Consider the following 56,556-nt stretch of genomic DNA (forward strand, 5'->3'; position numbering starts at 1 on the left):
CCTTCCCCGCCGCGCTCTTCGTCGACCCGCTGACCGGGCCGATCACGCGCACCGCGCTTCAGTCGCTGCGCCAGGCGGCGGTCGCGGCCGAGGTACCGGTGCTGGTCACGGCCGGGCTCGGGCAGGCGACGCGCGAGGCGGCCTACGGCGCCGACCCCGCCGTACTGCTGAAGGCGCTCGCGCCGCGTGACAGCGAGCAGCACCCGCCGCGCGTCCTGCTGATCGAGGAGCACGCGGAGATCGCGCTGGCGCTGACGGCGACGCTGGAGCGGCGCGGGATGCAGGTGGCGCGGGCCGCGAACGACAACGACGCGGTGGCGCTGGCCGGGCAGTTCCGGCCGAACCTGGTCGTGATGGACCTGATGCAGGTGCACCGGCGCCGGGCCGGGATCCTGGACTGGCTGCGTGCCAACGGGCAGCTCAACCGCACCCCGCTGGTCGTCTACACGGCCGCCGTCGACCAGGCCGACCTGCCGCGGCTGGCGTCCGGGGAGACGGTGCTGTTCCTCGCCGAGCGCTCGACCAGCCCCGAGGTGCAGGCCCGGATCGTCGACCTGCTCTCCCGCATCGGCACCAACTGACCACCGGCCGACCGGCCGGCCGGGGCGACGAGCGGGAGAGCAGTCGAGGCGTTCCTGCGGCGGTGAGGCCGCCGGGGCCGGTGGTGCCCTGGGCTCCCTCAGAGCCGGGTGACGTCCAGCTCACCCTCGGCGTACTGCCTGCGCAGCACCTTCTTGTCGAACTTGCCCACGCTCGTCTTCGGGACCGCCTCGATGATCGTCCAGCGCTCCGGGAGCTGCCACTTGGCGATCTTCCCCTCCTCCAGCAGGAAGGTCCGCAGGGACGCGAAGTCGGCGGTGGCGCCCTCCTTCAGGACGACCGTGGCCAGCGGGCGCTCGCCCCACTTGTCGTCGGGTACGGCGACGACGGCGGCCTCGGCGACGTCCGGGTGGGACATCAGCGCGTTCTCCAGGTCGACCGAGGAGATCCACTCGCCGCCCGACTTGATGACGTCCTTGGCCCGGTCGGTCAGGGTGAGGAAGCCGTCCGGGCTGATGGTGCCCACGTCACCGGTCTTCAGCCAGCCGTCCTCGCTGAACTTGTCGGCGGGGCGCAGCGGTTCGGCGTCGGGACCATTGTAGTAGGCGCCGGCGATCCACGGGCCGCGGACCTCCAGCTCGCCCGCCGACTCGCCGTCCCAGGGCAGGTGTTCGCCGCCGGGTCCGGTGAGGCGGGCCTCGACGCCGGCCGGGAAGCGGCCCTGGGTGAGCCGGTAGGCGAACTCCTCGTCGGTGCCGATCGCGGCGGCCGGCGGGCGGGCCACCGTGCCGAGCGGGGAGGTCTCCGTCATGCCCCAGGCGTGGCAGACCCGCATGCCGAGCTCGTCGAAGGCCCGCATGAGCGAGGGCGGGCAGGCCGAGCCGCCGATGGTCACCTGGGTGAGGGTGGAGACGTCACGCGGGCGGGCGGTCAGCTCGGTGAGCAGGCCCTGCCAGATGGTGGGGACGGCGGCGGCGTGGGTGGGCCTGATGCCCTCGATCATCTCGGCGAGCGGGGCGGGCTGCAGGAACCGGTCCGGCATCAGCATGTTGACGCCGGTCATGAAGGTGGCGTGCGGCAGGCCCCAGGCGTTGACGTGGAACTGGGGCACCACGATCAGCGAGGTGTCCTGGTCGGTGAGGCCCATGGACTGGGTCATGTTGACCTGCATGGAGTGCAGGTAGATCGAACGGTGGCTGTAGACCACGCCCTTGGGGTCGCCGGTGGTGCCGGAGGTGTAGCACATGGCGGCGGCCCGGCGCTCGTCCAGCTCGGGCCAGTCGTACGCGGTCGGCTTGCCGGCGATCAGTTCCTCGTACTCGTGCACCCGCACGATGCCCGTGTCGGCGAGCAGCGAGCGGTCGCCGGGGCCGGTGACGACGATGTGCTCGACCGTCTTGAGGTGGGGCAGCAGCGGGGCGAGCAGGGGCAGCAGCGAGCCGTTGGCGATGATCACGCGGTCGGCGGCGTGGTTGACGATCCAGACCAGCTGCTCGGCGGGGAGGCGGAGGTTCAGGGTGTGCAGGACCGCGCCCATGGAGGGGATCGCGAAGTACGCCTCGACGTGCTCGGCGTTGTTCCAGGCGAGGGTCGCCACGCGGTCGTCGTCGCGGATCCCCAGGTCCTCGCGCAGGGCGTGCGCCAGCTGGGCCGCGCGCTCGCCGACCTCGGCGAAGGAGCGGCGGTGCGGCTCGCCGTCCCCCGTCCAGGTGATCACCTGCGAGGACCCGTGGATCGTCGACCCGTGGGTCAGGATCCTCGAGATCAGCAGCGGTACGTCCTGCATGGTGCTCAGCACGGCGTCCTCCCGGGGCGGCATTGCCTACGCGGTAGTAAAGGTTGCGCTGATTCTGCGCACATACCGCGCGGTATGTCACTAGGGACGGCCGATCGATCACGTGACCTTCTGCACGGAGGGACCGGACGGACTGGAGGGGGCGTGCCTCACGCGGCTGCAGGCTCGGGGTTCAGCTCGGGGTTCAGCTCGGGGTCCTCGCGCAGCTTGCCGAGCGCGCGGGAGACCGCCGACTTCACCGTGCCCACCGAAACGCCGAGCACCTCGGCCGTCTGCGCCTCGGAGAGGTCCTCGTAATACCTGAGGACGACCATGGCCCGCTGCCGCGCCGGCAGCTTCATGATCGCCCGCCACATGGCGTCGCGCAGGGCCTGCCGCTCCGCCGGGTCGGCCGCGTCCGGAACGGGCTCCGGCTCGGGCAGTTCCTCGCAGGTGAACTCGTCGACCTTGCGCTTGCGCCACTGCGACGTTCGGGTGTTGAGCAGCGCGCGGCGGACGTAGCCGTCGAGCGCCCGGTGGTCCTCGATCCGCTCCCACGCGACGTACGTCTTGGTGAGCGCGGTCTGCAGCAGGTCCTCCGCGTCGCTCGGGTTCGCGGTGAGCGACCGGGCGGTGCGCAGCAGCACCGGCCGGCGGGCCCGTACGTACGAGGCGAACGACGGATACGCCAGGGTCTGCGCCGCCCCCGGTACGGCGGCGGTCGACGCGCTGGTGCAGACGGGTGTGGTCATGGCTCCACGCTAGGAGCGGTGCCCGCCCGGCGGATCGGCCGCAGGTCCCGAAGCGGAGTCCGCCTCAGGTTGTAGGGGTGGGGCCTGCCGCACCTCCTGAAGGTGGACGGACGAGGAGTACGGCCTGCGGGTTATCCCTGGGGTGGTGCGGGAGGGGCGCCCCTGGTGGTCCGAAAGGGACACCCCCGGGTGGCCCGCCTGGGTGGTGCGGGGCGGGGGCCTGCGGCTCAGGCGCCGGTCGTGAGGATCAGGCCGGAGGTGGGCACGCCGGTCCCCGCCGTCACCAGGGTCCGGGCCGCCCCCGGCACCTGGTTGACGGCGGTGCCGCGCAGTTGCCGTACGGCCTCCGCGATGCCGTTCATGCCGTGCAGGTACGCCTCTCCCAGCTGCCCTCCGTGCGTGTTCAGCGGCAGCCGTCCCGCCGCCACGAAGTCCGCCGCCTCGCCCCTGCCGCAGAACCCGAACTCCTCCAGCTGGGTCAGCACGAACGGCGTGAAGTGGTCGTAGAGGATCGCGACGTCCACGTCGGCCGGCCCGAGCCCGGACGTGCGCCACAGCCGGCGCGCGACGACGGCGGACTCGGGCAGTCCGGTCAGGTCGTCGCGGTAGAAGCTGGTCATCTGCTCCTGCGCGCGCCCCGCGCCCTGCGCCGCGGCGGTCACGACGGCGGGCGGGTGCCGCAGGTCGCGGGCCCGCTCGACGGAGGTCACGACGAGCGCCTGGCCGCCGTCCGTCTCCTGGCAGCAGTCCAGCAGCCGCAGCGGCTCGACGATGGGCCGCGAGGCCGCGTGGTCGGCGAGCGTGATGGGACGGCCGTGGAAGTACGCCGCCGGGTTGGCCGCCGCGTACCGCCGCCCGGCCACCGCCACCTGCCCGAACGCCTCGGGCGTGAGCCCGTACGCGTGCAGGTAGCGCTGCGCGGCCATGGCCACCCAGGACGCGGGCGTGAGCAGCCCGAACGGCAGCACCCAGCCGAGCGCGGCGCCCTCCGCCGAGGGCTCCCGGCGCTGCACCCCGGAGCCGAAGCGGCGGCCCGAGCGCTCGTTGAACGCGCGGTAGCAGACCACGACCTCGGCCACGCCCGCCGCGACGGCGAGCGCCGCCTGCTGCACGGTCGCGCAGGCCGCGCCGCCGCCGTAGTGGATCCGCGAGAAGAAGGACAGCTCCCCCGTCCCGCACGCCTGGGCGACGGTGATCTCCGGGCTGGTGTCCATGGTGAACGTGACCATCCCGTCCACGTCACCGGGCGCGAGACCGGCGTCGTCGAGCGCCGCCCGCACCGCCTCGACCGCCAGCCGCAGCTCGCTGCGGCCGGAGTCCTTGGAGAACTCGGTCGCCCCGATGCCCACGATCGCGGCCCGGCCTCCGAGGCCGTCCCCGGCGCTCATGAACCTGAGCCCGAGGGGGGAGCCGGGGTGGCCGGGGGAACCGGGGCGCCGGCCGGGGGAGCCGGGGCGACGGTGAGGGTGACCGTGCCGGTCACGTGCGTGCCGAGGCGGTTCTCGCCGCGCACGCCGATCCGTACGGTGTCGCCGTCCACCTCCGTCACCGTCCCGGAGAGGACCATCGTGTCGCCCGGGTAGTTGGGCACCCCCAGCCGTATCGCCACCCGGCGGAGCACGGCGGCCGGGCCGAAGTGGTCGGTGATGTAGCGGCCGACCAGGCCGTTGGTGGTGAGGATGTTCATGAACACGTCCGGAGAGCCCTTGGCGCGCGCCAGCTCCGGATCGTGGTGCACGTCCTGGTAGTCCCGCGAGGCGATGGCGCCGGCCACGATCAGCGTGCGGGTGACGGGGACGGTGAGAGGCGGCAGCTCGGCCCCCACCTCAAGGACCGGGTCCTGCGACGCGCCGGTCATGATCCCTCCCGGGCTCGGAAGACGGGCAGTACGAAGGGACCGTCACCGTCACCCTCGTCACCGGCGTCCGTCCCGTACCGCCGGAACTCGGCCTCGACCGGCATGCCGATCCGGACCTTGTCGTACGGCACTCCGACCACGTTGCCCACCATCCGCACCCCTTCCGCGAGTTCGACGAGGGCGACCGCGTAGGGAGGGTCGAAGGCCGGGAAGGGCGGGTGGTGCATGACGACGTACGAGAAGACCGTGCCCCCGCCGCCCGCCTCGACGGTGTCCCACTCCAGGCAGCCGCAGGCGTTGCAGCCGGGCAGCCAGGGGTGGCGCAGGGTGCCGCAGCCGGTGCAGCGCTGGATCAGCAGGCGGCCCCGCGCGACGCCCTCCCAGAAACCGGCGTTGTCCCGGTTGACGACGGGACGCGGGCGGCGGTGTTTCGGGGTGTTCTCCCGGCTTTTCCCGGCGGTGGGCGCGTACTTGAGGATGCGGAAGCGGTGGGTCCCGGCGAGTTCCGTGCCGACGCGGACGTCGGTGCGGGTGGTGACGAAGTAGCCGGTGCCGAGCCTGGTGGTCTTGCGGTCCGAGACCGACTCGATCACCGTGTCGAAGGTCACGACGTCTCCGGGTCGCAGCGGACGTGCGTACTCCTGCTCGCAGTCGGTGGCGACGACCGAGGTGCAGCCGGCGGCGTCGAGGAGGGCGAGCAGCTCGCCGAAGGCCTCGGTGCGGCCGGGCGGACCGGCCTGTCCGGCGAGGCCCGCCATCGTCCAGGCCTGGAGCATGGTGGGCGGGGCGATGGCGCCGGGTCCCGTGTACGCCGGGCAGGTGTCGCCCATGGCCTCGCACCAGTGCCGGATCATCGGTGCGTTCACGGGGTCCTTGCCCACCCCGGCGACGGCGGCCGCGCGCCCCTCGAACTCCTTGAGCCGGGCGCCCAGTTCGCCCTCTTGCCGCTCGCTCAGCATTTTCTGACTGTCCGTCAGATAGCGCACTGTGTCAAGGTCACCGACCCGGCCGGGACGGACGCCCGCGCGGCGGCGCCGAAGCACCGCCGCGCGGAGTGTGAAGCATCCCCACAAGCACACCCGTGAGGGTGTTCAGGCCGGGCGGGTCCCCAGATGTCCCGCCGGCCCGTCCCGGCTCACCACAGGCGGGTGAAGCGGACGGCGACGTTCTCGTTGCCCTGCTGGACGGCCGTGAACGCGGAGCCGTTGACCTGGGCGCTGTTGCTCTGGTTCGACGCGCCGGAGCCGACCGCCTGCTGCTGCGTGGTGGACGAGTTGCCGCTGTTGTCGCGGCCGACCCCGCTGCCCGCGACGCTCGCGGCGCCCGCGTTCGATCCGCTGCCCGCGATGGCGCCATTGTCCGCGGCCGCGATCCCGGTGAACAGGGCGGCGGCGAGCGGGACCGCCGTGACGGCGGCGAGAACGCGAGCGGTACGGATGCCTGCCATGTGGCTCCTCCATGGAGAGGTGACGGTGATGGTGGTGGTGAACTGCGTGAAGTACGGCTCTGACCGGGGCGGTTGACCGGATGCCGACCGCCCGGACGGTTTCTCGCGACGTCGCAGGAACAGGGTTGCCCAGCGCGCTCCGCGGAACCACTCCACCTCCCCCGATTCGCACGCAAGCGTGAGAAGAAGCCGATAAACCTCGTCGCCTGCCAATCCCCTCCGCACCCCACCCCCGCCCCCCGGACAGGGCGACCGAGGCCCGTACCCCCCAAGCGCGGAACCGTTCCGCCGCGCGGACCGCCCGACGCACGCCGCACGCCCATCCCCGGGCGTGCCGCACCCCACCCTCTTCCCATATTCGAACGCGTATACGAACATGGCCCCATGGCCACCATCGACCGGCAGGCCACGACGCTGGCCCTCGCACACGCGCTGTCAGCCGCCGAACGCGGCCTGGCCGTCATCCCCCTGTCCCGGACGAAGCTCCCGGCCCTGCGCTCACCCCACCGCGACGCACCGTCGGCACAGCCGGCCGCCCCGCCCTGCCACGGCGAGTGCGGCCGCTTCGGCCACGGTGTGTACGACGCCTCCACCGACCCCGCCCGCATCCGGGAACTGTTCGCCGCCGCCCCCTGGTCCACCGGCTACGGCATCGCCTGCGGGCTGCCACCGCACCACCTCATCGGCGTGGACCTGGACGTCAAGACGGGCACGGACGCCTCGGTGGCCCTGCGCGAACTGGCCCTGCGCCACCTGTTCACGATCCCCGCCACGGTCGTCGTGCTGACCCCGAGCGGCGGCCGCCACCTGTGGCTGACCGGCCCGCCGGACGTCGTGGTGCCCAACTCGGCCGGCCGTCTGGCTCCGGGCATCGACATCCGCGGGGCGGGCGGCTACCTCGTCGGCCCCGGCTCCCGCACCGACCAGGGCGTGTACGCCGCCGCCCCCGGCACCGCCCATCTCCCGCCCGCGCCCTGCCCACCGGCCCTGCTGCGCCTGCTGCTCCCTCCGCCGCGCGCCCCGCACCAGCCCGTGCCGCCCTCCTCGGGACGGCACGGTCAGGGTTTGGTGCAGTTCGTGCTCGCGGCCCACCAGGGCCAGCGCAACACCCGCCTGTTCTGGGCCGCCTGCCGCGCCTACGAGAACGGGATGGGCCCCGCGCTGGTGGCCCCCCTCGTGGACGCCGCCGTCAGCACCGGCCTCACCGAACGCGAGGCCCGCGCCACCGTCGCCTCGGCGGCCCGCCTGACCGGGTACCGGGCGTGAGAAACCCAGGGGGCGCGACGGAACGCCGTGCGAGGGTGCGGGGCATGTCGCCGACCCACGTGACCCTCTCCAACGGCCACTCGCCCGGCCTTACCGGGCCGCGGTCCCCGCTCCACTGAGCGGCGACATCAGCGTCGGGCAAAGCGGCCGGATTCGATCGGAACATGCTCAACCAGGTGCTGGCCGTTGAGCAGCCGCGAGCACGGCTGGGAGTCAGCGTTCGTGCGCGTGGAGGAGCCTCGCCGCGAGCCGCTTCGGCGACAGCGGCGGCATGGCCGGCGCCGATGCCACCGCCGTATGCGAAGGCGACGCCGTGGCAGTGCGGGCCGGCCTCTGCGCCGCTCCCTCGGCACCGGTGGCCGGCGTCGCCGACGAGGCGCACCCGGCAAGCACACCGGCGGACGCCAGGGTGATTCGGCGCAACCGTGATCCACCCGGAGGGGTGCGTGTGCGAGCACCCCGAAACGGGCCACCGAGCAGTTGAAACCCGTATAAGGTCCCCTCTGCACCAGTTCGATTCCAAGGGGGGGTCCCTTTGCGTGCTCGTTTCGCCGTCGCATCAGCGGCGATAGCCATGGCCGGCGTCTTCTTCAGCGCACCGACCGCGTCCGCGGTGACGCTGCCGTCCACCAACACCGCCCATCACTGCGTCCGCCACACCACGGGCGTCTGTGGCTGGACGCACCACCAGAGGCCCAAGGACAAGTACGAGACCGCGAAGTGCGTGGATGCCACGCTGTCCTACTCGCGGCACTCGCAGGGCACCTGCTCCCACCACCACGGCGTCCGCTACTGGTTCAAGTAGACCCGGCGGGCGGCACTCAGCACACCGGCCTCTGACCGTCCCGCACGGTCGGAGGCCGTCCCGCTGCTCACAGCGCGGAGGCGGTGGACGGCCCCCGGTCGAGCGAACATCCCCGGTAGTCACGAGGCCAGATCGTGGTACATGACGTGGAGGCCGACCGGACCCAGCGCCGGATGCCGGAACGCGCCGGGAACGGTGCCGATCAGGGAGAACCCGAGACGCTCGTACAGCTTGACCGCCGGTGCGTTGGAGGCCGCCACGGCGTTGAACTGCACGCCGGCGAATCCGCTGCTCCGCGCCCAGTCCAGCAGATACTCGCCCAACGCCTGGCCGACACCCCGACCGCGTGCCTCTGGCGCGACCATGAAGTTGCCGCTGGCGATGTGCGAACCCGGGCCCGGTCGGTTGGCGTACATGTTGGAGGTGCCGAGTACACGCTGGTCCTCCACGGCCACTACGACTCGCCCTGGCGGCGGTACCACCCACAAGTCGTGCGCCTGCGCCTCGGTTTGCATCGGGTCGTAGCAGAAGGTGTCCCCTTTGCGGATGATCTGCTCGACGATCGGCCAGACCTGCGGCCAATCGGACTCCTCGAACGCTCGGATCTCCATCCGCGTGAGGCTAACCAACGGTGATCGGCCCTCCCACCGGTTTTCCCCGGCGCCGGCACGGCCGGCCGACCTGCCCATGGGCGGCGGAGGCCGGCCCCTGTCCGGCCCCCATCCGGGCGCGATGCCTGCCCGGCGTCCTGGCAAACGAACGGCCCCCGACCATCAGCTCTGGTCAAGGGCCGTTCCTCTGCTTTGAGCTGCACTGACGTCACGCGCGGCCTGGTTCTTCAGCATGTTGGCCCACACATGGCCCACGGGTGCCCCGCGGGACTCGAACCTGCGGCCAACCGCTCAGAAGATGCGGGCACACCGTGGTGAGGCGGACCGGTGGCCGAGCGCCGCCGCTGTGCCGGATCGCTGAACGCTGCTGCCGTCCACCGTCGTTGCCGTCAGCCCTGCCGTCACTGCCATCAGGCACGCGGTGTGCAGTCCAGACGATTCGAACGATCGGGCGGGAACAGCACAGCCGCAGGAGCAGGCACAGCAGGGCGTCCCGTTGGGGCCGTCGCGGATGATGCTGGTCGCGCGGAAGGTAGAAGACTCCGCGCAGGCTGCGGCGGTAGCGCTTGGATCGGTGCAGGTTGCCGGTGCGGCGGCCGGTATCGCCGTGGGACGGGGACCAGTCCGGCGGCTGAGGCGAGGTGGCCGGCGTCGGTGCAGGCGGTGAGGTCGCCCGCGGCGACGACGGACTCGGCTCCGAGGAGAGGCCCGTGCGGGCAGTGACTCGATGATCTCGGCAGTCATAACGATCGGGTGAATAACAGCGGAGCGAGGCAACCACACAGCAGCTCTACAAGTCACACACCCGCAAGCCACAGCGCAAGTCCCAGGGGGGACCATGAGCCAGCAGTACCCGCCCCAGCCCCAGCAGCCCGGCTACGGCGAGCCCCAGCAGCCCGGCAGCAACGGCCTGGCCACCACCGCACTCGTCCTCGGCATCATCGCCGTCATAGTCAGCTTCATCCCTGTCCTCAACGTTGTCGTCTGGCCGCTCGCGATCCTTGGCATCATCTTCGGCGCCATCGGCCTGTCCAAGGCGGGCAAGGTCCGCAAGGGCAAGGGTGCCGGCATCACCGGCCTCGTTACGTCGGCCGTAGCGATCATTATGTTCTTCGCCATGAACGCCCTGTTCTTCTCCGCCGTCGACAAGGCCAGTAAGGAGCTGGACAAGTCGTACGACTCCGCCACCGTCGGCGACGGTAAGTCCAAGACCGGCGGCGCCAAGGAGTCCGAGGTCATGAAGGACTTCAAGGTCACCAAGTGCGACGTGGTCACCGGCGACTTGGGCATCAAGGAGATGGCCATCCACGTCGACTACGCCAACCACGGCGACCGCCGGTACTCGTACTTGGTTGAGGGCGAGGTCCTGGCCGACGGCAAGAAGGTCAACGACTTCATGTCAACCGCCGAGAACCTTGCCCCGGGCCAGAAGTTCACCGACAAGGATGCTGGTGCGCTGGTGAACGCGGACGAGATCAAGGACGCCAAGAAGCTCGAGTGCAAGACCATCAAAGCGTCCCGAACTGACTTCTGATCGCTGACGTCGCGCGACGCTGACCACCACCCCCAGGCCTCGCCGCGTACCCCGCAGCGGCGGGGCTCGCCGCATCATGGAGACCATGGAGTCGCAGCGCGGCACGGGCGACGGCCAGGCTGGAGCGGGACGGAGACATGAGGGCCGGCCCGCGCACGCCGCGCTTGCGCGGCGACTTGAGGGGGCAGGGAAACTTGGACCGAGACCCCGTTCGCATGGCCGGCCGCGCCGTCATAGCCCTGACGCAGAGCAACCGGCGCGGACACTAATCCACCCTGGTGGCGGCCGCATGGCGCCGGCAGGTCGCAGTGGGGATTCAACGCGGGACGCCACGACCAGGAACCGGACATCGCCGCCGGCTGGCCGCCGCGGGCAGCTACGGCGTCCTGACACGACAGGGCGCCCCCGCCGGGGGCCTGGCCGGCCGCCGGGGCACTCCATGATGCGCAGTGCGCGATCGCCTGGTAAGGCCGGCCGCTCCGTGAATCCTGGCCGCAGGTTGGCCGCACGCGCTGGTCAGAGGTGGGATACCCGCGAATCAGGGTGAGACAAGATGCGCACAGAGGGGGTGCCCCGGATGACGGGGCGCCCCCTCTGACCTGCAATGTCTATGACCTGCGCGGAGGCGGTGGGATTTGAACCCACGGTGACATCGCTGCCACGACGGTTTTCAAGAGCGTCAAGGCGTCCCCGTTCTCCTCTGCTCTGAGCTGCACTAATGTCACGCGCGGCCTGGTTATCCAGGATGTTGGCCCACACATGGCCCACGGGTGCCGGGACTCGAACCCGCGGCCAACCGCTCAGAAGATGCGGGCACGCCGTGGTGAGCCGGACCGGTCGCCGAGCGCCGCCACTGTGCCGGGTCGCTGAACGCTGCTGCCGTCCACCGTCGTTGCCATCAGCCCTGCCGTCACTGCCGCCAGATGCGAAGTGGGGGGCCTGCCATGCCGGTCGGCTGAGGCCCCCAAGGAGAATGAGGAAACATCACCCGCCGGGGAAGACCTCCAGCCATCATGAGACTGCCGTATCGCTTGATCCACGGAGCCACGCGTGAGTTTGCACGACATTCGCGTTTTCATGTCCCAAATGACTCATGAAATCAGCAGTGAATATGCGCGCTTGCAAGCCAGGGCTAGAGAAGACCCCGGCACCGCCGGCAGCCAAGGTGAAGAAACGTGGGCACAGCTTCTACGAAGGTGGGTCCCTTCGGGTTATCACGTCGTCCCTGGAGGAAGGATCATCGATACAGACGGCAACACAAGTCCACAAGTAGATATTCTTATCCTCCACCCTTCCTACCCTCCAGGGCTGCTCGGAATTAAGCACTACCTGGCATCAGCCGTAGTCGCCGCTTTCGAGTGCAAGTTGACCCTAACTAGGGCCCACATTAAAAAGAGCGCCATTTGTGCAGCCTTACTGGAAGATATGATGTTGCGGGAGGGGCGCCCTCCAGGCGAGTTCTTCTACGGCGTACTCGCCCATTCACATTCATGGAATCAACGTTCCAATCCCGCCTACAGGGTGTATCAGGCCCTGTGGGACTACGGGGAAGAGTTCACCAAGCGACCAGGTCAGTGCATCGATGCTCTCTGCATCGCAGATCTCGGGGCTTGGCTCGCAAACATGACCGTAATGCAGGGCGAGGTAGAGCTATGCCACATGGGACCCCTCGAATCTCTCGTTAAATCTTTCACCCCGAAGGAGGCGCACGAGTCTTCAAATACTAGCCCGGCACCTGAGCCGATAACTCGAACGATCGCACACCTGCTGGAGAGAATGGGCGACAACCAAAACGGCATGGATAGAGTCGCCGGATATCTTCGGAAAATTGGCTCGATCGGCACACACGTAGGGGCCGCAAAGGTATTTGAAGGTCTCTCCACCAAGGAGATACCTAGCTATGCTATCGACATTACTGACTTGATGGACTCCACAGAGACAGTGGACTAAGTCCTGGGATTATCCCACCACTCAGAGCTCCCATCCCGTCCGCGGTCGACCCACACACCGTGCAGCGGGCGTGGTCCATGGCGTCCAGGTGGAGCGCACCGCTGTACGAACGGCCTGGACACCATGGGCCGCGACTGCTCGGCTCTGTCTGGGTCGACGGCGGACGGGATGGGAATCTCCCCGCGCACACCACAACGGACCCGCGGGCGGGTACGCGCCCCCGCCCTCCCGGTGCCGGCCCATCCCCGCCGGAGGCACTGTTCTGACTTCGGCTGGGCCGTCTCACCCATATCCCGGCCTGGTCTTCGCCCCTTGTGGGCGCGGACGGGCGACGGCGCGCGGCCCCAGTGACGAAGGCAAGGAGGGGCGGCGCGGCGGCGACCGGCCGGCGCCGCCGCGCTGTGCGCGGCAACAGAACACCTCTTCTGCCCAAAGGAAGTGACGCTGGATCGGTTCTCTGGCGAAGCCCACCCGCCAGCGGATCTGGCTACGCTGAGGCGCGGGCCTGCTTGAACGTGGGTGCCGACACTCGCGCCCTACGCAGGTAGGGCTGTCGTTCCTGGCGCCGGGGGCAAGCCGGCGACCTTCCGCTTTTCAGGCTGTGACCTGGAGCGCTGGGCCCTGAGCATGGGGTAGGCCGAGGGGTCGGAGTAGTCCGTGTTTGTGCGCTGCTGTTGGCACATGAGTTGGCGTACTTGCGCGCGAGCGCGCCCCGTGAGCACCTGCCAGGGGGACACCTGGTCGCTCACCACCCTGGTGCTCACTAACCCGTGCGGTGTGGGTCATGCAGGCGTCAGGATGAGGTGCCTGGTTGGCCCATGTTCACAAGTCGAGAGTGCACCGTGCCGGACTCGGTAGCCATTAAGACCGCACCCGAACCTCGACGTCGCGGCAAATCACGTATGGCGCTGCCGTCAATAGCCTTGTTCCCGGTGACATTTTCTCAGCCGCCGACGCTAACGATATATTAACGACCGTACTAAATAGGCTAATAGCGGACATGCGGCAAGGGTTACGCGTGATGTAAATCACTCTCACTGCTCAGTGTAGTGAGACCTAAATCACTCTCTACAGGTAGGGGTGCACTGAGGCGCGGGAGTGCTGACCTGGAAGGGTAGGATTAGTGATGTCGGTCACACACTGCACCCGCGCGTTAAGATCACGATTGACGTATTGGCAATTCAATGCTAAGAGCGGGACGATTCGGGCGTACCTCGCATCGCCGCACGTGAATCCCCCAAGGCGCGAGGCCCCATTTGTCCGTTACGGCGTTAATAAAGCGCCGACACGCCGATGGTGGTACCGGTCACGCAGCATTTGTGGCGCAGCACACGTTGCTTGCTTCCCTGAGCCCCACGGTGAGCCAATTGCTCCAGCGCCCAACGGGGGTGCTCCCACTGGCCTTTGGCCGCAGTCTGCCCTCTGGCACGACTGCGGCCCCCTGCTCTAACAGGGGGCCGCCGGGCATTGTCGCGACACCTAGAAAGGGGCCGTACCCGTGGCCCACTGTAACGACGGACTCTGCACGCGCCAGAAGAAGGAGACGAGCGTCACTCCGCGGAAGCGGAATCTCCTCATTGCCGGAGGCGTCTCGACCGCCGGTTTTGCTCTCGGTGCGTGCCTCATGACGGGCCTTGTCATGCCCGACGAGGCCACCGCCCTGGCCACCGTGGCCGGCACGACCGTCACGTCCGCGGTCATCCTCATCCGCCGCCCCTCGCCCACTTTCGTAGGCCCCGACGGGGGCGGGCACGCGAGCCAGGACAAGTAGAAGAGCATGTCTTGAGCCCCGGACGCAGACGAGCGTTCGGGGCCAGCCCCTGCCTGAACGTCCGATCGCCTGACCTGCTCCTAGTCTCTTGATGCAGCGTTGTGGGCCGCCCGCAGGGAGCAGTGCAGCAGCGTCACCCTCGTTCCGCGGCGTCTGGCACGAGCCGGCTCGTGAAGCCGCCGTCTCGCAGGCGCTCGTACGCTGCGGTCACGTCATAGGGGATGCACTCCTCGATCATGAATCCCTGCTGCGGGTAGACCATGAGTCGTTGTTGGGCGCCGACCAACATGTCGATCACTAGGCGAGCGTCCCCGATGGAATCGACGTACTCGGTCAGGGACATGGGGGTGGAGGCACTGAGCCACTCGACTTCGGGCCACAGCTTGCGTGCGGTCGCGTAGGCCCGTCGTTCCTCGTACGGCTTGCTGATCAGCAGGACGGATGACACAGAGACGCGGCGTTCCTCGAGCAGCGCGCGGGAGAAGCGGATGTTCTCTCCGGTATTCCGGGCCCGCGGCTCAACGAGGATCGCATCGGCCGGCACCCCCAGCTCCATCGCCCGCTCGCGGTAGTGCTCAGCCTCGCCGCGCGGCATGCGGTCGCGCGTCGTCCGGCTGGTCGCCCCGGTGAAGACGATGAGCGGCATCATGCCCCGGTGGTAGAGAGCGGCGGTTGTGTCCGCGACTCCGAGGTCATGACTGCCGAGTCCGATCGCGACAGAGCATGGGTGCAGTTCGTGCCCCATCTGCTGGAAGTCCCAGAGCCGCTGAGCGTCGGCCCATGCCTGTGCTGAGATCACTTGCTCTCGCCCTCCGCTTTCGCTGAGTCGGGGACCTTGAAGTCGTAGGTCCATGAGAAGCGTGTCGCCGCATGGACACCGATGGCGAATTCCACCACGGTGCCGTCCGCCGTGTAGGTCGTCCGGTGCAGCTCTACCACCCACTCGCCGGGCGCGAGCTGGAGGAGCTGGGCTTCGTCCGCCGTGGGGATGCGAGCGAACAGCGTCTCCTGCATGTGGTCGATCTCGTATCCGGCGTCATACAGGACCCGAAAGCCTCCGCCCCGGCCGGCGGGGCCCGGCGTCGGGTCGACGATGCGCGTGCCTTCCACGTGCTCGGGACGGTAGTAGCTGGTCAGTGTGTGCGTCGGCTGTGAGCCTTCCTTGACCACGCGTGCACGTGCGTAGACCTCGGCACCTTCCGGCAGACCGTGCGCTTTGGCGACGACGACCGGCGCCTTCACCCGGCTGACGGTCTGCGTCTGCTCGTTGCGCTTGTACGCGCGCCCGGACGCCACTCGGTCCGCGATGAACGCGACTTCGTCTCCGTCCCGCCACTTGGCCTTGTCGTACCGAGCGATGCCGAGCCGCTTGAGCGGGGTGCGCTCGCGCACGACCGTGCCGTGTCCCCGTGACGAGGTGACCAGGCCCTCGGCTTCCAGCGCTTTGTAGGCCGCATGGACTGTGGACTTCGAGCCTTCACCTGCCTCTACCAGCTCTCTGATCTGCGGCAACTGACTACCGGGCGCGTACTGGCCGTTCCGGATCTGTTCGGCCAGCCGGTCCGCAAGCTCCCGCCATTTGGGCGCCATGCAGCCCTCCTCTCGACAGGGACCAGTGAAACACAGTCCCAGGACTGTTGACAGTCCTGGGACTGTGCGCCATTGTCTTGCTCGGCGGCTCGCAGTCCCAGGACAGCGAGTGCGGAGGGTCCTATTTGGGCTGTCCGAACGTAGGGCGGATGACGCTGCAAGACCGCCCGTTAAGGCCAGAGATCAGGGCTTCGGCCCGACTGGCGAGGTGGCCCGGTGACCGCGAGCAACGGCCGGAGGGTGGGGACGAAAGAGCCCCCTTGCAGTGCGTTTCCCCTTCCTTTCGATCTTCAGGAGTTCTGATGCGTCAACGACAGCTTTGGGCGTCGCCGTGGTGGACCGGCCGGCGGCGCCAGTGCCGTAGCGCGGTCCACCCCTGGTCTCGCAGCGCCAACGCTGCGGCCGGCTGCCTCTCCCGTCCGTCCGTTCCGCGCACTGCGCGAGGGCGTACGGGCGGGAGTGCGGGGAGCCGGGGCCGGTCCGCCGGCCGGTTCCGTCATCCACAACCACGGCAGGAGACCGCATGACCGGCGAAAACGCGCAGGAGTCGACCGACCTGACCGCCCCGGAGAACGTCGAGCGGGGTGAGCAGGTCTACGACCGGATCACGTCCGGTCAGTGCCAGAACGTCACGGCGGAGCTGGACGCCGCCTACGGCCACGCGCCCGAGCGCGGCTGACCCCATCCACCCACGAACGGCGCACCCCCCGGAGCGGCTACTCCGGAGGGTGCTGTCGGGCCGTACAGCCAAAGGAGCTACGACCCATGGAGCACATCGGTGCACTTCACGCGGTTGTTACCGCTGACGAGTACGACCGCGAGCCCACGGCCGCGGAGCTGGACGCCATCGAGCGGGAGCTCCCGCTCATCGCGGCGGAGGTCGAGGAGCTGGACGTGCGGATCTGTCTGCTGGACCGGCCGGTGAGCGAGCTGGACGCGCGCCGGCTGCGCCGGGCCCGTCACCGGGTGCTCGCCGCCCGGCGGGACCTGGCCAACCGCACGGCCAGCGCGGGTATGGCGGGCGGTGCGGCATGAACGACGTCATGACCGCGCTCGCTGCGGTGGCACCGCTCGCCTCGGGATGGGCGTGGCACGGTGTCACGATGCGCCGCCGACTGGCCGCCGCGCGCAGGGACCCGCTGTCGGGTCTGCCGACGCGGGCCGCGTTCGAGAGGCGGGCTGACCGTGCGCTGGCCCGTGGTCAGCACGTCGTGATCGTGATGGACCTGGACGGGTTCAAGGGGCTCAACGACGCGTTCGGGCATGCGGCCGGAGACGCGGCGATCCGTGTCACGGCCATGAGCCTGACGGGCTTCCTGAACGGCCGGCGTGGCAGCGTGGCTGCCCGGCTGGGCGGGGACGAGTTCGCCGCCGTCGTGCCTGTGACGGACCGGGTGGCGCTGCCGTGGCTGCTGGGCGGTCTGCACGGTGCGGTGACTGCGCCGTTTCGCTACTCGGGGCGTGACCTGGCCGTTGGTGCGTCGATCGGTGCGTGTGTGACCTCGGACCTGCCGGTGGCTTCGCTGTCTCTGGCGCTGCGGCGGGCGGATGAGGCCATGTACGAGGCCAAGCGCGCCGGGGGTGGATGGCGCATCGCTGAGGGCCCTGCGCTCACCCACACCACCACGGCCGGCCGCCGCACGGGCCGCCCGGGAACGAGCCGGGGGGAGGCTGCGTGATGCCGGGCACGTTCACTGCGCAGATGTCCATGCGGCGGGGCCGCTGGCGCCTGTACGTGGTGCTGCTGAACACCACCGACCCCTGGCCCGAGTACAACTTCGGCACGGCCACGGTGCCCACGCTCGCGCAGCGCGTGAACGCGTTCAGCGTGCTCGGCTTCGAGCCGCTGCCCGGCGCTGCGTGGGAGTGGACCGAGGACAGCGAAGTCCCCGGCGACCCCGCCTCGCCGGTCCTGCTGATCGCCGCCGTTCATGTGCGGGCGGTGGGGGCGTGAACACCGTTCAGATCCGTTCAGCGGAACGCGCGTTGTCGGCCGGTACGTGGCTGATCGTCGGGGGCGCGATGCTGTACTCGATCCTCACCGTGACTCCGCTCGCGGCCGGTCACACGCCCGCGAGGTGGGCGTGGACGGCCCCGATCCTGCCGCTGGTCGTTGACGCCGCGGTGGTCATCGTGGTCCGCCTGGACGCGGTGCTCGCCCGGCTCGGGGGACACGGCGGCAGGTGGCCCGTCGTGCTGCGGTGGATGACCGGCTGCATGACGCTGGCGCTCAACGTGGCCGACTCCGCGTTGAAAGGCGACCTGGTGGGCGTGGCCGTGCACGCGGTCGCCCCGCTGCTGCTGATCGTCACCGCCGAGACGGGGCTCGCCTACCGGCGGGCCATCACCGCCGCGGTCATGGCGCTGGAGGCCAGGCAGCAGGCCGAGCGGGAAGCCCGCGAGCAAGCGGCCACCGCCCGGCGCGAGGAGGCCGCCCGCCGGGCGCGTGAGGAACGCGAGCACGCCGCGGCGCTGGCCCGTGAACAGCGTGAGCACGAAGCCCGCATGGCCCGTGAACAGGCCGAGCGGGAAGCCGCCGTGCGGCGCGAGGAACGCGAGCACGAACAGGCCCGCGAGCGAGCCGAGCAGGCCGAGCGTGAACGCCGCGAGCGGGAGCATGAACACCTCCAGCGCGAGCGTGAACGCCAAGAACGCCAAGCCCGCGAGCGGGCCGAGCGGGAGCAGCGTGAGCGGGCCGAGCGTGAACGCCGTGAACGCCAGCAGCGCGAGGAGCAGGCCGCGCGTGAACGCGCCGCACTGCTGGCTCGTGGCCCGGCCGCGGGCAAGCTCCCAGAGGGAGAGGCGCGGGCGATCGTAGCGGCAGCTTTCGCTGCGGAGTTGTCGGTGCGGGCTGCGGCTGAGTTGTGCGGCTGGTCGGTCGGCTGGGTCTCCGCCCGCTACGCCGAACACCGCGCCCCCGGCTCGGGCGGCGCTGAGCTGGCGATCGCTAGCCACTGATGGCCGGCATTCCTGTCTACCGGTGGCGGCTGGCACCGGAGGGTTTGGCCACGGTCCGCCAGCTGAGGGCGATGAACCTGCGCCCCGGCGGTCAGGACGTGGCAGCCCAGATCGAGCGTCCGCGGCGGCGCCGCGACCCGCTGGTCGCCTACCTGTACTCGATCGAGCAGGCCAAGCCCGTGCGGCCGATGACGCCCGCGAAGTGGGCGGCACTGGCCAAAGCGAACGCCGCCCGGCGCAGGTGCCCCCAGTGCGGTCGGGATGCCGGATACATCATCCCGCCCTCGCTCGGCATGTGCGCCACCTGCGCCTTTCCCGAGGAACAGTGCGCCGCTTGAAGCCCTGTTGGCAGGCCCGGCCGAACACCTTCCACAGCAACCGGCCGGGCCCTACTCCCCAAAAGGAGTGCTCTCAGCATGACGGAACTCAGCACTGAGCCGGTAGCCGTCGAGGCTGCTCCCACCGCACCGCCCCCGCCGCCCGAGCCGCAGACCACCGCCGCACCCGTCGCGGATGTGGACCACACGCCCGGCGGCTGGCCGGTGGTCCCGCTCGCCCTGTCCGGGGCGAACACGACCGTGGGCATGGTCGCCGCCGCGTCCCTTGCCGGCGGCCCGATCGCCGCCATGGTCGCCGCAACCGGCGCCGTGGTCCTCGGGACGGTCGCCGCGGCCCGATCCCGCACGCCCAACGCCCGCCGCGACGCCCGCCGTACTGCGGCCCGCGCGGCCGGCCGCAACGCCGCCCGCAGCACGGGCCTGCGCAGCGGTACAGGAGCAGGCGGCAGCCGATCCGGCGCCGGTCGTTCGTCCGGGTCGCGGGCCGCTCGCTCCGGCGGCCGGTCGGGCAGCGTTCCCGGCCAGCACCGCCGTACCGGCCCGACCGCCCGCCACGGCAGCACGGCAGCGGGCACCAAGTCCCCTGGCAAGGCTGGTCAGGGTCTGTCCAAGCGGACGGCCAGCGGCGCGGGCAAGGCCGCGGGCCGGGCCGGGCAGATCCGGGCCCTGCGAGGCTCCCAGAAGGCCGCGGCCGGGTCCCGGGCCGAGCGGCGGGCGCAGACCACGGCCGCGCGCCGTGCGGTGGCCGATGCCCGCCGCAACGCCAAAGCCGCAGCCGGCAAGGGCGGGTTGGGCAAGCGCGGCAGCGCCGCCGGGCGTCTGCTGGGCGGCGCGGTGCGCAGGGCCCGGGCTGCGAGGGATGCGGCGATCGCCAAGCAGCGTGCCAAGCGCGACGCCAAGGCGGGCGGCACGGTGGCCGCGCAGCGCGCCGCCGTGCGCAGGGCACCCGCCCGCAAGGCGGCGCGTAAGGCGCTGCGCCGGTCCGCGGCCCGCTTCCACGGCCGCCGCCTGCTCGCCGCCCTGTTCGCCCTCCCGATCGGCCTGCTCGGACTGATCACGAGCCCGATCGGGCGCAAGTTGCGTCTCCCGTGGCTGGTCCACCCCGGCCGCCGCCTGTACCGGCGGTTGGTCGGCGTCGCGGCCGCGCAGCGCGCCGAGCGTGACGCCGAGATCCGCCAGGAGCAGGCCGAGCAGGAAGCCGCCGCCGACGCGGAGGCCGCCGAGGACACAACCGGCGGTATCGCGGACGGCGTTCAGCGGCCCGCGGCCAAGGTCCCCACCAGCACGAACGATCCCATCAGTGAAGGAGAGAGCGTGTCCGGTTTCCGGTTCGAAGAGGTCGCGGCCGAGATGGAGCAGGCCGCCAACTCCTACGACCCCGACAACGCCATGGAGATCCTCGCCATGGTCGAGGGGCTCCCGGCCGCGCTGACCAGCGTGGCCAACGTCATGAAGCTCCTCGCCGAGCGCTCCGACAGCGAGTTCCCGCTGGAGAAGGAGGTCGCGGACGGCTTCAACGACATCTTCGGCGCCCTGATGAGCGCCGTCGCGGTCGCTGAGGACATGGGCCCGCTGTTCCGCCAGGCCCACGCGCAGGACATCGCCCGGCACGAGGACCCCCGCAACGGCCACGAGGCCGAGAAGGGCTGGAACGTCTGAGATGAGCAGCACCGCCACCGCCAAACAGAACGCCGGCAGTGGCCCGGTGCTGGACTGGGCCGCCGGTCACGGACCCGTGACCGGCGCCCTGTCCGCCACCACCGGAGCCTTCGCCGTCGCCACCACCGGCGCCGCAACCGCCATGCCCCCCGGTTGGGCCCTGGCCGTGGGTGCGGCCGGCGCCCTGGGTCACACCGTCGTGGGGCTGCGCGTGCGCAACGCCGGCCGCACCCTGGCCACCCGCGCCGCTTCCTGGCTCGTCGGTGCGGGATGGACCACGTGGGCCATGACCCACGGACCTCTCACGTGGGCTGCGCTCGGTTCGCTCGCCACGATCGGCGTCGGCATCGGCGCCGCCGCCCGATCCTCTGCCCTGTACGAAGAGGCCCGCGAGGAGGAGGCGATCGCGGCCGAGCAGCGGGCCATTGCGCGGGAGTTGTCCGCGGAGCGGCGGGCGATCGCCGCGGAATGGGTGGACCGCATCCAGCGAGTGTGCGGGATCACCGTGCGCGTGCTGGGGGTGGAGCAGTGGCCGACCGGGGCCGGATTCTCCATCGACGCCGAACTCCCGCCGGGCGGCGCCACCTGGAACAAGATTGCCGCCGAGTCGCCGCGGCTGTCCGCGGACGCCCGCCTGCCGCACGGCTGCACCGCCACCGCATCCCCCGGCATCCACCAGGGCCGCGTCATCGTCGACGTGACCACCCTCAACGTGCTGGAACAGGAGCGCACCTACCCGGCCGAATACGGGCCGCTGTCCCTGCACACCGGCATCCCGTGGGGCTACCGCACCAACGCCGAGGAGATCCGGGCCTACCTGCGCGAACAGTGCGCCCTCATCGTCGGGCCCACCGGCTCGGGGAAGACCAACCTGGTCCACTCGATCCTGGCCGGGTTCGCCCGCGCCGAGGACGTGCTGACCTGGGTGATCGACCTCAACGCCGGATCCGCCGGCCTGCCCTGGGTCCTCCCGGCACTCAACGGGGAGATCACCACGGCAGACGGCCCGCCCGTCCGGCCTGGCATCGACTGGCTCGCCGGGACGTTCGACGAAGCCATGACCATGCTGGACACCGCCGTCAGGGTCGCCAAGCAGCGCAAGATGGGCTACCAAAACGTGCTCGCCCGCGCGAACACGGATCTACTGCCCGTCAGCCCGAAGATCCCCCAGATCATGCTGGTCATCGACGAGGGCGCGGAGATCCTGGCCAGCCCCGACCGGCAGGTCCGCAAGCTCGGGGAAAAGATCCTGGAGGTCATCCGGATCGCCCGCGCCATAGGCATCCGCACCGTCCTGACCGCCCTCGGGGCGACCGGGAGCGTGCTGAGCAACCTCATGATCAGGCGGGAAGCCAAGGTCCGCGTCGCCCTGACCGGCGGTGAGACCGAGGGCATGGACCTGTCGAAGATGTTCCCCGGCTCGCGCGGGCTGCGCGTGGACCAGGCCCCGCACAAGGGCGCCGGGTTCATGGCCACCCCGGAGTCCCCGGCCGCGCTGTTCAAGGCCTGGCGCATCCTCCCGAACCAGATCCGCGAGATCATCGCCGCCACCTCCGACCGGCACCCGGTACTGGACGAGGTCTCCGCCAAGGCGGCCGGGGCCGCCTACGCCCGGCGCTGGGATGCCGAGCGCACCGCATGGATGCTCGACCGCACCCCCGACGACACCACCGGCACCACCCCGGCCGGGGGCGGGCTGAGCCTGTCCGCGCTGCGCGAGCCGAACACCGAGCAGGCCACGCCAGAGGACGAGATGCTGCGCCGCTTCCGCGAGCAGATCGACGCTCAGTTCGCCACCGCCGCCGACCCGCACACCCCGACAGCCGAGACGGCACCGCCGGCTGCGGGCGGGCTGAACCTGTCGGCCCTGCGAGGGGAGCAGGACAGCCCCGCCCAACAAGCCGCGCTCGCGCTGCTGCTCGCCGCCGGCACCGAGGGCACCGGAGCCTCCGCGATCGCCCGCGCCCTGGCCGACGAGTACGGCACGACCCGTCAGACGGTCGTGGGCTGGCTCAAGACCTGGACGCAGGACGGCACCGCGGTACGCGTCGGGGAGGGCACCAAAGCCCGCTACGTCCACCGCCGCCACGCCCCCGGGCAACCGCCCGAGAGCTGATCACTTGTCGCTTGTCACCCCCGCCAGAACACACGCCGCTGCGCCGGGCCTGGAGGCCCGGAAACGGCTTGTGACCTGCAAGGCGACAAGCGACAAGACAAGACAAGCGACAAGCCAGACGACAAGCCAGACGACAAGCCGCACGACAAGCGACACGACAAGCAGGCACGGGCAGCACCCGCACGACGCGGGGGGCTGCCCGCCGCATTGAAGGGACCCCGTTGTGCGCCCCGACACCCCCGCCGAGAGCACCCCCGACTCTGCCCCCTGGCACCCGCGGATGAGCGACGCGGAAGCAACCGCCGAAGCACAGCGCATCATCGCCGATGCCTACCGGCCCGTGCCACAGATGCCCACCCGCTACCGGGACACCGCCCCGCTGCCCGCCTACGGCAGCACCCCGCCCGTCCCCCAGCCCGACAGCCGGATCGTCCCGGCATGGGCCGCGGGCACCGCCGTCGCCGGCATCGGAGTCGGCGCCACGTGTGTGGGCGTCGGCTGCGGCATCTGGCTCGCCTGCCAGGGATTCGCCGCCGTCACGCTGACCAGCGTCCTCTTCGTCACCCTCCCGATCGCCGCGGTGGCCGCGGTCGCCGCCGCCATCGGATCGGCCGTGCGCTCACTCAAGGCCAGCCACACCGAGACCCACCACCACTACTCCGGGCCCGTCCGGCAGGAAACCAACACGATCACCGCCCCCGCGTACGGGCTGATCGCCCGCAACCGCAACAACCTCACCCGCTGACAACGCCAAAGGCGGCCCCCTCTCGCCAAAGACCGGGCCGCCCTTGTCCACCTGCCACTAACTGACCTGTGGAGGTTCCCAGCATGACGCAACCGACCGACATTCGGGGAGAGCACCTGCGTACCGCTCTCTCCCTTGCAGCCTCCGGGCTGCCCGTGCTGCCGTTACGAGCCGGGAAGGTGCCGTTCGGTAACTGCCGCCGCTGCGCCAACAACGCTTGTGGCGGCCGACCCAACATGAAGACCCCGGGCCCCTGCACGTGCCCAGGACCCTGCCACGGCTGGGCCGCCGCCACCACGGACCCGCACGTCATTGGCTCTGGACCCTGGCGCCGCGCGTGGCTACAAGCCGAGGCGGTCGCCTACCACCCGGGCGGGGCGGGGCTGACGGTCGTGGACCTGGACAACGCCGACGCGATCGCGTGGGCCCGCGAGAATCTGCCCGCCACCAAGGCTGTGCCCACTACCCGGGGAGAGCACTGGCTGTACCTCGGCCGGATGCAGTCCGCGAACGCGGTCCGGCCGGGCGTGGACATCAAGTCCACCATGGCCTACGCCCGGTGGCTCGGGTTCGGCACCGGCATCATGGCCTTCCTGCCAGATGCCGTACGCGCTCTCGCCGCGAACAAGCCCGCCCCGGCTCGCCCCTCGTCGCAGGCGGCCACGGCGCCCGCCCCGGCCGGTGGCGGTGAGTGCCGCCACCGTACGCCGGCGTTCCTGGAGCGTGGCATCGCCATGGCGGAGCAGCGCATCACCGGCGCGAGCGAGGCGGTGCACGCCACCGTTTACCGCACCTTCCTGGCCGTGCTCTCCACGCACGGCCGGTGCGGCTGCCTCACCGACGCCCACGTGGCGCGGCTGTTCGCCGCCGCGCAGGCCAAGGGCGAAACACCCCGGCACTGCACGGAAGCGTGGATCAACGCCCGCACCCGGTTGGGGCTGTGAGCATGGAAGACGACGACAAGAACCCGGCCCGGAAGGTCATCGCGGACTACGCCCAAGAGCGCTTCCGCTACTTCCGCACCGCCGACGGCACCGTCTACGCCCAGCGCAAGGGCCACCCCGTGGCCCGCCCCATCCGCTCACAGGGCACTACCGGCAGCCACCGCCAAGAACTCATGGTCGGCCTGTTCAAAGACGGGCTCGGCACGTTCAACGGCACCGCGATGAAGGAAGCACTCGACTTGATCGAAGCACTCGCCCTCACCGAGCAGGTCCAGCCCGTCCACATCCGCGTCGCCCCCGGCCTGGACGGGGCCACCTGGCTGGACCTGGGCCGCAACGACGGACAGTCCGTCCGCATCCACCCCACCGGCTGGGACATCCGCACCCCCGACCCCAGCGAGGTGTGCTGGCGGCGCACCCAGCTCACCGGCGAACTGCCCCTGCCCGCCAAGGACACCAACGGCAAGGGCATCGACCTGCTGTTCAGGCTGTGCAACTTCGCAGGCGCCGAAACCGAGTGCCTGGCCATGGCCTGGCTCATCGGCTGCCTGGAACCCTCCGTGCCCGTCCCCGCCCCCTTCCTCACCGGCCCCCAGGGCGCGGGGAAGTCCACGGGCGGACGGATGCTCATCCGGCTCATCGAGGGTATGACCGGCGACCTGCGCCGGGCCCCGAAGGACGAGGACAACCTGATCGCGGCCGTCGCGGCGGGATGGGTCACCGCACTCGACAACCTCTCCCACATGACCCCGGACCTGTCCGACGCGATGTGCTGCATCGTCACCGGAGCCGAGAGCGTCAAGCGCGCCCTGTTCACCGATGGAGACGTCTTCCGCGCCCGCTACCGCCGCCCCCTGCTCCTGACCGGGATCGACGTCGGCGTCATCCGGCCCGACCTCGCCGAGCGACTGCTCCCGCTGCGCCTGGAGCGGCCCAAGGTGCGGCGCACCGAAGCGGAGCTGTGGGCGGAGTACGCCGAAGCCCTGCCCATCATGCTCGGCTCCCTGCTGGACCTGACCGTCAAGGTCCGCGCCGCCACCGCGGAGACGCCGACCGACCTGCGCATGGCGGACTTCGCCCACCTGTGCGCGCAACTCGACGAAGCGATGGGGCTGGGAGCTCTGCGCGCCTACCGGGCCGGGCTGGACGACCTCAATGACGACGTTATCGAGGGGGACCTGCTGGCGCAGACCGTGTTGCAGTACGCGGCCGGCATGCAGCCCGGGGCACAGGAGCGGATGACGTCCGCCGAGTGGCTGCACCTCCTCACCCGGCTCTACAGCGGCGAGGAGGGCCGCCCGCTGCCCAAGGGATGGCCAACCACCGGCAAGGTGCTCTCCGACCGGCTCAAGCGCCTTCAGCCCACCCTCGCCGCACGCGGCCTGGTCGTCGACTGGGGACGCACCCGCGAAGCCCGCTACATCGAGCTGACCGAGCCCGCACCGGCGCCCGGACCGCAACAGGCACCTGCATTCTGACCCCGAAGTCACCGCACACCAGCAAGAAGAGCACCCCGGGCGACGCGCCGGGGGGTGCTCTTCTTGCTGTTCGGTGCGCAGCACCGCCCGAAGGACGTGCCGCGTAGCGGCTCCTTCTTCGCGTTCTGAGCCGCGCACAACCACAGACACCACCCCCCTCTTTTCCTAAGTAGGGGAACGCTGCGTCACCTGCGTCACACGCGACGGAAAACGGCCCCTGACCAGCCGAAACAGGCGTGACGCAGAGCCCGACCGTCTGCGTCATCCTGCGTCACCTGCGTCACGCCCCCCGTGACGCGCGTGACGCGGCGGTGACGCACCTCAATCGCGCTCCGTCACAGATTCCCGCAGGTCAGGAGCCTGAATGACGCAGGTGACGCTGTGACGCAGAAATCCGAACCTCGGACAGGTACGTGCTCCGCCATGACCAGAGCCTCAAAAGGAGACGACCGTGGCACGCCCCCAGATGCTCAAACTCGCCGAAGTCCTAGAAGAGATCGACATGAGCCGCGCCGCCTTCTACCGCATGCGCGCCCGCGGCCAAGCACCCCGCCTCCGCAAGCTCCCCAACGGCCAACTCCGTGTCAGCCGCGCCGACCTGGACGCCTGGTGGAAGCGCTGCGAGCAGCACGCCGCATAGATCACACCGCTACAACGGGGCCCGCGCTGAGCGCGGGCCCCTCGTCACGTCTGGAGAGACATGCTCACGTACGACGTCGATATCTGGTCCATTCGCAAGCGCGCCGGCCGCCCCAAGCCCTGGGAGCTGCGTTGGCGGGTGGGCGAGCGTCCCCACTCCCGCAGCTTCAAGCTGAAGCCACAGGCGGACGGGCGCCGCGCCGAGTTGATGGCAGCCCTACGGGACCAGCAGCAATTCGACGAGGAAACGGGCCTTCCCGCACGTGAGCTGATGGCTCTGACCTCTCCCTCCTGGTACGAGCACGTGACGGAGTACGTCCTCATGAAGTGGCCGCGTGCCGCCGCCAAGCACCGGGCAAGCATCGCGGAATCTCTCGCGGTCGTGACGCCTGTGCTCGTCACCAGTAAGCGGGGGGCGCCTCACCCTTCGACGCTGCGTGACGCGCTCTATCAGTGGGCATTCCGAGCAGTCCGTGGACCGGAGGGCGCTTGGGTGCCCCGCCACGTAGCTGAGGAACCCCCGGCGGAAATCCGTACGGCGCTGGAGTGGGTCGCGGTCCGCTCCATCAAGGTCAAGGACTTGGAGGACCCGGCCCTTCTCCGCCCCGCCCTTGAAGCCCTCTCGCTCCGCCTGGATGGGGGCAAGGCCGCCGAGAACACCGCCCGGCGCAAGCGCATGGTCCTGAGCAACGTCCTCCGCTACACGGTCGAGGAGAAGGGGCTACTCGCCTCCAATCCTCTCCCGCGAGTGGACTGGACTCCGCCCGAGAGCGACGACGAAATCGACTTCCGGTACGTGCCGGACCCCCGCTTGGCGAGGTCGCTGCTCGGGGCGGTCCGTGACTCCGGGCCGCGCGGTCAGCACCTCCACGCGTTCTTCGGGTGCCTCTACTACGCCGCCATGCGACCGGGCGAAATCGTCGCGCTCACGGAATCTGACTGCACCCTGCCGCCCAGCTCTCCCGACACCGTCCAGGAGTGGGGCGAACTCCTGCTCGGGGAGAGCCGCCCGGAAGTCGGCGGCGGCTGGACGGATGAGGGCACGTCGTACGAGAAGCGGGGGCTGAAGCGGCGTAAGCAGGGTGCGACGCGGACCGTGCCCATTCCGCCTGTCCTCGTGAACCTTCTGCGTCAGCACATCGAGCGCTACGGCACTGCCGACGATGGTCGGCTCTTTCGGGCCTCGCGGGGCGGGCGTATCCCGTCCACGGAGTACTGCGACATCTGGGAGAGAGCGCGCAAGACGGTGCTCTCGCCCCGTGAGGTGAAGTCGGACCTCGCCGCCGTGCCTTACTCACTGCGGCATGCGGGGGTGTCGCTCTGGATCAAGTCGGGGGTGGACCCGGCGGAGGTCGCCGCTCGCGCCGGCCACAGCATCGCTGTGCTGTACCGCTTCTACGCGAAGATCCTTAAGGGCGGTCAGCAGCACTCCAACGACCTGATCTCTCGCGCCCTGGAGGAGGGCGACGCTCCCTGATCCTGGCCCACAGATGGCCCATACGCACTGGTCAGCTCTGGGATACGGGCGAGAAAGGGTGAGACAGGCTGAACGCAGAAGGGGTGCCCCGTGACTCGGGGCACCCCTTCTGACCTGCAACATCTATGACCTGCGCGGAGGCGGTGGGATTTGAACCCACGGTGACATCGCTGCCACGACGGTTTTCAAGACCGTTCCCTTAGGCCGCTCGGGCAACCCACCTGCGCACCCGCCCACCAGGGGCGGAGCGGATACAGCGTACCGGCCCTGGGCGCTTCTCGGGGCTCGTGGTCCACACGGGGTCCACTGGCCATCTTCCACCCCTCAGGACCACCGCTCCGATCAGCACCCGATCCTATGCCGGTGGCGATGCTCGGCGAGGGCTGGCCAGATGCCGCCACGCGATCACCGACCTGAACTTTTCGCGGCGTTAGAGAAGTTGCGCACTCGCCGAATGCCTGAGTCAGAGGAAAAGGAACCGGTGCGAGCACATGCATGCCGCGCCGCGGGCCGGGATGTGCAGCGCCGCTGCATCGCGCTGGACGCCCGCCACCAGCCCACCACCGCGCTGACCTGGCCGGAGGCGGTCTTCGACGCAGTCAGCGCCACATCCGCCCGCCCGGCTCCTCGGCCCATCACCCTGCATGCCAACAGCACTGGCCCCGACGTAACCGCGCCGGGGCCAGAGCCGCAACATTTGTGGTGATTTTCTAGCTCTTGTGGCCGTGGCCCTGGTCGCCATTGCCCTCGTGGCCAGGTTTGTACGGCTTGGGATGCTTGGATGGCTTCGGCTTGGGGTGCTTGGACGGTTTCGGCTTCGGCTTGGGGTGCTTGGACGGTTTCGGCTTCGGCTTGGGGTGCTTGGACGGTTTCGGCTTCGGCTTCGGATGCCCAGACGGCCCAGGAGGCCCAGATGGCCCAGGAGGCCCAGATGGCCCAGGAGGCCCAGATGGCCCGGCAGGCCCAGATGGCCCAGGAGATCCAGATGGCCCGGCAGGCCCAGATGGCCCAGGAGGCCCAGATGGCCCGGCAGGCCCAGACGGCCCAGGAGATCCAGATGGCCCGGCAGGCCCAGACGGCCCAGGAGGCCCAGATGGCCCGGCAGGCCCAGATGGCCCAGGAGATCCAGATGGCCCGGCAGGCCCAGATGGCCCAGGAGGCCCAGATGGCCCGGCAGGCCCAGACGGCCCAGGAGGCCCAGACGGCCCGGGCGGGCCCGTCATGCAGACCGCCCTCGTGATCACGTTGCTGTCCAAGGTGACCGCGCCACTACGCGCCAGCGCCCGACCCTCGACCGCTGCGTTGGTATTCACCGTGACTGACGTCAGGGCCAGGATGTTGCCTTTGAAGAAGGAATTCGTGTCGAGGGTGGCCGAGCTTCCCACCTGCCAGAACACGTTGCAGGCCTGCGCTCCGTTGACGAGCAGGACGTTGCTCCCCGGAGCCGTGATCAGAGTGGAGCCGATCTGGAAGATGAAGACGGCGTTGGGGTCGCCCTGGGCGTCAAGGGTGACCGTCCCGGTGAGATTCAGCGACGACGAGGCTTTGTAGACGCCCGGGGTCAGCGTAAGTCCGCCGATGTTGCCCGGGGATGTCAGGTTGGCGGTCGGTGCTCTGCCGGCCGCGTCGTTGTAGGCAGTGGTCAGGTCGGACTGGGCCTGAGCGGCGGCAGCATCGGCGACGTGCTGCACTCCGTTCACGATTCCGGGCGGGAAGCCCGTCACCGAGGACCCAGGGCTGACTCCCAGGTCGCCGTTGACGACCGTGGGGCCCGTATTTGTGACCCCTGAACCGGCCAGGACCGCGTAACTCGTGGCGGTCCCCAACCCCACCGGGGCCTCAGCTGCGCTCGCAAGGTTCGAGATCAAAGTGATCGACGTCAGCAGCGCGACCAGTGGCACCATGACGACCGTCGCTCTGAATCTCCACTTTCGTCGTCTACCAGGAGGGGCGGAAGGGATGGCATCCACTGCCATGGACCAGTCCTTTCTTGTCGCCGTTGACCGCAGTCGCCAGGCTTCCGAGCGCCCGGGGCAGCTCGGTCAGATGGCCACTGAGCCCGCAACACATCTCACAGCGTCGGGATATACCGTCGCTTAGCTGCAGAAATTACTCCCATGCATGCACAAAGAGGCGGATTGGGACCGAAAGGGTGGTGATGGCGTGGCGTCACCCTGCCGACGGGGATACCCAACCGAATTACCCGGGCCACCGACTCAGCACGGTGCCGACACAACACGCCGCTTCGGAGTCATCGTCAGACGCCTTGTTCCCATCCGACTCACCACAGCCTCTGCCTCGAGAGACCAGCAGCAGCCAATAGCCTCCCTTCTTCCGCTGCGCCCGGCCTTGATGCAGGGCAAACGCCAGACAGGATGCGGCTCTCCGTGAGGCCCATCTCGTCAAGTTGACGCGAAAAGACCCGAACTTGCTTCCCCCCTCTGGATCGGTCTGAGATCCTGGAGACCGATCGAGAGGGGCCGCAGGTATGGAGTGGAAGACCCACGGTGAGCGACAGATCTACACCAACAAGTGGGTGAATCTGTGTCTGGTCGACGTCCAGCAGCCTGACGGACGCGGGTGGGAGTACCACGTCGTTCGCCTTCGGCACCTGGCCGTGGCCGCCGTGGTCAACGACCGTCAAGAGGTCCTGATGATGTGGCGGCACCGCTTCATCACCGACTCATGGGCCTGGGAGTTGCCTATGGGCCTGGTTGAAGAAGGCGAGACGCCGGAAGAGGCTGCAGCCCGTGAGGTCCTGGAAGAGACAGGCTGGCGCCCCGGCCCCATCAAGCCCCTGATCTACGCCGAGCCGGCCAACGGGATCACAGACTCTCAGCACCACGTCTTCCGGATCGATGGCGCGACCTACGCCGGACCGCCCACGGAGAAGAACGAGTCCGATCGCATCGAGTGGATCCCGCTCTCGGAGGTGCGGGGCATGATCGACCGCCGGGAGGTCGTGAGTAGCGGCTCACTCGTCGGCCTGCTGTACCTGCTCATGGATGAAGCGATCCGCTGACCGGTGGGACGAGTTCCCGAAGCCCCGCTTCGGAGGCCAGGGCTACGCGCTCCTGTCCGCGTAGCGCCAACTGGCTCCGTTGTCAGGCACTTCCTGACCTGGAGCACTCCACACGCGGCACGCGGCCTGGGTACCGTCAAGGGGAGAAGCCCCGACGGATGGAGCACGATGCCTCGCCGCACGCTGGACCGCCGGCGCCTCACCTACAGGGGGGCGCGCTGATGCTGGAAGAAGCCGAAGAGATCGGCCGTCGCGCACGCCGCGCCCGACTCCGTCTCGGCATGACTCAGGCCGACCTCGCTGCCGCCCTGGGTAAGACGCAGGGGTGGGTGTCCAAGATGGAACGCGGACACATCGAGTTGGACCGCGTGGGTCTGCTCAACCTGCTCGCCTCGGAGCTGCACGTACACCCGAACGATCTGATCGGACGGCCGTACAACAGCTCTCCGGCCGAGAATCAGTGGCAGGTCTCTGCCGCAGCGATCATGCGTGAGCTGCGCCGTTACGACCTCGCTCCCGTCTTCGACGGGAATCCCCGCCCAGCCGGTCAGCTGTGGCAGGAAACCACACGTCTGCACCGCCTCCGCGACGCTGCCGCGAACGTGGCGATCATGCAGGTGCTCCCCGACCTGTTCCGCGAGACGCGCGCTCTGGCCGAAGTCGCTACGGGCCACGAGCAGGAAGAGGCGTACGGGATCTACGCTGTGTGCTGCAAGTTCGCTCACACGGCCGCCCACGCCCTTGGACACCCGGAGCTGGTCGCCATGGCATGCGAACGGGCCGCATGGTCCGCACGGCTATCAGGCGACCCGGTGATGCCCGCCGTCGCCGACTGGATGCGCGTCTGGGACATGTGGGCTACAGCGGATTGGGATGACGCCATTGCCCTGTCAGACAAGGCGATTCGCAACGTGCAGCAGGAATACGACCGAGGTGAGCCGCTGGCAGTGCGGGCATGGGGATCACTGCAGCTGCGCGCAGCTGTCTCGGCTGCACGGGCCGGTCGCAAGGCCGAAGCGAAGGACCGGATCAAGCACGCACGGGGTGCAGCCAAGCGGATGACCGAGGCCGCTGGCCCTCCGATCTACGACCGCCACAGCCTGACCTTCTCGCCGGGCAACGTGCAGATCCACGCGATCAGTGTCGCTCTGGAGATGCATGAGCAACGCGAGGCCCTGTCGATAAACCGGCGCACGAGTAAGGAGCTGATCGAGTCGCTTCCCAACTCGCGTCAGGGCCACCACCACATGGACCTGGCCCGCGCTTGGCTGTGGGATGGGAACCGTGACAAGTCGCTGAAGGAACTGGAGAAGGCCGAGACCATCGCCCCCCAGCTCGTCCGCAATCACCCCATCGCCCGGTCAACCCTGCGCAGCATCGTGTACGCCGAGCGGGCGAGCACCCGTGAGAAGCTACGGCGCATGTCAGACCGCTTCCATCTCGACGGATGAGGGTCATATTCCTGCGGTTCATATTGGGCCCCGAAGATCTCCCTAGTTTCGAGGCATGGCCGAACGAACCTCGAAGCAACTTCCCGCACGGGGCGTCGAGTTAAGCCCTGGCGCCCCGTTCCACCCCCGCCTTGGCGACCTGGCCCTCGACCTCGCCAAGGGAGGCAAGATCGGGGTGGTCGTCGCCCTGCCGAGCGACAGTTCGGCGTCCTACCAGCTGCGTCCGCCGGGCGGTGGTGAGGACTGGCGCGCGAGATCTGACGGGTCCACCCTGCGCCCCGTGCCGGTTCCGGTCACGCACGTCACGCCCATGCGGCGAGACGCCATCTACGACCCTCGCGCTCAGCAGGCCGCGCTGCCGGTAACCGTCCACTACGAGGACGGCGGTGTCTGCGAGACGGTACTCGTGCTCACTCCGGCGCAAGTCGAGCTGTACTCCATCCAGTTCGGGCAACTCATCGAGGCGAGGGAATCGGCACGGGAGCATGCGCGGTGAGCCGGGCCGTGCTGATGCTCGCCCCGCCGGCTTTTGCACGTGCCTCGATGCGGTCGCCCGTTGCCTTCCGCTGTGAGGCGACCGCCCACGACCTCAGCGGCTTCCGCGAGGTGCTGCTCGCCACCTACCGGGGACGTTCCCCACGGCTCGCCGCCCGTTGGCTACGCGCTGAGGCTCACTACCTCGCCTGGTTGCTGTCCCCGGACCCTGGGGCCCTGTTCCTCCGGGACGCGCCCCTCACCACCGCATGTCCGGACGTCCCTCGCCCTGACGCTGAGCTGCTTGCGTGGGCCGACAGCGACCACGCATACGAGCACGCGTTGCGCTCCCTCGCCGCGGGCCGCGCGTTCGTGTTCACCGTGACCGACTACGACGCCCGGTACTCCCTCCGGGTGTACCCGCTGCCCACCAGCCGACAGGCACCGCCCCAAGCCCCTGTCCCTGCCCGGTGCCCACCCCACTCCCCGGCGGGGACGGGCCGCCACCGGAGACCCCGAGGGCGGCGCACGACCCGATGACTCCCGCCTCCGCGCCTCCCCTTCTCCCCGGGCGCGGGGGCGGGTCCACCACCTGTCCTGAGCCTTACCGCCCAACCAAGGGAAGTGAGCTAATGGAACAGTTCGAGCGTGCACGTCTCGATTCCTACTTCACGCGTGTCGCGGACATCTTCGCCCCGGCGGAAAAGCCGTCGGCCTTCCTGATCACGCACCTGCTGCCCGAGCGCCCCGCGTTCGTGCGAGCCGTGGGCATCAGTACCAACCTGCGGGCCGTGCTGCCCAAGCCCAAGTCCGTCGACCTCACCGCCCGCCGCGAGATCGAGAAGACAACGCAGTGCGACGCCCTCTCTCGGGATCTGTTCGAGGACCCCGACAGCGCGGTTGACTACGTCGAGTCGCGGGCCGGTGGTGAAGCCGTCGTACTACTCGACGTCGGTGGGTACTTCGCGCCGACAGTCGACGCCCTGTGCGAGCGGTTCTCGGGCCGCGTCCTGGGCGTGATCGAAGACACGGAGAACGGGCACAAGCGGTACGCCCACGCGGAGAAGCTGCCCTGTCCGGTGGTCTCCGTCGCCCGCTCCCCGCTGAAGGACCCCGAGGACTTCCTCGTGGGTCAGTCGGTCGTCTTCTCGACCGAGGCCCTGATGCGCAGCCGTGGAGACATCCTGCACGGCCGCACAGCCCTCGTGATCGGGTTCGGCAAGCTCGGTTCCAGCATCGCCCGCCTGCTGCACGCCAAGGGCGTACAGGTCACCGTGTACGACCTCGATCCCGTCCGCCGCACACAGGCGCTCTCGCAGGGCTTCACCGTCGCCAGGGACCGCGACGCCGCTTTACACGGGGCCGGTCTCATCCTGTGCGCGACCGGTGCCGTATCGCTGCGGGGCGAAGACTTCTCGGCCCTGCGGAACGGCGCCTACGTCGCTACGGTCACCAGCAGCGAAGACGAACTCGACCTGGCCGGCCTCCCCGATGTGTACCAGCGGACCCCGAACGGGGAGCACATCACCCGCTACCAGACGACTGGGCACTACTTCTACCTGCTCAACGGTGGCAACGCCGTCAACTTCCTGCACGGCGCCAGCGTCGGCCCGTTCATCTACCTCGTGCAGGCCGAGATACTCGCGGGAGTCCGAAACCTCGCCCGTGGCGACCTCGGGCCCGGTATGCACGAGGTCGACGCCGCAGACCGCGCGACCATCGCCGGAACGTGGCTGAACTACTTCAACCGCTAGGAGAAGCAACCCCATGCCGATCACCGCGCAGCACGTGAGCGACACCGTCGCTGCCTACTTGGCCGACCACCCGAACGAGAAGGATGCTCTCGCGCCCCTGTGCAAAGTCATTGAGCAGGCTGGCCATGCGGTCGCCTCGCGCAAGGAATCCCGCGGGCATGTCACCGCCGGTGCCGCCCTGGTGCGCCCGGACGGCCGCGTCCTCACCATCGAACACCGAGCCCTGCGCAAGTGGTTGCTGCCCGGTGGGCACGTCGAGGACAGCGACACGACCCTTCAGGATGCCGCTCTGCGCGAGCTGGCCGAGGAAACCGGCATCAGCAGTGACCAGGTCGAGCCGAGCGGTGACGTGCCCTTGCACATCGACGTTCACTCGATCCCGGCCAACGACGCCAAGGACGAGCCTGAGCACCTGCACTTCGACTTCCGGTTCCTGTTCCGGACCACTGTCGATGCGGTGGAGCTGCAAGAGGAAGAGGTCACCAACTACTCCTGGCAGCTCGCGGACATGCTGACCACCGAGCCTCTGCGCTCACGGGTGATGGCAGCCACCGCACGGCCGTAGCGGGCCGCAGCCAGCCAGCCGTACAGCCATCGTTCCCCCGAGACGGCGGTACGGCTTCCCCCGGCGCCCGTCGCTCGCTGCCCGTGCCACGAGCGACGGGCGCCAACAACAGGAGACCGGACCACCCCTCAGCCTGGACAGCAATCCGGGGTGGTCCGGCTCTGGAATCCCTGGTCAGGACCCCGGTGCCGATGGTACCGGGGCGGTCGGCGTGCTCGGATGCGGGTGCGGCGGCAATCCCGGCTCCTCATTGTCGAGTTGGGAAGGACCACTGTTGCGGTTCGGCCGATGGAAGCCCATTTCTGACCTGAGCCACCGAAAGTCAGCCACGACGGCGGGTGCGCCGAACGAGCACCCGTCACGTGTGTCTCCAGCAACCCCCCGCCGGCCTCAGCCACGCTTCTTCCATTCGTCACGGGCCTCGACCCCATCCCGGCCCGGGCGTTGTCGACGCAGATGCCTGACGGATGGGTCTGCCTGCGGCCTTGAGGACACCCGGTTGGGAGGCGCGGCCCGGTTGGGTGGTGGGGCCTCGCTTGGTCGGTGTCGGCCTGGTCCTGGTGCTCGGACTGGGCGGGTTGCTTTCTGGTCTGGCTGTCCGCCTTGACGTTGTTGCGCGCTGAGCGGGTGGGGGCCGCCGGAGCGGTGGCGGAGACAAGGAGCGGCGGCGGCCCTTGGCCGCCAGCGCGCGCGGCCCGCCGTAGGCGGGCCGCCTTGATCCAGTAAAGAAACTCTGAACAGCTCCGCTGCGCTGGGCCTCTGGCCGGTCATGCGGCCATGCGCTGTCCACGCCTTCCCATCCGTTCCGCAGCTCCTCAACCGTTATGAACGCTTATGGCCGCATTGAAGGGCATTCGTTCTGGCGGTCGGAGGAATCTATCCACAGGTTGGCCGGTCCATGGTTGGACCTGTGGAAAAGCCAGCAGCCTACCACAGTCTTCGTTATGTAGTCGTGACCTTGGGGGTGTCCTGGTGGTAGGTGGTCTGGTCGGTTGGGTGTGCTGGCCGTTGGCGATCACGCGCGGCTGTTATGTGCTCGTGACCTTGGTCGCCCCTTCGTGATAGGTGGCGTGGTCGGTGGCGAGTGATGAGCTGGCCTCACGGGCGCCCGGTGATGTGTGAGGCGTGTCACGAAGGGTGGCGTCACACCGGAGCGAATTTTCGGACCTGTAGCAAGTGCAGGGCACGGGAGATCGCTCGTCGCTGCGGGGGTGTCCGCTTTCGGTGATCTGCTGTCGCGCACACCGGAAGGTCTGTTCTGGGCGAGGTACGGAAGGGGCGATAAAAGTGATCGGCGTCACACCTGTTCGAGGTCACACGCGACCCGAAAAACCAACCTCTATGGGCGTCCCTCAAAGCGGGGCGGCGGAACATAGCCGACGATCGCCGGTTACCCAAACCGGCGTTTCTCCAGACCATTGATGCACTGCCCGGACGACTGGAAGGACAAGCGACATGAGCGCGCTGAAAAGGCACGGTCCCGTACGGCGGGACGTGAAGAAAGGTTGTTGCCCGCCCGACGGGAGCGCGGAGCCGGGTGCCTCGCACCTGTCCGGTTCGGCCGGTAGACCTGTCCCAACAGCCGCGATGACGGCTTGCGGAGCGGCACGGGCAAGCCCTGATCCGGCGGTGGATGACCGCTGGGCAAGCCTTCGGGCAAGCTCCCGGCGGTTGGCTGAACTCGACACGCAGCAGCGGCACAACAACGAACGGGTGGAAATGAACAAGCATGAGGCAGCACTGATTGCGGCGAAGCTCAAGGAGGTTGAAGACAAGGTGACGCGGCTGGAAGATCTGGCGCGTCGGGTGCTCGAAAACGCCCGTGCTACTTCTTCGGCGGCTTCTTCGCCTCGGTGACGCCGCCGAGCTGCCCGAAGACCTGGAACAGAGTGTCCAGCCTGGCACTTATGGCATCCAGTCGTTCCGACAGCTGGACATATTCCGACGTGGGCATCTGCCCGCCGCTTGCCGCCTCGGGAGCGCCGGCCTTCGGGTCGGCTTCTGGCAGAGGATCGGCGACGAAGTTGCCCCGGCCAGGCATGGTGTTGATCAGCCCTTCGTCGCGCAACATGCGCAGGGCGGAGCGCGCGGTCATGTTCGCGATCTCGTAGGTCGCTTCCAGGTCGCGGGACGACGGGACCCGCTCGCCCGGCTTGAGGCGGCCGGACCGGATCTGCCGCCGTAGCTCCTCGGCGACCAGACGGTATGGCGGGGTGTCGGAATCCTTGGGCAGCTTCATAGCCCGAGGGTAGCGGGCCTGGCCCGTCTACCGCAGTAAGACCCTGTTGCACCCCCCATTTCCTGCATGCGCTCACCCCACCCCAGGCGCGATGTGCGCTAGGCGCTTGACGGACCCATGGCGGGTAGTGCACTGTTGATCTCGCTTCGCCACCCCGGCGGAGCACCTACCGAAAGGACGTAACACCCATGGCTCGTATCCGTGTTGGCCTGCTCCCCACCGCGTCGTTCATGGTCGGCAACATGGCGGTGCCGAAGTACGCGGACGCCGAGAAGACCCAGTTCGCCGTGGACCGCGAAACCGGCGCGAAGCTGTTCACGGTCACCCTCTTCTTCATGGAGGACGACCGTGCCGAGGCGCTGAAGGTCACCGTTCCGGAGACCGGTCTCCCCAACGGCCTCAAGCCCGGTGTGCCGGTCATGCCGGTGGAGCTGTTCGCCACCCCGTGGGCCCGGATCTTCAACGGGTCGCTCTCGGACGGCATCGCCTACCGCGTGGAGCGCTTGGACCTGGTCGGCGGTCCGGCTTCGGCCGCTGAGGCGGCGTGAGCGGTACTGCGTTCCGGTCCGGCGTCGAGTGCAGCTACCCACTGCCTCACGCCGGGCCGGATGCCCGGCTCAGTGACTCCCTCATCAACTCGGTGGCGGCCGTGCTCGTCGGCTATGGCTTCCCCCGCCTCGCCGCCCCGGATCGGGCGGCCCTCGAAACGGCCCTCGCGGGCTTCCTCTACAACTCTCAGGAGAGCAAGACATGAAGGACAACGACCCGACCGGAGGGGCCTTCGGCTACGGCCCCTTGGTCGTCAGCGTGGCGCTGGCCGTGCTGGTCGGCTGGTCGGTGTGGTGGGTGGTGCGCTACCTGCGGGCCGATGCCATGACCCGGCAGTCCATCCGGCAGGCCGTGCGGGTACGGCGGACCTGGAAGCGGCTCGCGCAGATGCTGAAGCTGTGCGCCACGGACAAGATGCCGACCCCGCTGGCCTCGCTGGCGAACACGGACGGCAAGCCCCTCAAGCCCCGCGTCCTGGTCCCCGCGCTGAAGGTGACTCATGACGCGTTCGGGGTGATCGCACGGGCGAGTTGTCTGCCGGGCGTCGGCCTGGCGGAGTTCCAGAAGGCGGCCCCCTACCTGGCGGATGCCTGGCGTATGACCCGTGTGTCGGCGCTGCCGGGGGACAAGCCCGGACAGGTCATGCTGCGCGGTGTGCGCGTGGACCCGCTGATCACGCCGACGGTTCACGTGCCCACCGGCCGCCCGCCTGAGGAGTACGCGAAGTGGGACCTGGGGGTGGACGAGTTCGGCATGCCCGTCTTCGTGCCCCTCAAGGAAGTGCCCGGAGTGGCTGTCGGCGGCCTGCCGGGCTTCGGGAAGACCTCGTGTGTGAACCGGCTGGTGTGTGACTGGGCGCCCTCGCCGGCCGTGCAGTTCGTCTTCTTCGACGGGAAGGTGTCCCACGCCTACGAGGGCGACTACGCCGACCTGGTACAGCGGGCCTTCGCGTTCTGCGGGGATGACCTGGAAGAAGCGAACAAGCTCCTCAAGGAGCTGGTGGAGCTGCGCCGCGCCCGCTCCGCGAGCATCCGCAAGGTGCTGGGCAAGAAGAACATGTGGCACATCGGCCCGTCGGCTGACTGGCCCCTGATCGTCATCGTCATCGACGAGGCCCATACCTACTTCCGCGACCACAAGGGCTCCGACCAGGCCACGAAGCGGCTGGCGGCGTTCGCTGCGGAGAACGCCCGGCTCACGGAGGACCTGGTGAAGAAGGGCCGCTCAGTCGGTTTCCTGACCCTGCTCACCACGCAGAAGACCACCGGGGACGCCATCCCCACCTTCATCCGCGATGTCTGCCCGGTCGGCCTGTCCTTCGCACAGAAGACCGCTGACGCCGCCGTGGCCGCGCTCGGCGACGACATCCGCGAGTGGCCCGACGCGAGCCCGGTCCTTCTCCAGGACCCCGCGTACGTCGGTGTCGCGGTCATGTCCCAGCACGGCCGCCCCGGCTTCATCCGCATCCGCACCCCCTACGTCGCCGACGAGGACGCTGCCCGCGTCGCCGAAGCCACCGCCCACCTGGTGCGCCACCCGGCCCGGCTCCTGGAGGACCTGACCGGACGGACGGTCGTGGACCTCACCAAGGACGACCCCGAGCCCCCCGCCATGGCGGCCTGACATGCGCCGATTCATGAGGATCTACATCCGGCACATGCGTAAGGCGATCACCGCTCAGGACTTCGACTTGGCCGGTCGGATCGGCATAGCCGCCTACCGCGTCGCCAACGCCAACGAACGTCAGGTCCTGGAGACCTACCTCAGCCCGAACGCCGCCCGCCGGGCCGGCCTCGCCCCGAGGCCCTGACCACCCCCCGCCGCTTCCCCACCGACACCACGAAAGGAGGTGAACTCCCAATGTCTGAGGACCGGATCACCCAGCGCACCGTGACCGTCGTCATGGGCATCATCGCCGCCCTGGCGTTCGTCTTCTCCTTCGGCAACGTCTGGGCCCTCGCCCTGCGCCTGGGCGTCCCCGCCCCCATCGCGCCCCTGATCGCCCCCATGGTCGACCTGTCCGTGGTCGGTCTCCTGGTCGCCCTGCGCTACCTCTCCCTGCGCGGCGTCCCGTCCGAGCAGATGAGGGCGGCCACTCGCCTCATGCACGTCTCCGGGCTGCTGACCCTGGCCCTCAACATCGCCGAGCCCATCGTTGCCCGGCACTACGGCCGCGCCGCTGTCGACGCGGTGGCCCCGGTGCTGCTCCTCGGCTGGGGAGCAGTCGGCCCGCAGCTCCTACGCTCCTTCCACACGGTCGCCACCGATGCAGCCGACCCGGCTCCCGCTGCCGACACGGAACCGGCTCAAGGGCCCGCCCCGGCCTCCGCCGAGACGGAACCCGCCCCGTCGCCTGCCCCGCCTGTGGCGCCGGACCCGGCCCCGGTCGGTCCCGTCACCACCCCGGCCCCCGTCACACCTGTGGCTGTCGTGGCTGCGCCTGCGGTCAAGGTGCCTGAGCCGCTGCTGACCGAAGCACGCTCCATCGCGGCGTCCCACCACGCCGAGCACGGCGAACCCATCACAGCGGCCCAGCTCAAGAGGCGACTCGGCATCGGCCAGCCCATGGCCACCGCCCTCCACGCCGCCCTGTAGCGCCGCCCCCTCCGCTGGCCTTCCCGGTACTGCCTACCCTCGCCCGCCCCTGGGCCGACCCGTCATGCCTGCGGGCAGCAGCCCGAGCGCACTGATCGCTGCTGCCCGCAGGCTCCCACCCTCGCGCCAGAAGGGAGACCCCGCCACCTATGAGCCGCCCCCTCGACCTGCGCCACGTGATCAGCCCTGGCCTGCGGGACCTGATCGAACTGGCCAACACTCACGACTTCGACCGCGTACAGCAGCAGGTCCGCGACCTGCGCGGCTGCACCAGCCCCGTCAACCTCCACGGCTGGACCGTCACGACCGACACGGCCACCAAGGAAGTGGTCCGCTCCTACCACTCCGAAGACGAACCGTCCGGACGCCTGCTGACCACCTGCGGCAACCGCCGCGCCTCCCGCTGCTCCGCCTGCTCCCGCGTCTACGCCGCCGACACCTACCACCTGATCAAGGCCGGACTGTCCGGCGGCAAGAACGTCGCCGAAACCGTCCGCGACCACCCCCGCGCCTTCGTCACCCTCACCGCCCCCTCCTTCGGACCCGTCCACAACCGCCCCACCACCAACTCAGGACAGCCCCACCCCTGCGCCTGCGGCGACACCCACGCCGAAGACGCTCCCGAGCTCGGCACCCCGCTGAACCCGGCCACCTACGACTACACCGGCGCCGTTCTTTGGAACGCCCACGCCGGACAGCTCTGGGCACGCTTCACCACCTACATGCGCCGTGCCCTGGCCTGTCACCTTGGCATGACCCAGAAGGCGCTCAACACCGCCCTGCGCGTCTCCTTCGCCAAGGTCGCCGAGTACCAGAAGCGCGGCCTGGTTCACTTCCACGCCGTGATCCGCTTCGACGGACCCGACGGCCACACCACCCCGCCCCCGCCCTGGGCCACCTTCGACGCCCTGAGCGCCGCCGTGGGCCTGGCCGTCGAGCGTGCCCGGCTCACCGTCGAGTCCGACGCGATCGGCGAGCGCGTCATCGCCTGGGGCCGCCGGTTCAAGGTCGACCCCATCACCGCCCTGGGCGACGGCGAACTCACCGACGCCAGGGTTGCCGAGTACACAGACGCCAAGGTCGCCGGATACGTCGCCAAGTACGCCACCAAGAACGCCGAAGGCGCGGGCACCGTGGACCGCACCCTGATGTGCCGCCCCTGCGCCGGACGGGGCTACCTACGCGGCCCCGACGGCTTCCACGACGTGTGCGCCGACTGCGACGGCACCGGACAGGCCGAACCCATCAAGGCCCTGCCCGTACAGCGGCACGTACGGCAGATGATCCGCACCGCCTGGGCCCTCGGCCACCTGCCGGAGCTCGCCCACCTCAAGCTCTGGAAGTGGGCTCACATGCTCGGCTTCCGCGGCCACTTCTCCACCAAGTCCCGCGCCTACTCCACGACCCTCGGCGCACTCCGCGACGTACGCCGAGCCTGGCGCCTCGCCCAAGCAGAAGCCGCCCACGCCCGCGCCGGCCTCCCTGCCACCGACGAGACCACCCTCGTCACCGCCTCCTCCTGGACCTACCTCGCCAGCGGCTACCGCCCCGGCGAAGAACTCATCGCCGCCCAGGTCCGCCACGACATCGCCCACGCCCAACGCATCAAGTCCGAAGGAGATCCCTGGCTGTGACCACTCCGACCAAGGCCAACAGGCAGACGCTGAAGCTGGGGGAGGCTCTCGCCGAGATCGGGGTGTCCCGTGCCGCCTTCTACCGCATGCGCGCGCGGGGCCAGGCCCCCAGGCACCTGAAGCTTCCCAACGGTCAGATCCGCATACGCCGGGCCGACCTCGACGCCTGGTTCGACTCGTGCGAGGTGCAGGAAGCGTGCTGACCTACGACGTGCAGATCTGGGGTATCCGCAAGCGGCCCAACCGTGTGGCGGCCTATCAGCTCCGTTGGCGGGTCGGCCCCCGCCCCTTCTCCAAGAGCTACAAGATCAAGGCTCAGGCCGACGGTCGGCGCTCGGAGCTGCTGGCCGCCCTGCGCAACCGAGAGCAGTTCGACACGGAAACCGGCCTGCCCGCCTCGGAGGTGCAGGCGCTCAACTCCACCACGTGGTACGCCCACACCCGCGCCTATGCGCAGATGAAGTGGCCTGGCGCCTCGGCCAAGCACCGCGCAAGCATCGCTGACACGCTGGCCACCATCACGCCGAAGCTGGTCAAGGACAACCGTGGGGCTCCGGCTCCGAAGGTCCTCCGCATCGCCCTCTACTCGTGGGTCTATCGCTTCGTCCTCGGCGACGACGGGACACTGAAGCCCCGTATCGATGTCGAGGAGCCGCCCGCCGACATCGTGTCGGCGCTGGACTGGATCAGCCGGAAGTCCGTCGACATCACCGCGCTCAACACGCCCTCGGTGGTGCGCACGGCGCTCGACGCTCTGAAGCTGAAGCAAGACGGCACGGCCGCTGCCGAGAACACGGTGAATCGCAAGCGAACGGTCTTCAGCAACTGCCTCCGGTACGCGGTGGAACGGGAGTTGCTGGCGACACTGCCGCTCGACAAGGTCGACTGGACCCCGCCTGAAACTGACGACGAGATCGACTTTCGATTCGTACCCGGCCCCAAGCTGGCGAAGGCGCTGATCGACGCCGTAGGCGAGCAGGGGGCACGCGGACGCCACCTGATGGCGTTCTTCGGCTGCCTCTACTACGCGGCCAACCGCCCTGGGGAGGCGGCCAATCTCCGGGAAGAAGACTTCACCTTGCCCGAAGAGGGCTGGGGAGAAGTGCTGCTGTCCACGAGCACGCCCCGCGTCGGCTCCGGGTGGACCGACACGGGCGAGTCGTTCGATACGCGCGGCCTGAAGAAGCGGGCCCGCAAAGCGACCCGGCCTGTGCCGATTCCCCCCGTCCTCGTGCGCCTGGTCCGCGAGCACATCAAGGAGTTCGGTACCGCTGAAGACGGTCGGCTGTTCCGTGCGGCCCAGGGTGGCGGCCTGCTGTCCAAGGAGTACGGGGAGGTTTGGAAGACGGCTCGACTCGCGGCGCTGACCGAATCTGAAGCGGCTTCCCCCCTGGCTGACGTGCCGTACTCCCTGCGTCACGCGGGCGTCTCACTCTGGCTTGAATCCGGAGTCTCCCCGGCTGAGGTCGCGCGGCGGGCTGGCCACAGCATCGCTGTCCTCTTCCGCTTCTACGCCAAGGCGATCCACCGGAATCAGCAGCGCTCGAACGAACAGATCGAGCGGGCCTTGGAGGCTGCCGACGGCGAATAGGTCGAGCGGCACTCCGACCACAGGCGCCATCCTCACCCTTGTCGGGGAGAGGGTGGCGCCTTCTCGCTGTCCTGGGTATGGTCCACGCTTCGGACCGCACTAGGCCGCTGACCAGTGGGTTCCCGGCCCTGGTCCACCGATTCCTGGTCCACGCCTGGTCCACACACACTGATCCACAACGCGACAGAGTCAGATCAAGGTGAGACAGGCCCCATGCAGAAGGGGTGCCCCTCCACGAGGGACACCCCTTCTGACCAGTACGTCTCTGACCTGCGGAGGCGGTGGGATTCGAACCCACGGTGACGTTCTCACGCCACTACGGTTTTCAAGACCGTTCCCTTAGGCCGCTCGGGCACGCCTCCCTGCGCCGCTGTGGTCGGCGGCGCGGGGACAAGAGTAACGGGTCAGCCGCTGTCGCCGACGCGGGAGCCGAGGGTGACCTCGACGGTGTGCTCCTTGCCGCCGCGCTCGTAGGTGATGGTGACCTTGTCGCCGGGCTTGTGGGTCCAGATCTCGCCGATCAGGGTGGGCCCGGAGTCGATCACCCGGTCGTCCAGCTTGGTGATGACGTCGCCGGGCTTGAGGCCGGCCTTGTCCGCCGGCCCCCCGGACTCCACCGCGGCCGAGCCGCTGACACCCTGGTCGGTGATCTTCGCGCCGTTGGTCGAGTCCTGCAGGGACACCGACGCGCCGATCTTCGCGTAGACCGGCTTGCCGGTCTTGATCAGCTGCTGGGCGACGTACTTGGCCTGGTTGATCGGGATGGCGAAGCCGAGGCCGATCGAGCCGGACTGGCCCGAGCCGCCGAGGGCGCCGCCCGTGGACTGGATCGCGGAGTTGATGCCGATGACCGCGCCGCGCGAGTCGAGCAGCGGGCCGCCGGAGTTGCCCGGGTTGATGGAGGCGTCCGTCTGCAGGGCGCTCATGTACGACGCCTTGCTGTCGCCGCTGCTGTCGCTGGAGGCGACCGGGCGGTTCTTGGCGCTGATGATGCCCGTCGTCACCGTGTTCGACAGGCCGAAGGGGGCGCCGATGGCGATCGTCTCGTCGCCGACGGCCACCTTGTCGGAGTCGCCGAGGGTGAGCGGCTCGAGGTCGGACGGCGGGTTCTTGAGCTTGATGACCGCGACGTCGTAGCCCTGCGCGTGGCCGACGATCTCCGCGTCGTACTTCCTGCCGTTGGGGAACGTGGCGGTGAGCTTGCCGCCGTCGACCGCGTCGGCCACCACGTGGTTGTTGGTGACGATGTGGCCCTGCTTGTCGAACACGAAGCCCGTGCCGGTGCCGCCCTGGCCGTTGCTGCTCTCGGCCTCGATGGTGACCGTGCTGGGCAGTGCCCGCGCGGCCACGCCCGCGATCGAGTTCGGGTCCCGCTTGACCTGGGACGCGCCGGTGTCGGAGGCGGAGACGGTGGTGGAGCCGCTGTCGTCGTTCCTGGCCAGGGTGTAGCCGATGCCGCCGCCCAGGCCGCCGGCCACCAGCGCGGCCACCAGCACCGCGGCGACCAGCCCGCCGCGGCGGCCGCCGGGCTTGGGCGCGGGCTGCTGGTACGTGGTGCCCCAGCCGGAACCCGCGCCCGCGCCCGAGCCCCCGGCCGGACCCGCGCCGGCGCCGCCGTCCGCGTAGGAGGGGGTGGCGGGGGGCGGGGGCGGCCAGGAGGCGTCCGACGGGGAGCTGTGACCGTAGGGCCCAGGATCCTGGGGTCCGGGGGACTGCGGTGCCGAGGCCCGGGGTGCCGAGGCCGGTGCCTGCGGGGCCGGTGCCTGCGGGGCCGGGGCTCCGTAGGCGGGCGCCGGCTCCTGGCGGTCCGGGGCCCCGTAGGCCGGCTGCTCCTGGTGGTCCGGGGCGTGCGGGGGCGTACTCGGGGGCGGGGGCAGGGGGGCGCCGGCCTCGGGGGCGGGCGGCTGCGGGGAAGCTGCGGGGGATTCCACCGGCACGGGAGGTGCGGACGGGACCGGGGGTACCGCGGTGCCCTCGTTCTCGGTGCTCACAGCTCTTCTCCTCGATCCACGGCTGTCGTTATCGGTCGCACTCGGTCGCACTCGGTCACGCTCGCTCGTGCCTGGCGACGACCCGGCGCGCTTCGGCCGGCGGGTGCGAGGCGCGGATGTATCAGATGTACGCCGTCAGCTTTTCCCACGAGCCGTCAGAGCACCATAAGCGGTTGCTGTGGGTCCCGAGTCATTCTTTATATAGGTCATCTCACATGAAACGGACACATTATCGACGCCCCTTCGCCGTCACGCGTACCCCGTCGCGGTGGCACCATGACGCGGTGACCCACGCACGGCAGCAGCGCCACATCCAAGTCGTCGCCCACCGCGGTGCCTCCGAGGCCGCCCCGGAACACACGCTGGCCGCCTACCGGAAAGCGATCGAGGACGGCGCGGACGCCCTCGAGTGCGACGTACGGCTGACCGCGGACGGCCATCTCGTCTGCGTGCACGACCGCCGCGTCAACCGTACGTCCAACGGCCGCGGAGCGGTGTCCGCCCTGGAGCTCGCCGACCTGGCCGCGCTGGACTTCGGCTCCGTGCGCGCCCGCGCCGCCTGGCGGGGCCGGGACGAGGAGCCCGACTGGGAGGTCAGGCCGGAGGACCCCGAGGACACCTCCGTACTCACGCTGGAGCGGCTGCTGGAGCTCATCGCCGACGCGGGGCGGCGGGTGGAGCTGGCCGTCGAGACCAAGCACCCCACACGGTGGGCCGGGCAGGTCGAGGAGCGGCTGCTGGCGCTCCTGAAACGGTTCGACCTGGACGCCCCCGGAACTCCGGAGGAGTCGCCGGTGCGTGTCATGAGCTTCTCGGCGCGCTCCCTGCACCGGGTGCGCGCGGCCTCGCCGACCCTGCCGACGGTCTATCTGATGCAGTTCGTCTCCCCCAGGCTGCGGGACGGCCGGCTGCCCGCGGGGGTCCGCGTCGCCGGGCCCTCCATGCGGATCGTGCGCGGGCATCCGGCCTACGTCGAGCGGCTCAAGAACGCCGGGCACCAGGTGCACGTCTGGACGGTGAACGAGCCGGAGGACGTCGACCTCTGCGCCCGCCTCGGCGTCGACGCCATCATCACCAACCGCCCGCTCGCGGTCCTGCGGCAGCTCGGCCGCTGACGCGGGCCGCCACCCGGCCCGGCCCGGCCCGGCCGCGATCAGTAGCCGTTCGGTCGCCGCCCGGCCGCTGATCGGCCACGATCCGTCCTGGGCCTTGACCGGCGCGGCCGACTGCACCATCCTCGCTTTTCGGCCACACCGAAGAATTCCAGTCACGTCATCACAGGGAGTGCTCCGGCGCGTTCGCTACGTGTTCGATCACGGTGAATGCGTCGCCGGGCGGCCCATGGCCGGTTTCCGGTTCAGGCCAATGGGGCATCCACACCGTGGCGTGGGGCGAAGGAGGTCTCGGGGGTGGCGTTGGTGGTGGCACAGGAGGTGCCCACGTCGTCGAGCATGGCCGTTCCCCATGGCCCTGCGGGCGTGGGGGAAGCGAGACACCGGATGCGCGATCAGTTGCGCAGGGGTGGCGTGGCGGAATCGGTCATCGACGACGCCGTACTGATCCTTTCCGAACTCTTGAGCAACGCCTGCAAGCACGGCCGGCCGCTGGGCGACGCCCTGACCGGTGACGGCGACGTGCGGGCCGCGTGGCAGGTGGACGCGGGCGGCCGGCTGGTCGTCGAGGTGACGGACGGCGGCGGCCCGACCCGCCCGTCCCCGGCCACCCCCTCGGTCACCGCGCACGGCGGCCGTGGGCTGAACATCATCACCGCCCTCTGCGACGACTGGGGCGTACGGGACGACGTGCACGGCGAGGTCACCGTGTGGGTGGTCGTCCACGACGACGTGCACGATCCCGACGCCGGCCACCGCCGCGACGACTTCGCCGCGCGCATCGCCGCCCCGCCGGTGCCATCCCTGACCGGCCTGGGCTTCGCTGACGCCTTCGACGACCTCGACTGAGGAACAGCCGGTCGGCCGTCGGCCCCCCGCCGTGCCCGCCGTGCCCGGCGTCCGGCGGTTCGACGACCTCGGCTGAGGACCAGCCCGTTCCGCCGCCGTCCCCCCGCGATCCCTCGGGCCGACACCACACCCCGGTCCGCCGCCGTCCACGGCTTACGGTTATCCACAGCTTTAGGTCTCCCGGGAACTCCGGCCCGCGCGGTCGTCCACAGCTTCCGGTCGTTGACCGTGTGAACGGCTAGGCTCCCGCCCGTACGAGACGAGCCGTAACCGGGAGACACCCAGATGGCCAAGAAGCGACCCCACACGAAGGCCAAGCGCGCGCAGCTCACGGACGAAGAGATCCCGGTTGTCGGCGCCCGCGAGCCCTGCCCCTGCGGCAGCGGCCGACGCTACAAGGCGTGCCACGGCCGGGCCGCCGCACACGCGATCACCGAGCTGGTGCAGCGCCCGTTCGAGTCGCTGCCCGGGGAGTGCGACTGGGTGGCGCTGCGCGAGCTGGTCCCCGCCGCCACGGCCGCGCTGACCCTGCGCGAGGGCCTGCCCGAGGACGTTCCGAGCGTCACGCTGGCCACCGTGCTGCCGATGGCCTGGCCCGCGCTGCGCCGCGACGACGGCTCTGTGCTGCTCGGCCTGCAGAACGACACGGCGTCGGGCGACATCAGCCGCGACCTGGCCGACACGCTCCAGCGTGCCCTGGAGGCGGAGCCAGGCAGCCCGGTGCAGGGGCGCCGCGCCCCGGCCGACGGTCCGCGGCTTCAGGACCTGCTCGACCTCTCGGCGCCGTTCGAGCCGGTGGTGCACTCGGGCTTCGAGTTCTGGGTGCCGGACGCGGACAACGCGACGCCCGAGGTCGCCGCCTCCCTGGAGCGGGCCAACGCGGCGGCCATCCCGACCGTGCGGCTCCAGGGCGTCCAGGCCGCCTACTGGTGCCAGACGCCGGAGAAGAACCACCTGCGCTGGGTCATGCCGCACGCCGAGGAGCAGCTTCTGGACGCGCTCGCGCGGCTGCACGCGGCGGGCGGTTCCAGCCTCGGCGAGGGGACCCGGCTCGTCGGATCCTTCCGCGCCCACGGCCTCACCGTGCCGGTGTGGGACCTGCCGACCGGGGTCGGCGCCGAGGACGTGGAGAAGCCGGCCGCCGAGTTCGCCGAGCGCCTCGCCGGTGCACTGGCCGCGGACGCGCCGCTGACCGCGGAAGAGCGCCGGGCCCGCGGCGGCCTGACCAACCGGCAGGTGACCCTCAGCTGAGCCGCCGCTCCCGGTCGCCCGCGACCCCCGGCTGACCGGACGGTCAGCCGGGACGGGCCTGCGGAGTCGATGACCCCATGCACAACTCCCGTGCGCTGAAAGGGAGTCGGTGTCCGGAAAGAGAGCCCGCGCGGTGACCGGAAAGCCGGGTTCGAATTTGCGAACCGCCGATCTCTTGTTACCGTTCCAGTAGCCCGGTTGCTGGTGCATCCCCCGTCGCCAGCAACCGGGTCTTTCCATCTGCGCCGTCGCTCACCGAGCGCAGCCGGCCGTCAACTGCCGTTTTCCGCTCCTGAGTTGCCGGACCGGTTGGCGTCGCCCACGCCGCCCACGCCGCCCACGCCGCTCCCGCCGGTCTCACCGCTCCCGCCGTTCCCGTCGGCGTCTGCCGTACCGCTCCCCGAGCGCAGCAGCAGCGTTCCGCTCGCGCCGCGTCCGGCGAACTCCGCGACGGCCGAGTAGTCCGCCGGCGTGCCCCGGGTGTGCTCGCGGGGCGTGTCGCACGTCTCCGGTTCGTCGTCGCCGTCCACCGCGCAGCGCATCCGCACGGTCCGGTCGCCGGGGCCCATCAGGGTCAGGTCGGCGTCCAGCGGCTCCCCGGTGGTGTTGCGGTAGTACGTCCGCGCCCACGTGTCCGCGCCCTGGGTGAGCACGCAGGTCTGCGCCTCCACGCCGTCGGGCGAGCTGACCTCGGGACCGCACCGGGTGGCGGTGGCCGTGCCCAGGCCGAGCAGCAGCGGGGACTCGCCGGGCGCGGCGGACGGCACCTTCCCGTCACCGCGCGCGCCGGACCACGCACCCGGCGGCTGCCCGACGGCGGAAGGCCGTTCCCCGGCCGCACCGGGCGCGGGCGCACCCGGCCAAGACCCGGCGCGGACGCCGGCCGCCCCGCCCCGCTCGCCCACCTGACCGGCGGAGGCCACGGCGAACGGCAGTACGACGGCGCACGACACCACGCCCATGAGGGCGAGCAGGCGGACTCTTCGGGGATCGCGGACCACGGACCGGTCCCCGGAACGACGCAACATAAAGGGAAGATAACGGCCAGATCGGGCATGCCGTCCCGCGCGCGCCCGACACCCCCTACAACTCGGGCGCGCTCACACCCGTACGAGTGAGGGCCTCGACCACGGCGTCCACCACGGCCTCCACATCGGGCACCCACGGCGAGGCGGAGCCCGGCAGCGGCGCGCGCTCCCAGTGGATCGGCCCCGCGCCGGTCGCGGACGGCGGCAGCGCGAGGTAGCCGCCCTCGCCGTGGAAGCGGAGGGAGCCGGGGACGTGGTCCTTGGCGTAGAGCAGTTCGCCCAGCTGCTCCAGGGAGTAGGGCTTGACGAGGATCGCCCAGCGGTTGGGCGAGGCGACGACCGGGCCGAGCCGCATGCCGACGCGGTCGAGCGCCTCGAGGGCGCGGGCCGCCGCGAGGGCCGGCAGGCTCACCGCGCAGGGCGCCCTGCCGCCGGTGGCGAGCACGATCGGGGCGGCCGGGCGGTTGGTCCACCACCAGCGCACCATGCGGGCGTCGGTGGTGGCCGCGAGGAGGCCGGGGTCGAAGGGATGCGCGCCGGGCACCGTGCACTCCGGGTCGGGGCAGCCGCAGCGGCCGGGCCGCCGCGGATCGGGTGCCACGCCCGGGAGTACGGGCCACTGCCACTCGGTCGCGAAGGCCAGGGCCGCGCCGATCGGCTCGGAACTCCCGTCGCGCCGGCGGGACAGGAGCCTGCGTCGCCTTCCGGGGATCTCGCGCATGAGCGCTCGTCCTTTCCGTTGCACCGCTGGCAACACCGTGGACCACATCACACCATGTGTCGATCACTTCACTGTGCGTACCTGTTGGCGCATCACACCCCTGCCTTCAGGCGCGGGGAACCCCTATGGGCCGAGCATTGGCTGCTTCCGCGGCAGCCCCGTCCATACTGCGTCTACCAAAAGCATGGGCGTGGCGTGGGGTGGCGGAGCATGGCGATTTGCCGTCGCGCGTTCTGCTCTCCGCCGCCATCACGCGAGGATGGGGCACGGTCGTCGGTGGATAGGACGCCCGGGTCCGGCACCAGGTTCCGGGTGGCCCCCAACCACCCCTGGCCTTCTTCCGAGTACGTACCCATCACGACCGCTGTGACGCTCTGTGGAGCAAACCCAGTCGACCGCAACAAGCCGTCACCCGAGGCAGTTTCAAGCCAACTTTACTATTCCGCAAGGGGTACGGGAGAACACCCCGGCAGCCCCTCTGACACCACGAATCCCGGCAGGACAATGCTGGACATCCCCTCACGAGTGCGTGTACATGTGGAGACACTGCCGGCGGCGCAGAATGACATGGGGGTTTGCGATGCTTTTCAGCAGTACGCACCGGTCGGAAAGCCGGACGCCATGAACGCCCCGCACCCTGCGAAAGTGGCCGGAATCGATTCAACGGTTCCCGCTCCCGCACACACTGTCGCGCCCGCGCCCGGGGCTCCGGGCACCTCCACCGCCGCCGCGAACAGCGCGAACCCGGCGCACGCCGCCCATCCGCCGGGCGCCCTCCTCCAGGACCGGCTCGCCGGCTGGGTCTCCGACCTGACGACCCTGCACGAACTGACCGAGCGGCTGGCCCGCACGGACGGACTCGACGCCGCCCTGAGGGAACTGCTGCGCGCCGGTGCCGCCCTGGTGGGCGCCCGCCGCGGTCTCGTCGTACTGGAACCGGACGACGGACTGGGCCCCGACACCACCATCGGGCTCGGGCTCGCCCGCTGCGACCTCGGCCACATCGAGACCGTGCCGCGCGGCGCGATGCCGTACGGCACCCTCCTGGACACCGCCGCCGGGCTGCCCGGCGGGAAGGGCGAGGTGGTCCGCCCCGACCTGCTGGCCGAGGACGGACTCGACCCCCGCCACCGCGAGGTGGCCGCCCGCCTCGGCTACGCGGCCAGCTACGCGCTGCGGCTGTCCACGGACGCCGCCGGCCGCCTCGGCGCCGCCGTCTGGCTCTACGACGAGCCGGCCGAGCCGTCCGAGCGGCAGCGCCATCTCGCCGGTCTCTACGTCCGTTTCGCCACCGAGCACCTGGCCCGCCTGCTCGACGGCGAGCGCACGCGCGCGTGCATGGCGACGATGTACGAGGAGCTGCTGCCCTCGCGGCTGCCCCGCGTCCCCGGCGTCCAGCTCGCCCCCCGGCACCGCACCGGACCGCGCGGCGGCGGCGACTGGTTCGACGCGCTGCCGCTGCCCGACGCGGCCCTCGGCCTCGCGGTCGGCTCGGTCACCGGTTCCGGGCCCGGCGCCGTCGCCGCGATGGGCCGGCTGCGCGCCTCCCTGCGGGCCTACGCCGTGATGGAGGGCGAGGACCCCGTCGCCGTCCTGTCCGACCTGGAACTGCTGCTGCGGCTGACCGAGCCCGCCCGCTCGGCGACCGCCCTGTTCGCCTACTGCGAGCCCCCGCTGCGCCGCGTCACCCTGGCCGGGGCCGGGCACTGCCCGCCGCTGGTGCTCGGCGAGCGGCGCACCGAGTTCGTGGAGACCTCGGTGTCCGCGCCGCTCGGCATGCTCGCCTGCTGGGAGGCGCCCAGCGTGGAGTTCCAGGTCATGGCGGGCGAAACGGTGCTGCTCTACACCGACGGGCTGCTGCACCGCACCGGCGACCCGGCGGACCGCGCCTTCGCGCGGCTGCACCAGGCCGCGGCGACCGTCCCGCGCGCGCTGCGCACGGACGTGGGCGCGGTCGCCGACCACGTGCTGCGCGCGATGCTGCCCGACGACCTCGACGTGACCGGCGGCGCGGAGGACGTGGCGCTGCTGGCGGCCCGCTTCGACTAGGCGGGCCCGCGCACGCCCAGCGGACGCACCCCGTGCGGACGCACCCCGGCAGGCGCACCCCGGCAGGCGCACGGGAACACCGTGTAATGGGTCCTACCGCCTCGGGCCCCCTTCCGTACGACCGTACGATGGGGGGTGGTCCAGTGCCGTACCGAGGAGGAAGACCGTGGCCGACGAGCTCACCCCGGAGATCCCGGAGGAAGCCGAGTCCGAGGAGCCGATCAAGCAGCGCAAGAACGGCCTGTACCCGGGCGTGTCCGACGAGCTCGCCGAGAACATGCGCTCCGGCTGGGCCGACACCGAGCTGCGCGGCCTGAGGCCGGTGGAGCAGGCCGCGCACACCGCTCGCCGCCGCGCCGCGCTGTCCGCGCGCTTCCCGGGCGAGCGCCTGGTGATCCCCGCGGGCAACCTGAAGACCCGCTCCAACGACACCGAGTACCCCTTCCGGGCCTCCGTCGAGTACGCCTACCTCACCGGCAACCAGACCGAGGACGGCGTCCTCGTGCTGGAGCCCACCGCCGAGGGCCACCGGGAGACGATCTACCTCCTGCCGCGCTCCGACCGGGACAACGGCGAGTTCTGGCTCTCCGGCCAGGGCGAGCTGTGGGTCGGCCGCCGCCACTCCCTGGCCGAGTCCGAGGCGCTGTACGGCATCCCGGCCGCCGACGTGCGCGAGCTGGCGGACAGGCTGCGCGAGGCCACCGGCCCGGTCCGCGTGGTCCGCGGCCACGACGCCGGCATCGAGGCCGCGCTGACCGACAAGGTCACCGCCGAGCGCGACGAGGAGCTGCGCGTCTTCCTCTCCGAGGCCCGCCTGGTCAAGGACGAGTTCGAGATCGGCGAGCTGCAGAAGGCCGTCGACTCCACCGTGCGCGGCTTCGAGGACGTGGTGAAGGTCCTCGACAAGGCGGAGGCCACGAGCGAGCGCTACATCGAGGGAACGTTCTTCCTGCGGGCCCGCGTCGAGGGCAACGACGTCGGCTACGGCTCCATCTGCGCCGCCGGCCCGCACGCCTGCACGCTGCACTGGGTGCGCAACGACGGCCCCGTCCGCTCCGGCGACCTGCTGCTGCTGGACGCGGGCGTGGAGACGCACAGCCTCTACACCGCCGACGTCACCCGCACCCTGCCGGTCAACGGCACGTTCAGCGAGATCCAGCGGAAGATCTACGACGCGGTGTACGACGCGCAGGAGGCCGGCATCGCCGCCGTGCAGCCCGGCGCCAAGTACCGCGACTTCCACGACGCCGCCCAGCGCGTGCTCACCGAGCGGCTCGTGGAGTGGGGCCTGGTCGAGGGCCCGGTCGAGCGGGTCCTGGAGCTCGGCCTCCAGCGCCGCTGGACCCTGCACGGCACCGGCCACATGCTCGGCATGGACGTCCACGACTGCGCCGCCGCGCGCACCGAGACGTACGTGGACGGCACGCTGGAGCCGGGCATGGTCCTCACCGTCGAGCCGGGCCTGTACTTCCAGGCCGACGACCTGACGGTCCCCGAGGAGTACCGCGGCATCGGCGTCCGCATCGAGGACGACATCCTCGTCACCGAGGACGGCAACCGGAACCTGTCGGCGGGCCTGCCGCGCCGCTCCGACGAGGTCGAGGGGTGGATGGCGGCACTGAAGGGCTGATACAAGTCGGACGGCCGGGTACCTGCGGGGTGCCCGGCCTTTCGGCGTGCCGGGACACGACGCGGGTTCCGGCCGGTGATTCACAAACCCCAGGGGGAGGGTTTCCGTGGACGTGGACGACTTCTGGTCCGGTGTGGGTGTGGACCTGCATCTGGAACCGGACGGGGCGGCGGGCCGCAGGGCCGGACTGGAGAAGGCGCTCAGGGACGCCGTGCGCGACGGACGCCTCGCGCCCGGCACCCGGCTGCCGGCGACCCGGCGGCTGGCCGGCGAGCTCGGCATCTCGCGCGGCACCGCCAAGGCCGCCTACGACCAGCTCGTCGCCGAGGGCTACCTGACGGCGCGGCAGGGCTCGGGCACCCAGGTCGCCGCCCTGCCCAGCGTCGACACCGGCCGGCCGGGCGCGGCGGCACGCGCGCGTGCGCCCAGGTTCGACCTGCGGCCCGGCAGCCCGGACGTCGGGGCGTTCCCGGCGGCGGCCTGGCTGCGCGCACTGCGCCGCGCCATCGCGACGGCGCCCTCACTGGCGTACGACTACGGCGACCCGCGGGGGCGGATCGAGCTGCGCACCGCGCTGTCGGGCTACCTGGGCCGGGCCCGCGGGGTGATCGCGCCGCCCGAGCGCATCGTGATCACCTCCGGGTACGTCCAGGGGCTGGCGCTGCTCACGCGCGTGCTGGACGGCGCCGCCGTCGCCATGGAGGACCCCGGGCTGCCCTTCCACCGCGAGGTGGTGCGGCACAACGGCGGCAGCGTGGTGCCCGTGCGGGTCGACGAGCGCGGTGTGCGCGCGGGCGAGCTGGGCGAGGAGCGGGCGGTCGTCGTCACCGCGGCGCACCAGTACCCGACCGGTGTGACCCTTCAGCCGGAGCGGCGGCGGGCGCTGACCGACTGGGCACGCACGGGTGGCGCGCTGATCGTCGAGGACGACTACGACGGCGAGTTCCGCTACGACCGCCAGCCCGTGGGCGCGCTCCAGGGCATGGCCCCGGGTCAGGTCGCCTACCTCGGCACGGCGTCCAAGACGCTCGGGCCGGCGCTGCGGCTCGGCTGGATGGTGCTGCCGCCGCACCTGGTCGACGCGGTGGCCGAGGCCAAGCTGCACAGCGACCACCACACCGAGACCATCGGCCAGCTGGCGCTCGCCGAGCTGATCGACAGCCACGCCTACGACCGGCACGTGCGCGCGTGCCGACTGCGCTATCGGCGCCGCCGCGACCAGCTCCTGGACCGGCTGGGCTCCAGGCGCCGGCTGCGCGGGATCGCCGCCGGGCTGCACGCGCTGGTCGACGTGGCCGACGAGGAGGAGGTGCTGGCCCGCGCGGAGGCGGAGGGCCTCGCCCTCGGCCGCCTGGGCGACCACTGGCACACGCCCGGGGAGGGCCGGCCGCAGGGCCTGGTCGTCGGGTACGGCACGCCCCGGGAGCGGGTGTACCCGGAGGCGCTGGAGGTGCTGGCGAAGGTCCTGGACGGGGCGTAAGACGTTCCGCCCGGGCGGACGCGGTCCTTGCGGGGCACCGGCGGGGGCGGACGCGGTCCCTGCCGGTACCGGCGGGGGCGGAAACGGTCCCTGCCGGCACCCGCGGGGGCGGACACGGTCCCAGCCGGCACCGGCGGAGGCGGACACGGTCCCAGCCGGCACCGGCGGAGGCGGACGCGATCCCTGCCGGCACCGGCGGGGACGGACGCGATCCCTGCCGGCACCGGCGGGGACGGAAACGGTCCCTGCCGGCACCCGCGGAGGCGGACGCGATCCCTGCCGGCACCCGCGGGGCGGACGGGAATTGGGTCATCGAAGT

Annotated in this window: 53 protein-coding genes, 3 tRNA genes and 2 pseudogenes (1 of these 58 only partly in view); 40 read left to right on the forward strand and 18 right to left on the reverse strand. The window is 70.4% G+C overall.

What is annotated here, in order from left to right:
* Nucleotides 1-581 carry the final stretch of a PAS domain-containing protein gene (locus tag IE217_RS03345; RefSeq protein ID WP_190176170.1) on the forward strand. Its footprint begins 3,625 nt before the window's first position, so the window shows 581 of its 4,206 coding nt (coding positions 3,626-4,206); the start codon falls outside the window, past its left edge; its stop codon occupies nt 579-581.
* Nucleotides 582-679: 98 nt separating this feature from the next.
* On the opposite strand, the gene IE217_RS03350 is transcribed toward IE217_RS03345, so the two are convergent.
* The 6 genes from IE217_RS03350 to IE217_RS03375 form a co-directional block, all read right to left on the reverse strand.
* A complete protein-coding gene (locus IE217_RS03350; RefSeq protein WP_190176171.1) occupies nt 680-2,359 on the reverse strand; it encodes a long-chain fatty acid--CoA ligase in 1,680 nt (559 codons plus the stop codon).
* 125 nt (nt 2,360-2,484) lie between these two features.
* A complete protein-coding gene (locus IE217_RS03355; RefSeq protein WP_190176172.1) occupies nt 2,485-3,066 on the reverse strand; it encodes a SigE family RNA polymerase sigma factor in 582 nt (193 codons plus the stop codon).
* Nucleotides 3,067-3,293: 227 nt separating this feature from the next.
* Nucleotides 3,294-4,454 (reverse strand): lipid-transfer protein, encoded by a 1,161-nt coding sequence (locus IE217_RS03360; protein WP_190176173.1) that lies wholly within the window; start codon nt 4,452-4,454, stop codon nt 3,294-3,296.
* On the reverse strand, nt 4,451-4,924 hold the full coding sequence (locus IE217_RS03365; RefSeq protein WP_190176174.1) for a MaoC family dehydratase: 474 nt from the start codon (nt 4,922-4,924) through the stop codon (nt 4,451-4,453). The genes IE217_RS03360 and IE217_RS03365 overlap by 4 nt, the downstream gene beginning before the upstream one ends.
* On the reverse strand, nt 4,921-5,883 hold the full coding sequence (locus tag IE217_RS03370) for a bifunctional MaoC family dehydratase N-terminal/OB-fold nucleic acid binding domain-containing protein (RefSeq protein WP_190176175.1): 963 nt from the start codon (nt 5,881-5,883) through the stop codon (nt 4,921-4,923). The genes IE217_RS03365 and IE217_RS03370 overlap by 4 nt, the downstream gene beginning before the upstream one ends.
* A 176-nt stretch (nt 5,884-6,059) precedes the next feature.
* Nucleotides 6,060-6,371, reverse strand: coding sequence for a hypothetical protein (locus IE217_RS03375; RefSeq protein WP_190176176.1), 312 nt, complete (start codon nt 6,369-6,371; stop codon nt 6,060-6,062).
* A gap of 384 nt (nt 6,372-6,755) precedes the next feature.
* On the opposite strand from IE217_RS03375, the gene IE217_RS03380 reads away from it, so the two are divergent.
* Nucleotides 6,756-7,637 carry a bifunctional DNA primase/polymerase gene (locus tag IE217_RS03380; protein ID WP_190176177.1) on the forward strand — a complete coding sequence of 294 codons (882 nt, stop codon included), beginning with the start codon at nt 6,756-6,758 and terminating at the stop codon, nt 7,635-7,637.
* A gap of 535 nt (nt 7,638-8,172) precedes the next feature.
* The gene (locus tag IE217_RS03385) at nt 8,173-8,442 is read left to right on the forward strand and encodes a DUF3761 domain-containing protein (protein WP_229865005.1); all 270 of its coding nucleotides are present in this window, start codon (nt 8,173-8,175) and stop codon (nt 8,440-8,442) included.
* Between the two features lie 119 nt (nt 8,443-8,561).
* Here the strand turns inward: IE217_RS03385 and IE217_RS03390 are convergent, their stop codons facing one another.
* Complete coding sequence (locus tag IE217_RS03390; RefSeq protein WP_190176178.1) at nt 8,562-9,053, reverse strand: GNAT family N-acetyltransferase; 492 nt, start codon at nt 9,051-9,053, stop codon at nt 8,562-8,564.
* 529 nt (nt 9,054-9,582) lie between these two features.
* Nucleotides 9,583-9,809 (reverse strand): annotated as a pseudogene (locus IE217_RS03395) (transposase); the annotation flags it as partial.
* Between the two features lie 82 nt (nt 9,810-9,891).
* Between IE217_RS03395 and IE217_RS03400 the strand changes: the two are divergent.
* On the forward strand, nt 9,892-10,587 hold the full coding sequence (locus tag IE217_RS03400; protein WP_190176179.1) for a DUF4190 domain-containing protein: 696 nt from the start codon (nt 9,892-9,894) through the stop codon (nt 10,585-10,587).
* 620 nt (nt 10,588-11,207) lie between these two features.
* Here the strand turns inward: IE217_RS03400 and IE217_RS03405 are convergent.
* Nucleotides 11,208-11,286, reverse strand: a tRNA-OTHER gene (locus IE217_RS03405).
* Between the two features lie 387 nt (nt 11,287-11,673).
* Here IE217_RS03405 and IE217_RS03410 point away from each other — a divergent pair.
* A complete protein-coding gene (locus IE217_RS03410; protein WP_190176180.1) occupies nt 11,674-12,537 on the forward strand; it encodes a DUF6602 domain-containing protein in 864 nt (287 codons plus the stop codon).
* Nucleotides 12,538-14,161: 1,624 nt separating this feature from the next.
* Entirely contained in the window at nt 14,162-14,308 is a 147-nt protein-coding gene (locus IE217_RS03415) for a hypothetical protein (protein ID WP_190176181.1), read from the forward strand.
* Nucleotides 14,309-14,441: 133 nt separating this feature from the next.
* Here the strand turns inward: IE217_RS03415 and IE217_RS03420 are convergent, their stop codons facing one another.
* Nucleotides 14,442-15,107: a YdcF family protein gene (locus IE217_RS03420; RefSeq protein ID WP_190176182.1), complete on the reverse strand. Its 666-nt coding sequence runs from the start codon at nt 15,105-15,107 to the stop codon at nt 14,442-14,444.
* Nucleotides 15,104-15,898 (reverse strand): GntR family transcriptional regulator, encoded by a 795-nt coding sequence (locus IE217_RS03425; RefSeq protein WP_190176183.1) that lies wholly within the window; start codon nt 15,896-15,898, stop codon nt 15,104-15,106. Before IE217_RS03425 ends, IE217_RS03420 begins: the two co-directional genes overlap by 4 nt.
* A 523-nt stretch (nt 15,899-16,421) precedes the next feature.
* Here IE217_RS03425 and IE217_RS03430 point away from each other — a divergent pair.
* From IE217_RS03430 to IE217_RS03490, 13 genes are all read left to right on the forward strand, one after another.
* Nucleotides 16,422-16,577 carry a hypothetical protein gene (locus tag IE217_RS03430; protein WP_190176184.1) on the forward strand — a complete coding sequence of 52 codons (156 nt, stop codon included), beginning with the start codon at nt 16,422-16,424 and terminating at the stop codon, nt 16,575-16,577.
* An 86-nt stretch (nt 16,578-16,663) separates the two neighbouring features.
* A complete protein-coding gene (locus tag IE217_RS03435) occupies nt 16,664-16,933 on the forward strand; it encodes a DUF6284 family protein (protein WP_190176185.1) in 270 nt (89 codons plus the stop codon).
* A complete protein-coding gene (locus IE217_RS03440) occupies nt 16,930-17,577 on the forward strand; it encodes a GGDEF domain-containing protein (RefSeq protein WP_190176186.1) in 648 nt (215 codons plus the stop codon). The genes IE217_RS03435 and IE217_RS03440 overlap by 4 nt, the downstream gene beginning before the upstream one ends.
* Before the next feature lie 23 nt (nt 17,578-17,600).
* Entirely contained in the window at nt 17,601-17,852 is a 252-nt protein-coding gene (locus IE217_RS03445; protein WP_229865006.1) for a DUF6303 family protein, read from the forward strand.
* Complete coding sequence (locus tag IE217_RS03450) at nt 17,849-18,856, forward strand: DUF2637 domain-containing protein (protein WP_190176188.1); 1,008 nt, start codon at nt 17,849-17,851, stop codon at nt 18,854-18,856. Before IE217_RS03445 ends, IE217_RS03450 begins: the two co-directional genes overlap by 4 nt.
* Nucleotides 18,856-19,194, forward strand: coding sequence for an RRQRL motif-containing zinc-binding protein (locus IE217_RS03455; RefSeq protein ID WP_190176189.1), 339 nt, complete (start codon nt 18,856-18,858; stop codon nt 19,192-19,194). Before IE217_RS03450 ends, IE217_RS03455 begins: the two co-directional genes overlap by 1 nt.
* 78 nt (nt 19,195-19,272) lie before the next feature.
* Complete coding sequence (locus IE217_RS03460) at nt 19,273-20,853, forward strand: hypothetical protein (protein WP_190176190.1); 1,581 nt, start codon at nt 19,273-19,275, stop codon at nt 20,851-20,853.
* A gap of 1 nt (nt 20,854) precedes the next feature.
* Nucleotides 20,855-22,969, forward strand: coding sequence for an FtsK/SpoIIIE domain-containing protein (locus IE217_RS03465; protein WP_190176191.1), 2,115 nt, complete (start codon nt 20,855-20,857; stop codon nt 22,967-22,969).
* Between the two features lie 223 nt (nt 22,970-23,192).
* Nucleotides 23,193-23,714, forward strand: a complete 522-nt coding sequence (locus IE217_RS03470) for a hypothetical protein (RefSeq protein ID WP_229865007.1) — start codon at nt 23,193-23,195, stop codon at nt 23,712-23,714.
* A gap of 83 nt (nt 23,715-23,797) precedes the next feature.
* Nucleotides 23,798-24,658 carry a bifunctional DNA primase/polymerase gene (locus IE217_RS03475; protein ID WP_190176192.1) on the forward strand — a complete coding sequence of 287 codons (861 nt, stop codon included), beginning with the start codon at nt 23,798-23,800 and terminating at the stop codon, nt 24,656-24,658.
* 2 nt (nt 24,659-24,660) lie between these two features.
* Complete coding sequence (locus tag IE217_RS03480; protein ID WP_190176193.1) at nt 24,661-26,136, forward strand: AICE element replication initiation protein; 1,476 nt, start codon at nt 24,661-24,663, stop codon at nt 26,134-26,136.
* Between the two features lie 451 nt (nt 26,137-26,587).
* Nucleotides 26,588-26,776: a helix-turn-helix transcriptional regulator gene (locus IE217_RS03485; protein WP_190176194.1), complete on the forward strand. Its 189-nt coding sequence runs from the start codon at nt 26,588-26,590 to the stop codon at nt 26,774-26,776.
* Nucleotides 26,777-26,836: 60 nt separating this feature from the next.
* Entirely contained in the window at nt 26,837-28,252 is a 1,416-nt protein-coding gene (locus tag IE217_RS03490; RefSeq protein ID WP_190176195.1) for a tyrosine-type recombinase/integrase, read from the forward strand.
* A 135-nt stretch (nt 28,253-28,387) separates the two neighbouring features.
* Here the strand turns inward: IE217_RS03490 and IE217_RS03495 are convergent.
* Nucleotides 28,388-28,473: transfer RNA gene (locus IE217_RS03495), tRNA-Ser, on the reverse strand.
* 692 nt (nt 28,474-29,165) lie between these two features.
* On the opposite strand from IE217_RS03495, the gene IE217_RS34465 reads away from it, so the two are divergent.
* A complete protein-coding gene (locus IE217_RS34465; protein WP_229865056.1) occupies nt 29,166-29,492 on the forward strand; it encodes a hypothetical protein in 327 nt (108 codons plus the stop codon).
* A gap of 55 nt (nt 29,493-29,547) precedes the next feature.
* On the opposite strand, the pseudogene IE217_RS34470 reads toward IE217_RS34465, so the two are convergent.
* Nucleotides 29,548-30,228 (reverse strand): annotated as a pseudogene (locus IE217_RS34470) (ice-binding family protein); the annotation flags it as partial.
* Between the two features lie 512 nt (nt 30,229-30,740).
* On the opposite strand from IE217_RS34470, the gene IE217_RS03505 reads away from it, so the two are divergent.
* The 6 genes from IE217_RS03505 (at nt 30,741) to IE217_RS03530 (ending at nt 37,375) form a co-directional block, all read left to right on the forward strand.
* Nucleotides 30,741-31,274 carry an NUDIX hydrolase gene (locus tag IE217_RS03505; RefSeq protein WP_190176197.1) on the forward strand — a complete coding sequence of 178 codons (534 nt, stop codon included), beginning with the start codon at nt 30,741-30,743 and terminating at the stop codon, nt 31,272-31,274.
* 221 nt (nt 31,275-31,495) lie between these two features.
* Nucleotides 31,496-32,725: a helix-turn-helix domain-containing protein gene (locus IE217_RS03510; protein WP_190176198.1), complete on the forward strand. Its 1,230-nt coding sequence runs from the start codon at nt 31,496-31,498 to the stop codon at nt 32,723-32,725.
* Between the two features lie 55 nt (nt 32,726-32,780).
* Nucleotides 32,781-33,221, forward strand: a complete 441-nt coding sequence (locus IE217_RS03515) for a hypothetical protein (protein WP_190176199.1) — start codon at nt 32,781-32,783, stop codon at nt 33,219-33,221.
* 610 nt (nt 33,222-33,831) lie between these two features.
* Nucleotides 33,832-34,953 (forward strand): adenosylhomocysteinase, encoded by a 1,122-nt coding sequence (locus IE217_RS03520; protein ID WP_190176200.1) that lies wholly within the window; start codon nt 33,832-33,834, stop codon nt 34,951-34,953.
* A 13-nt stretch (nt 34,954-34,966) separates the two neighbouring features.
* On the forward strand, nt 34,967-35,518 hold the full coding sequence (locus IE217_RS03525; protein WP_190176201.1) for an NUDIX hydrolase: 552 nt from the start codon (nt 34,967-34,969) through the stop codon (nt 35,516-35,518).
* A 1,671-nt stretch (nt 35,519-37,189) separates the two neighbouring features.
* The gene (locus IE217_RS03530; RefSeq protein WP_190176202.1) at nt 37,190-37,375 is read left to right on the forward strand and encodes a hypothetical protein; all 186 of its coding nucleotides are present in this window, start codon (nt 37,190-37,192) and stop codon (nt 37,373-37,375) included.
* Here the strand turns inward: IE217_RS03530 and IE217_RS03535 are convergent.
* Nucleotides 37,344-37,757 carry a GntR family transcriptional regulator gene (locus IE217_RS03535; protein WP_190176203.1) on the reverse strand — a complete coding sequence of 138 codons (414 nt, stop codon included), beginning with the start codon at nt 37,755-37,757 and terminating at the stop codon, nt 37,344-37,346. The two genes, IE217_RS03530 and IE217_RS03535, sit on opposite strands and share 32 nt — an antisense overlap.
* A gap of 188 nt (nt 37,758-37,945) precedes the next feature.
* Here IE217_RS03535 and IE217_RS03540 point away from each other — a divergent pair, with 188 nt between their 5' ends.
* From IE217_RS03540 to IE217_RS03575, 8 genes are all read left to right on the forward strand, one after another.
* Entirely contained in the window at nt 37,946-38,305 is a 360-nt protein-coding gene (locus IE217_RS03540; RefSeq protein ID WP_190176204.1) for a hypothetical protein, read from the forward strand.
* Nucleotides 38,302-38,511: a hypothetical protein gene (locus IE217_RS03545; protein ID WP_190176205.1), complete on the forward strand. Its 210-nt coding sequence runs from the start codon at nt 38,302-38,304 to the stop codon at nt 38,509-38,511. Before IE217_RS03540 ends, IE217_RS03545 begins: the two co-directional genes overlap by 4 nt.
* The gene (locus tag IE217_RS03550; protein ID WP_190176206.1) at nt 38,508-39,929 is read left to right on the forward strand and encodes an FtsK/SpoIIIE domain-containing protein; all 1,422 of its coding nucleotides are present in this window, start codon (nt 38,508-38,510) and stop codon (nt 39,927-39,929) included. The genes IE217_RS03545 and IE217_RS03550 overlap by 4 nt, the downstream gene beginning before the upstream one ends.
* A gap of 13 nt (nt 39,930-39,942) precedes the next feature.
* Nucleotides 39,943-40,116 (forward strand): hypothetical protein, encoded by a 174-nt coding sequence (locus tag IE217_RS03555; RefSeq protein WP_190176207.1) that lies wholly within the window; start codon nt 39,943-39,945, stop codon nt 40,114-40,116.
* 50 nt (nt 40,117-40,166) lie between these two features.
* Nucleotides 40,167-40,901 carry a DUF2637 domain-containing protein gene (locus IE217_RS03560; protein ID WP_190176208.1) on the forward strand — a complete coding sequence of 245 codons (735 nt, stop codon included), beginning with the start codon at nt 40,167-40,169 and terminating at the stop codon, nt 40,899-40,901.
* A 149-nt stretch (nt 40,902-41,050) separates the two neighbouring features.
* Entirely contained in the window at nt 41,051-42,535 is a 1,485-nt protein-coding gene (locus IE217_RS03565; RefSeq protein WP_190176209.1) for a replication initiator, read from the forward strand.
* Entirely contained in the window at nt 42,526-42,738 is a 213-nt protein-coding gene (locus IE217_RS03570; protein WP_373297959.1) for a helix-turn-helix transcriptional regulator, read from the forward strand. Before IE217_RS03565 ends, IE217_RS03570 begins: the two co-directional genes overlap by 10 nt.
* On the forward strand, nt 42,732-44,126 hold the full coding sequence (locus IE217_RS03575; protein ID WP_190176210.1) for a tyrosine-type recombinase/integrase: 1,395 nt from the start codon (nt 42,732-42,734) through the stop codon (nt 44,124-44,126). The genes IE217_RS03570 and IE217_RS03575 overlap by 7 nt, the downstream gene beginning before the upstream one ends.
* 273 nt (nt 44,127-44,399) lie before the next feature.
* Here the strand turns inward: IE217_RS03575 and IE217_RS03580 are convergent.
* Together IE217_RS03580 and IE217_RS03585 are read right to left on the reverse strand one after the other, a co-directional pair.
* A tRNA-Ser gene (locus IE217_RS03580) sits at nt 44,400-44,488 on the reverse strand.
* Between the two features lie 42 nt (nt 44,489-44,530).
* Nucleotides 44,531-46,117, reverse strand: coding sequence for a S1C family serine protease (locus IE217_RS03585; RefSeq protein WP_190176211.1), 1,587 nt, complete (start codon nt 46,115-46,117; stop codon nt 44,531-44,533).
* A 284-nt stretch (nt 46,118-46,401) separates the two neighbouring features.
* Between IE217_RS03585 and IE217_RS03590 the strand changes: the two genes are divergently transcribed.
* The 3 genes from IE217_RS03590 to IE217_RS03600 all read left to right on the forward strand — a co-directional run bounded on the left by IE217_RS03590 (nt 46,402) and on the right by IE217_RS03600 (nt 49,329).
* Nucleotides 46,402-47,232, forward strand: coding sequence for a glycerophosphodiester phosphodiesterase (locus tag IE217_RS03590; protein ID WP_190176212.1), 831 nt, complete (start codon nt 46,402-46,404; stop codon nt 47,230-47,232).
* Between the two features lie 207 nt (nt 47,233-47,439).
* Nucleotides 47,440-48,078 (forward strand): ATP-binding protein, encoded by a 639-nt coding sequence (locus IE217_RS03595; RefSeq protein WP_190176213.1) that lies wholly within the window; start codon nt 47,440-47,442, stop codon nt 48,076-48,078.
* Nucleotides 48,079-48,363: 285 nt separating this feature from the next.
* Nucleotides 48,364-49,329 (forward strand): DUF5926 family protein, encoded by a 966-nt coding sequence (locus tag IE217_RS03600; protein WP_190176214.1) that lies wholly within the window; start codon nt 48,364-48,366, stop codon nt 49,327-49,329.
* Between the two features lie 272 nt (nt 49,330-49,601).
* Here IE217_RS03600 and IE217_RS03605 read toward each other — a convergent pair whose 3' ends face one another.
* Both IE217_RS03605 and IE217_RS03610 read right to left on the reverse strand, forming a co-directional pair.
* Entirely contained in the window at nt 49,602-50,357 is a 756-nt protein-coding gene (locus IE217_RS03605) for a hypothetical protein (protein WP_229865008.1), read from the reverse strand.
* 55 nt (nt 50,358-50,412) lie between these two features.
* Nucleotides 50,413-51,078, reverse strand: a complete 666-nt coding sequence (locus IE217_RS03610; RefSeq protein WP_190176215.1) for a bifunctional DNA primase/polymerase — start codon at nt 51,076-51,078, stop codon at nt 50,413-50,415.
* Between the two features lie 504 nt (nt 51,079-51,582).
* On the opposite strand from IE217_RS03610, the gene IE217_RS03615 reads away from it, so the two are divergent.
* From IE217_RS03615 to pdxR, 3 genes are all read left to right on the forward strand, one after another.
* Nucleotides 51,583-53,127, forward strand: coding sequence for a PP2C family protein-serine/threonine phosphatase (locus IE217_RS03615; RefSeq protein ID WP_190176216.1), 1,545 nt, complete (start codon nt 51,583-51,585; stop codon nt 53,125-53,127).
* Nucleotides 53,128-53,293: 166 nt separating this feature from the next.
* Nucleotides 53,294-54,757, forward strand: coding sequence for an aminopeptidase P family protein (locus IE217_RS03620; protein WP_190176217.1), 1,464 nt, complete (start codon nt 53,294-53,296; stop codon nt 54,755-54,757).
* 112 nt (nt 54,758-54,869) lie between these two features.
* Nucleotides 54,870-56,237 (forward strand): MocR-like pyridoxine biosynthesis transcription factor PdxR, encoded by a 1,368-nt coding sequence (gene pdxR / locus IE217_RS03625; RefSeq protein ID WP_190176528.1) that lies wholly within the window; start codon nt 54,870-54,872, stop codon nt 56,235-56,237.
* Nucleotides 56,238-56,556: the final 319 nt, after the last annotated feature.

Origin of the sequence: Streptomyces naganishii JCM 4654 (assembly GCF_014650575.1) — a bacterium.
Taxonomy (GTDB): Bacteria; Actinomycetota; Actinomycetes; order Streptomycetales; family Streptomycetaceae; genus Streptomyces; species Streptomyces naganishii.

Excerpts from the sequence above, each read along its gene's own strand:
- IE217_RS34465 (WP_229865056.1), top strand. The coding sequence starts at position 29,166 with ATGGCCCAGGAGGCCCAGATGGCCCAGGAGGCCCAGATGGCCCGGCAG.
- IE217_RS03425 (WP_190176183.1), bottom strand. The coding sequence starts at position 15,898 with ATGGCGCCCAAATGGCGGGAGCTTGCGGACCGGCTGGCCGAACAGATC.
- IE217_RS03505 (WP_190176197.1), top strand. The coding sequence starts at position 30,741 with ATGGAGTGGAAGACCCACGGTGAGCGACAGATCTACACCAACAAGTGG.
- IE217_RS03565 (WP_190176209.1), top strand. The coding sequence starts at position 41,051 with ATGAGCCGCCCCCTCGACCTGCGCCACGTGATCAGCCCTGGCCTGCGG.
- IE217_RS03415 (WP_190176181.1), top strand. The coding sequence starts at position 14,162 with ATGACGGGCCTTGTCATGCCCGACGAGGCCACCGCCCTGGCCACCGTG.
- IE217_RS03360 (WP_190176173.1), bottom strand. The coding sequence starts at position 4,454 with ATGAGCGCCGGGGACGGCCTCGGAGGCCGGGCCGCGATCGTGGGCATC.
- IE217_RS03390 (WP_190176178.1), bottom strand. The coding sequence starts at position 9,053 with ATGGAGATCCGAGCGTTCGAGGAGTCCGATTGGCCGCAGGTCTGGCCG.
- IE217_RS03535 (WP_190176203.1), bottom strand. The coding sequence starts at position 37,757 with ATGAAGCTGCCCAAGGATTCCGACACCCCGCCATACCGTCTGGTCGCC.
- IE217_RS03540 (WP_190176204.1), top strand. The coding sequence starts at position 37,946 with ATGGCTCGTATCCGTGTTGGCCTGCTCCCCACCGCGTCGTTCATGGTC.
- IE217_RS03355 (WP_190176172.1), bottom strand. The coding sequence starts at position 3,066 with ATGACCACACCCGTCTGCACCAGCGCGTCGACCGCCGCCGTACCGGGG.
- IE217_RS03440 (WP_190176186.1), top strand. The coding sequence starts at position 16,930 with ATGAACGACGTCATGACCGCGCTCGCTGCGGTGGCACCGCTCGCCTCG.
- IE217_RS03555 (WP_190176207.1), top strand. The coding sequence starts at position 39,943 with ATGAGGATCTACATCCGGCACATGCGTAAGGCGATCACCGCTCAGGAC.
- IE217_RS03510 (WP_190176198.1), top strand. The coding sequence starts at position 31,496 with ATGCTGGAAGAAGCCGAAGAGATCGGCCGTCGCGCACGCCGCGCCCGA.
- IE217_RS03445 (WP_229865006.1), top strand. The coding sequence starts at position 17,601 with ATGTCCATGCGGCGGGGCCGCTGGCGCCTGTACGTGGTGCTGCTGAAC.
- IE217_RS03525 (WP_190176201.1), top strand. The coding sequence starts at position 34,967 with ATGCCGATCACCGCGCAGCACGTGAGCGACACCGTCGCTGCCTACTTG.
- IE217_RS03365 (WP_190176174.1), bottom strand. The coding sequence starts at position 4,924 with ATGACCGGCGCGTCGCAGGACCCGGTCCTTGAGGTGGGGGCCGAGCTG.
- IE217_RS03610 (WP_190176215.1), bottom strand. The coding sequence starts at position 51,078 with ATGCGCGAGATCCCCGGAAGGCGACGCAGGCTCCTGTCCCGCCGGCGC.
- IE217_RS03380 (WP_190176177.1), top strand. The coding sequence starts at position 6,756 with ATGGCCACCATCGACCGGCAGGCCACGACGCTGGCCCTCGCACACGCG.
- IE217_RS03460 (WP_190176190.1), top strand. The coding sequence starts at position 19,273 with ATGACGGAACTCAGCACTGAGCCGGTAGCCGTCGAGGCTGCTCCCACC.
- IE217_RS03605 (WP_229865008.1), bottom strand. The coding sequence starts at position 50,357 with ATGTTGCGTCGTTCCGGGGACCGGTCCGTGGTCCGCGATCCCCGAAGA.
- IE217_RS03375 (WP_190176176.1), bottom strand. The coding sequence starts at position 6,371 with ATGGCAGGCATCCGTACCGCTCGCGTTCTCGCCGCCGTCACGGCGGTC.
- IE217_RS03430 (WP_190176184.1), top strand. The coding sequence starts at position 16,422 with ATGACCGGCGAAAACGCGCAGGAGTCGACCGACCTGACCGCCCCGGAG.
- IE217_RS03615 (WP_190176216.1), top strand. The coding sequence starts at position 51,583 with ATGCTGGACATCCCCTCACGAGTGCGTGTACATGTGGAGACACTGCCG.
- IE217_RS03350 (WP_190176171.1), bottom strand. The coding sequence starts at position 2,359 with ATGCCGCCCCGGGAGGACGCCGTGCTGAGCACCATGCAGGACGTACCG.
- IE217_RS03490 (WP_190176195.1), top strand. The coding sequence starts at position 26,837 with ATGCTCACGTACGACGTCGATATCTGGTCCATTCGCAAGCGCGCCGGC.
- IE217_RS03475 (WP_190176192.1), top strand. The coding sequence starts at position 23,798 with ATGACGCAACCGACCGACATTCGGGGAGAGCACCTGCGTACCGCTCTC.
- IE217_RS03595 (WP_190176213.1), top strand. The coding sequence starts at position 47,440 with ATGCGTCGCCGGGCGGCCCATGGCCGGTTTCCGGTTCAGGCCAATGGG.
- IE217_RS03600 (WP_190176214.1), top strand. The coding sequence starts at position 48,364 with ATGGCCAAGAAGCGACCCCACACGAAGGCCAAGCGCGCGCAGCTCACG.
- IE217_RS03400 (WP_190176179.1), top strand. The coding sequence starts at position 9,892 with ATGAGCCAGCAGTACCCGCCCCAGCCCCAGCAGCCCGGCTACGGCGAG.
- IE217_RS03370 (WP_190176175.1), bottom strand. The coding sequence starts at position 5,883 with ATGCTGAGCGAGCGGCAAGAGGGCGAACTGGGCGCCCGGCTCAAGGAG.
- IE217_RS03465 (WP_190176191.1), top strand. The coding sequence starts at position 20,855 with ATGAGCAGCACCGCCACCGCCAAACAGAACGCCGGCAGTGGCCCGGTG.
- IE217_RS03550 (WP_190176206.1), top strand. The coding sequence starts at position 38,508 with ATGAAGGACAACGACCCGACCGGAGGGGCCTTCGGCTACGGCCCCTTG.
- IE217_RS03520 (WP_190176200.1), top strand. The coding sequence starts at position 33,832 with ATGGAACAGTTCGAGCGTGCACGTCTCGATTCCTACTTCACGCGTGTC.
- IE217_RS03515 (WP_190176199.1), top strand. The coding sequence starts at position 32,781 with ATGGCCGAACGAACCTCGAAGCAACTTCCCGCACGGGGCGTCGAGTTA.
- IE217_RS03410 (WP_190176180.1), top strand. The coding sequence starts at position 11,674 with ATGACTCATGAAATCAGCAGTGAATATGCGCGCTTGCAAGCCAGGGCT.
- IE217_RS03455 (WP_190176189.1), top strand. The coding sequence starts at position 18,856 with ATGGCCGGCATTCCTGTCTACCGGTGGCGGCTGGCACCGGAGGGTTTG.
- IE217_RS03560 (WP_190176208.1), top strand. The coding sequence starts at position 40,167 with ATGTCTGAGGACCGGATCACCCAGCGCACCGTGACCGTCGTCATGGGC.
- IE217_RS03480 (WP_190176193.1), top strand. The coding sequence starts at position 24,661 with ATGGAAGACGACGACAAGAACCCGGCCCGGAAGGTCATCGCGGACTAC.
- IE217_RS03435 (WP_190176185.1), top strand. The coding sequence starts at position 16,664 with ATGGAGCACATCGGTGCACTTCACGCGGTTGTTACCGCTGACGAGTAC.